Genomic DNA, 55,628 nt, shown 5'->3' with positions numbered 1-55,628 from the left:
CCTCGAGTCGACCGTCGTAGCGCAACTGCAAAGAATCGATTTCTGCTCGGAACATCGTCGAATCGACAGTCCTGTTGCCATAGATGAGGGTGAAGCGGCTGTCCTGCTCCGTGCCGAGGGTATCGGCGATGACGGACATGATCGGCGTGATTCCACTGCCCGCCGCGAACGCAACGTATCGCTGTGTCGTCGTGGAATCGGCTCGATACCCGAACTGTCCGGTAGGAGAGGCCAATTCGAGAATGTCGCCGGGTCTCAGACTGTGATTGGCATACGTCGAGAACGCGCCGCCCGGTATCTCCTTGACCGCGATCTGCATCCGCGATTCTCCGTCTGTGGTGCAGATGGAGTAATTCCGTCGTACTCGACGCCCGTCGATGGTCGCTTGCACCGGCACGTGCTGACCCGGGAAGTAGCGAAAGTTCTCTTGTAGCTCAGGCGGTATGTCGAAAGTAATTGCCACGCTGTCGATCGTGACGTTTTCGACTACGGCGACGGGGATGCGGTGGAAGTCGGGTCGCGGTTCTGCGTCCGTGCTCCGCGGTAGCCCACGGCGGTTCCTGAACTCGTCGGTGGTCAGCCGGACTCCGTAGTAGGTCCCGATTGCGACGTCGCGATTCAGATACTGGTCTTCGTTCCGACGCCATGTGGCGATGTAGCGGTAGAACGGAACGGAAGGATGCAGGTGATGAACCAGGTGATAGTTCTGAGAGAACATCGCGGGGGTGAGCAGCCATTCCATCCCGACGCGGATGCGCGTTGCGCGATAACGATTTTCGCGCTGCGTGGCTTCCAGACCGTGGTGCGGGAGCCAGTCGAACCACCAACCGAGGAACAGAATCGAGATTCTCTGCGGAATGAAGTAGACGGTGGCGACCATCCAGATGTTGCCACTCGCGACGGCCCATGCGAGGCCTGCCACGGTCGACACGAACAGGGCCATCGTTTCGGTCACTTCGGACACCGGTCGAGTGCGAAGCCGCCGGAGGTAGAACGGGACGTACGCCACGTCGAGTAGTGCCCACCGCGCAGGTAGCTGCCACCAGGCTCCATGCGTGGCAAAGGTATCCGGGTCGTTGTCCTCTTCGTTGGCGTACCGATGGTGCTCGATGTGTATGTAGCAGAAGGAGACGAAGGAGATTGCCGAGGATACGAAGAGCATCGACACCCGCCCCAACACGCTGTTGACGAATCGATTTCGGCTGATCGAGTGGTGGCTGGCGTCGTGGACGACGGTGAACATCGCGAAGCAGGCGACAGTGTTGACCGTGATGGTGACCCATGTCGGAGCGACATCTGCCCACGCAACCCACGTCCCGATGCCGAATGCCGCCAGGGCGGTGAAAAATACCACCAAGGTGGGCCGCGCAAGGCGAGGCGTCGGCTCGCCTGGATCGGGAAGGACCCGAGTCGACAGAGGCCGGGAAATCGAATGCTGGGTGCCATTGGGCATGGGGAAGCTCCTGATCCTTCGAATTCTGTTGTAGGACAGGCACTCTCTGTACCTTGTCTCGGAGCGGGTTACCGTCGCGAACTCGCACGTTGGATGCCGTCGAACCGGACCGGGCCTTCAGGCCGAGATGCTGCGGGTGTACCTGCCTGGCTCTGTTCGTTTCTCGGTCTATGGTGATCACACTATTGCCGCGATGTGGGTTCGGCCATAGGCTTCGGCTATGATTTCTCGGCCAGGCTTTGTGCACTGCGCACGAAAATCCGATCGCGGGAGCGTTTGCGCGATCGTGGCGTGTGCCCTGGCCGGACAGCCGGGGCGACGAGGACAAGGATGCGGATGGATTCACAAATCCGGGGCGTGATGCCGCAGATTGCCGTGAATATTCTCGACGGCGATCTGATCGACGAACTCGTCACTCTCGTGCGGTCCGAGATCGCAGAGCTCGACGATGGCCCCGGCCTGAGCACGCTTCTCGAAGTCTGTATCGACGCCAATGTGAAGGCCGCCGTGAACTTTCTGGTCAGCGACGTCGACGAGCCGGAGCTTCGGGTGCCTGTGGTCGCGATCGACCATGCACGGGCTGTGGCGAGAGCGGGGATCGAGCTTTCGGCGCTACTTCGTGCGTACCGGATCGGGCATTCCCGATTCGTGCAGACCGCGATGGCCGGAGTGACGAATCTGGAGCACCCGAACGGCAGCGTCGCCATCGTCGAGATGGTGACGCACGTTGCCGAATACATCGAGAAGGTGTGTGCGCAGGTCGAGGCTGCATATGTGGAGGAACGGGAGCGTTGGCGGGGTAGTCGGAACGGTGTCGTGTGGGGTTGGGTATCACGGTTGATGGACGACAGCGTTGTCAATACTGGGACGGCCGAGCGGGCACTCGACTACCGGGTGAACGGTCGCCATCTGGCTGTTTGCATCACAGTCGAAGACGCAGGCTCTGCGTCCACCGACGTGCACGTCTCGACAGGCGGCGATCGAGCATCCGCGGGTGTGGCAGAGGACGCTCGTGACCTGTTGGCCTCGCACCTTGGAAGCGCTGCGCCGCCACTGACCGTATCGACCGGAGATGGCGAGATGTGGGTGTGGTATCCCGTGGCGCATGGGTTCGTTCTCGATGTTGCCGCGGTCGCGAGGGAGGTCGTGGCTGCGAAGAGCAACGTGCGCCTGACATTCGGCAATCCGGCCTCGGGTAGAGCTGGGTTTCGACGTACATGGGAACAAGCGCGCGAAGTAATGCGAGTTGCATCTGCCGAGGCCAGGTCTCTGCAACCTGTGATCGCTTATTCGCAGATCGCTTCCACCGCACTCATGTCCGACGATCGTGCCCGGTTGCGCGAATTCGTCGTCGATGTACTCGGCGATCTTGCCCTGTCGACCGAGAAGGCGGAGCGATTGCGCGAGACATTACGCGTGTTCCTGATGAACGGCCGGAGTTTCTCGGCCGCAGCATCGAGACTATCGGTGCACCGCAACACTATTCAGTACCGTGTGGAGCAGGCCTTGGGTGAATGTGGACGCAGTCTCGACAGTCCCGACGACACACTCGATATTCAGATCGCGCTTCGAGTGTGTCAGTGGCACCGCTCGTCGGTCCTGGTCGAACGATGACGGTGGATCCCCATGTGGAGGCAGACCCGTGGCGATTCGAGGTGCGGACCACGACTCCGTTGTTCGGCCGAACACAGCGCAGATCGGACGAGTGGCGGCAGGCCTATTCGGGGCCCTCACCCAACGCGTCCGCGAGCATATGCATGGCCGCCGTGGTCGACAGCGAACGCACGCTTGCCCTGTCGCCAGGGATATGAAGCGTGTGAGTGATGGTAGGTCGGCCCGTGACGGCGATACCGAAGCAGACGGTCCCGACCGGTTTGGTCTCGGTGCCACCGCCCGGTCCGGCAACGCCACTGGTCGATACCGCGATGTCGACGCTGAGCCGCTTCAGTACGCCTTCGGCCATCAGCGCCGCCACCGGCTCGCTGACGGCTCCGTGCCGATCGATGACCTCGGCTGGGACGTCGAGCAGACCGGTCTTCGCCTCGTTGGCGTAAGACACCACCGCGCCGATGACGTACGCCGACGATCCTGCGCGGTCGGTCAGGCGTGCGGCGATCATCCCTCCGGTGCACGATTCTGCCGTCGCGATTCGATGCCCGGACAAGCGGTTCGCGACGATGTCGTCGATGGTGGAGCCGTCGGTGGAGAAGACCTGTGCACCATGGATTTTGTCGATGAGATGTTCGAGTTCCGTGTATGCGGTTCTCGCTGATTCGGCGTAGCGGGTCACCATCTCGAGCTCGCCCCGACTCAGGCAGGTGGTGATCTCGAGTTCGCCGAATCTCGTGATCTCGCTTTCGGCCGTCCGCAACGTCGCGGCGAGATCGGCTTCGGACAGTCGATAGCCGCGAATGGTGTCCTGACGCATCTGTGTGCGGCGGGCGAGAACCTCGGCGACGGGTGTGCTGTCGAGCGCTTCCGGCCACATCGCCTGCAGTTCGCGTGGTGGTCCCGGCAGGATGAGGACGGCGGGCAGGGACCTGGACTCGTCGGCTGGTATCGCGACCCCGGGTGCAGTTCCGGTCGGTGGAATGGACTGCGCACCTTGGGGAACCATCGCCTGCTTGCGGATACCGGCCCGTAGCGGCTCGGAGTCGGCTGCAGAACTCATGCGGCTTCGCCACCGTTGCACGATCGCGTGGATGCGATCTTCGAGCTCGGCGTCCAGCGTCAATTCGCGGCCGTACAACGCGGCGACGGTCGGAACGGTGAGGTCGTCGGCGGTCGGACCCAAACCTCCGGTGGTGACGATCAAGTCGACGCGTTGATCGGCCAGAAACCGAACCTGCGCAGCCAGATCGTCCGGCCGATCACCGCAGACGGTGATGTGGGCAACGTCGACCCCCATCTCGAGAAGTCGCTGAGCCACCCATGGGCCGTTCCGGTCGGTGACCCGACCGGCCAGAACCTCGGTTCCCGTGACCACCACACCTGCTCGCACAGTCATGCTTAGACCTTACTGACTGGGGCGCGCCGGTGACTTTCTCGGTTGTACCGGGTCCAAGAGGTGGCATCGACCGCTATCGAGGAGACAACCATGACCACCACTCACACCAGCACGCCGAGGAAGATCGCTCCGCGGATCGGCCTCGTTCTACAGCTCCTCGTGATCGTCTTCCTACTGTTCGACGCGATCGGCCACATTCTGAATCTGCAGGTGGTGGAGGACGCATCGGTCGACCTCGGCCTGCGGGACGAGATGGCTCCGATCACCGGCATCGTCATGCTGGTCATCGTGGTTCTCTACGCCGTTCCCGCGACGTCGATCCTGGGTGCCATCGTGCTCACCGGCTATCTCGGTGGGGCCGTGCTCACCAACTGGCGTGTCGATAAGCCTCTGCTGAGCACCGTGTTCTTCGCGATCTACGTGGGCATCGCAGCGTGGGGTGCGCTGTACCTACGGGACGAGCGGGTGCGCAGCATCATTCCATTGCGCCGAACGTAGGGATCGGCGTTCGAGCGGTCCGCGCCGCTACTCGACTGCTCAGGTGACCGGATTGTCCCTGTTCTCCGCACTCGGGCGCGTCTGCCACGAATTCGGGTGTTCCCGGAACAACCTGCACCCGGAGCGAATGAGACCCAGCGATGTCAGGCCACGGTGAAGCGCACGGTATTACCGGCGGGGTCGAGCAGGGTGGTGTTGAGTGGAGAGTCCGTGGTCACCGTCAGTCCCGCTCTACCGGAACCGATGTCGATGGCGAGTTGCTTGCTCCACTCCCTACCTTCGGGCGGAACCGTACCGACGGCGGCGGAGTTCAGGTGGACCATCCACGTGCCGCCGGTCGGCTTGGCACCGCTGTACGGGTCGACCCATGGGGCGTCGAAATTGTTCATGTTCACGAACACGGTGAGGGGGCATCCGTCGGTGAAGAACGTTCTCCAGGTCAACGTGATCACCGCGATACCCGGTCGGTCGTGAGGCGCGTACACGTCGCCGCCCACCTCACCCGCGCACGGCAGTGACAGTTCTCTGCCCAAGGAAAGGTTGTACGGGAACGGCGTGAACTCCTGGTGGTGTGCTGATGCCACACCCGGTGCGCCGACGAGAACTGTTGCGAGCGCGGCGAAGACAACAGACATTCTGACGGTCCAGGGTCGAGTCACGAACAGGACGATACGGGAATTGCGTCGAGAACTCAGTGTCGTCGGTCGTCGATGTGTGCGAAGTTGATTCGCCTCGGTGCGTTGGGGTCGCGCGGTGGTGGCTTCTGCCGTGCGGCAGCAGCGGCGAACCAACCGCCTTCAGGAATCTCGATCTCGGGAGTCTCGCGATTGTCCATGTCGATCTGCGCTGCTGTCTCCGGATCCGGCTCGTCCCACAGGGCGGTCACCTGGTCTGCGGCGGAAAGGAACTCGTCTGCGTCGATGGTGAACCGGGTCTCGTCGATTCCGAAGTACGGCCATGCGAAGTGGACGTTCATCGGGCCTGGGGCAGGCAAGGCAGTGAGTACGAGACCGATCCGCCCGTGAATGCCGCTTCCGTTCCCGCCGTTCGCCTGCAGGCCTGTGGGTCGGCCGGGGAGATTGGTGGATACAGTGCCCTGCGCATCCTCGAAGCCGATCAGCATGGGCGGGGTACGGCCGGACTCGGGCTTTCCGAAGCCGTACATACCGAGGAAGCGATCCGTGGTCGGGACTGCCGCATCGACCGACAACGTCACGCAACGGCTGTAAATGTGTGCGCCGGTGAGCCAGACCGCGATGGTGTCGGTGTGTGCGAGTACGAGTCGCAAGGGCACCATGGCCGGAATCTCGTTGACAGGTACGCCCAGAAAGCGCAGCGGTGCTGGGTTCGAGCCGGGTTCATTGCTCACGCCAGCCACCTTGCACCAACGCTCGCAGGCGCGCAAGGAAAGGGATTCGGTGCTGGTGACTCGGATGGCCGAGACGTCCCGAGTCGAAAGCTAGGCTCTGCGAATGCGAACCGATATGCGACGCGGTGGGGTGTGGATGGACGTCGCGGTGGTCGTAGCGATCGTGTCCGTCGGAACCGTGGTTGCCGGAGTCCTCGAAGATCAGCGGCCCTCCGTCGGGCCCATACCCGGCTGCGACTTCGTTCTTCCCGCCGAGGAAGGCTTTTCTTTCTCGATCGGTTCTTACGGGGGTCGGTACGACAACCCCGACTATCCGTGGCTGACGGCAACGAAGGCGTCGGCAATGTCGACTGCGTTGATCGAATCCTTGCCCGCCGATGTGGAATTGGAGTTCGCTCCGCCGTCGAATTCTTTGGTGTTCCAACCGATGCAGATCTATCCCGAGGGCGTCGAGATTGCGGAGGGCGTCACGGTCGAGGACATCAGCGGTGACAGTACGGCCTCCGGCGTCGTCGGTCGCGGAGATGTGCTGGCGCCCCTCGGAGTTTCGGTCGAAGAGTGGGACGGGGAAATTCCGCCGTGCGTCGAAGAGCGGGTCGACGAACGAACGACCCTGCCCGACGGCACTGTTGTCGACACGTTGGATGCGGTGTCGGACTTCAACGGAGGGGCGACGCGTCGCCGCACTGCGGTCGCGTATTTCGCGGACACTCTCGTACACGCGAGAACGTCGAACGACGGTAGCGACGTGATGCTCCCGCTGGAGGTGGACGAGCTTCGCGGCATCGTCGCGAACCCCGAATTGCGCGTCACCGCAGGGGTTCCCGACGGAACACCGCCACCGCCTCGTGACTGTGGTTCGTACCGAGAGTATCCGACGCTCCCGCTGTCCGAGGACACGGTCGAACGCATCGGCGCGTCACTGGCCGACCAGTGGGCAGTCGTCTTTCCTGATACGCAATCCGACCGGCCCATCGGCGATCTGGTGCTCGGGTCGTTCGGAAGTGGAAGTGCGTGCACCACAGTGAACGTATCGACACCGACCGGATCCACGGAATTGAGTATCGAGATATCGACCGGGGACACCACTGGGTGGCGAAACACCGACGCGCAGGACAGTTCTGGTGTGAACCGATCGACTCTGCCCGACGGCACCGTTGTGACCCGTCGCTCCGACGAGAGCCCGCGAGGTGGTCAGTCGAGCGAGTGGTTGAGTGTGCTCCGGCCGTCGAACACGCTCGTGCAGTTCAGCTTTGGAGACGGAATCGACGTGGATTCACTCGTCGAGCTCGCGTCGGCTGCAGGATTGGATCTGTGAGCCCCAGCGATCGATGGGTGAGGCACTCGATCCGGGCCGGGGGGGTACGACCTCGAAATCGACGGTCGCCCAGCGCCGGGGCGACGACTGGGCCGACCGGCGACATTGCTCGGCGGACGGGTTCGTGACGATGAACCGATCACGCCGTCGACCCGTGGATCAGCTCTGCTCGGTTCCGTTCTCGGGAGGGTGGGGCACATTCTCGTCGTCCACGTGCGCGCCCTCGATCGCGTCGGTTTCGGCCGTGTGTTCGCGCGGGCCGTCGTTGCTGCCGTGGGACGGGACTGCATCGCTTGCATCGGTCGGCATCGTCATGAAGTCTCCACAAAGTCGGGGCGAGGGGTCGCCGAAGGTTGGACAATGTGGGTGTGCCCCGCTGCGCGCAGAACTACACCCCGAGATGGCAAGGACTGTATGAAATCGACAGGCGCACGTGGCTCGGTGTGGTCGACGGCTACGCCGACGCGTTCGGAACCATCACCGCCGGCGATAGGACCGGCACACTGACAGTCACCGTCGGGTTGTCCGATCAGCCCGCTGGTCCGTGCTTCGCGGGCGTCGTCGACGAGCGCTCGACGCAGGCCGACGGAACAGTGCTCGACATTCAGGACAGCAAAGACGCGAGTCGCGTCATTGCGCGCGCGACCGACGGAACCCGTATCGATGTGAATGCCAGGGGCGTGTTGACGCGCGAGCAGGTCATCGATATCGCTCTTGCACCCGGTCTTCGCGCGAGCGCCCCTGCCTGACGAACTGGGTGCGCCCACGGGCCGCACCTGAGCGTTCACTACCGTCGCTCACCGGCGGCATCCCGCGCATCACACCCGATCCTGAACAGTCACGTCCGCGCGCGCATGCCGACCCGTAGCCGACAGCACTCGTCCAACCCCGACGATGGCCTATCTTGAGGTCGATGCGTATAGCTGTGGTGGAGGATGACGACGGGGTCGGTGATGCGTTGGTCGACGCGTTGACCGAGGTGGGACACGCGCCTGTCCGCATGCGTCGAGGTGCCGACCTTCTGCTCGGCTATCACGAGATGGACGTTGTACTACTGGATCTCGGACTACCGGACATGGACGGCCTCGATGTTCTTCGCAAACTACGAACCCTCAGTTCGGTCCCGGTGGTGGTATTGACTGCACGGGACGACGAGCGCTCGGTGGTACGGGCCCTGCGCGGCGGCGCAGACGACTACGTCGTCAAGCCGGCCCGATTGGGGGAATTGCACGCGCGACTCGAGGTGGCCGCGCATCGACGAAGCGCGGCCACCGAACCCGCGGCGGACAGGCTGACACTCGGTGACGTCGTCGTCGATCTGTCCGGTCGTGCCGTCGAAGTCGGCGGACGCGCTGTTGCGCTGACGACCAAAGAGTTCGACCTGCTGGCCCATCTCGTGACGCGACGCGGCGAAGCAGTGAGCCGGGAACAGTTGATGGACGCGATCTGGGGTGACGCCTATGTCGCGATTTCACGAACGCTCGACGTCCACATGACGGCGTTGCGTTCCAAGCTCGCTCGCCCGGGTGCCATCGTCACCATCCGCGGCTTCGGCTACCGCTGGGATACCTGACGTGCGGCGGCGTGTCCTGTTGGTGTTGATGATCTACTCCACCGTCGTCGTGCTTGCTCTGTCGGTTCCTCTCGCACTGTTGGTCGGCCGCGAACGGGCCCAACGGTTCGGCGAGAATCGGGCTGCTGCAGCATCGTTCTTCGCAGAGCTGAGCTCGCGAGAAGACGAATCCGGCGTAGCACGTATCCGAGAATCGGTGCAGCGCTACAACAGTCTGTACGACGAGGGCGTCGCCGTCGTCGATCGCACCGGAGAGGCGCGGGCGGTGTCCGGCATGGACTTGCAGAGTGCCGACGTTCAGCAGGCGGTGGCAGGAGCGTTGCGCAATCAGCGCGGCGACCTACCGTCGAGTCTGACGCCGTGGTCGGATTCGTCGGTGTTGATTGCCGCCCCGGTCGGTGGGGGAACACAAGTGGACGGCGCGGTGGTCCTCGAGGCCTCCACCGATTCTGCGCGCAGGGACGTCGCACTTGCCTGGGTGGTCATCGCTGTCGGTGCGATGCTGATTCTCGCGACGGTGGCGGCCATTGCTGTTGCGTTGTCGCGCTGGGTCGTTCGTCCGCTCGGTGCATTGTCCTCCCGAGTCCATTCGTTCGGCGACAAGTTCCACGATCAGGTGTCTATCGAAGGATCGCAACGCCTCGAGCCGGTGCCGTACGTCGGGCCACCGGAGGTGCGTGAGTTGTCCTGTGCCTTCGAGGCCATGGCCGACGACGTCGAGGCCGCCACCGCTGCGCAACGTCGATTGGTGGCCGACACCGCCCACGCTCTCCGGAACCCACTGGCAGCATTGCGAATTCGGATGGACGTGCTGGGAATGCGGGTGCCGGATTCGGCAACCGATGCGCACCAACGGACCACCCTCGAGGTCGATCGCCTGAGCTCCGTGGTGGAAGACCTGCTCGTTCTCGCGGCTGCCGAAACACCGACGAGCACTCGATCTTCGGGGTGTGATCTCGGTGCGGTTGTCGCAGATCGCGTCGAATTCTGGTCGAGCACGATAGCGGTCGCCGGAACGACTGTCCACGTCTCGGAGCCGAATGCCGAGACGGATGGTCGAGTTGCGATGTCCGAGGACGACCTGACTCGAATCCTCGACGCTCTGCTGAGCAATGCAACCAAGTACGCCGGGTCCGGCTCCGGCATCGAGATCGGCTACCGAACCAGTGACGCGGACATCACGATGTGGTTGTCCGACAACGGACCCGGTGTGCCCGAAGCCGAACTCGCCAAGGTCGTCGATCGGTTCTATCGAGCGTCGAGTGCGCACGGCGACGGTACCGGTCTCGGTCTGTCGATCGTCCACGCCCTGACCGAGCGAGCAGGCGGATCCCTTCGAGTCATGGCGCGTCGGCCAGTGGGACTACGGATCGAACTGCGGCTCCCGAAGGCCGTTTCCTAAGGGAGTGTTAGGAAATCCGAAACGGCTTGGTTCGGGGCTGTGCTTGCCGTCACAGTAGGGAGGCTTCGGTTGCCGATCGTTGACCGGCAGCCCAATTGCCCGCTGAATGTGGAAGGACCAAACCATGGCCAACGAGGCCACCTCGATCACCGGTTCGACGCTCCCGAGTCCACCCGTTTCCTCTCGTGCTGCCACCCGCCGTGCCGTCTTCAACACATTGCGGGGGTCGTCCGGAAATCTGGTCGAGTGGTACGACGTGTACGTCTACACCGTCTTCGCGACGTATTTCGAGAATCAGTTCTTCGACTCGGCCGACAAGAACTCCACCATCTACGTGTACGGGATCTTTGCGGTCACGTTCTTGATGCGACCGGTCGGGTCGTGGTTCTTCGGCCGCTACGCGGACCGCAACGGGCGCAGGGCTGCACTGACGTTCAGCGTCTCGATGATGGCGGCGTGCTCGCTGGTCATCGCGCTCACTCCCGGACGGGAGAGCATCGGCGTATGGGCCGCCGTGATCCTGATCCTGTGCCGGCTGGTTCAGGGCTTCGCCACCGGTGGTGAGTACGGTGCGTCGGCGACGTACATGTCCGAGGCCGCCACGCGCGAGCGCCGGGGATTCTTCTCGTCGTTCCAATACGTCACCCTCGTCGGTGGGCATGTGCTCGCACAGGTGACTCTGCTGCTGATGCAGGTGTTCCTCGAGCGCGAACAGATCGAGGACTTCGGTTGGCGCATAGCCTTCTTCATCGGCGGAGTCGCGGCAGTGGTGGTCTTCTGGCTGCGCCGCAGCATGGACGAATCCTTGACCAAGGATCAACTCGACGCCGTTCGCAGCGGTGCGGACAAATCCTCCGGTTCCTTGAAGGAGCTGGTCGCCAACCACTGGCGGGCGTTGCTGATCTGCTTCATGGTGACGGCCGGTGGCACCATTGCGTTCTACACCTACAGCGTCAACGCACCCTCGATGGTCAAGACCGCGTACGAGGACCGGGGGATGACCGGTACCTGGATCAACCTCGCCGGCCTGGTCTTCCTCATGCTGCTGCAGCCCATCGGCGGAATGATCAGCGACAAGGTGGGCCGCAAGCCGCTGCTCGTCTTCTTCGGTATCGGAGGCGTGCTGTACACCTACGTGCTCATCACGTACCTGCCGACGGCGACGTCGGTGGTGCAATCGCTCGCACTGGTGTGCGTCGGTTACGTCATCCTCACCGGCTATACCTCGATCAATGCGATCGTCAAAGCGGAGCTGTTCCCGTCGCACGTGCGCGCACTCGGTGTCGGCTTGGGATACGCACTCGCCAACTCGGCCTTCGGCGGTACAGCACCACTGATCTATCAAGCCGCGAAGAACGGCGGGCACGTGGGTTGGTTCATCTTCTACGTGACGGTCGTGATCGCCATCTCGCTGCTGGTGTACATCTTCGTACTGCGCAACAAGTCCGAGACCGTGCTCGACCGAGAGCAGGGTCGAGCGTTCCAGTGACCTGCGACGCCTTACAGTGACTGACATGGCCGATCCCGCAGCGTCGTTCTCGCGTAGAACGGCGTTGCAGGCCGGTCTGTTGGCCCTGAGCACTGCCGTCGTGGGTGCCTGCGCCTCGGACCCGCCGATGCAGCTGCGCCTCGCGGCAGGCGAGGTCGGTGGCTTCTTCTGGGAGTTCGCCGGATTGCTGTCCGACGCTACCGCGAAAACCGATGCAGCGCAGATCGTTCCGCTCACGTCGGCCGGCTCCGTCGACAACCTCGAGGCGTTGGTTTCTCGGCAGGCCGAGCTGGCCCTGACGCTCATGGACGCCGCCTACAGTCACCCGAGCGGAGATCTGGCGGCGGTCGGGTGCGTCTACGAAAACTACTTTCAAGTGGCCGTGCGCGCGGACTCGGCCATCGAGTCCATGGACGATCTGCGAGGGCGAAACGTCAGCATCGGTGCCCCGGGATCCGGTGCCACCGAAGTATCTCAGCGAGTTCTCCGCGCAGCGGGTGTGGCGGAAGCAGGTGCCGTAGGACAGGTTCAGCTGTCGATGAGCTCGGCGGCAGATGCCCTGACTGCCAACGAAGTCGATGCCGTGATGTGGGCGGGCGGGTTGCCGACTCCGGCGTTTGCCCAGCCTCGAGCCGCGATTCGTCTACTCGATCTGGGCACCGTCGTCGCTGATCTCAGACGCGAATTCGGTACCGCGTACGAGGCCGTGCTGGTACCGGCGAACGTGTACGGCGAACATCCGGAGGTGACCACCGTCGGGATTCCGAATCTTCTCCTGGCGCATCCGGAGGTTCCGGACCGCGTTGTCGCCGCGCTGGTGAGTGTGCTTCTCGATCAGTCCTCCGGCTTGGTTCCCGGTCAGGCGATCGGCAGCCAATTTCTCGACGCGCGGTCGCTCGTCATGACCGGCAGCATCCCACTGCACCCCGGAGCCGAACAGGAATACCGACGACGGCACGGGTGATCGATCATCCTGTGTTGCACTATCTTCGGAGTGAGGACGGTGGCAGCGCACGGCCGGATGCTCCGAATCCCGAACGTAGGTGGTCATGAGTCGGGGTCAGCCGGCTCGACGCTCGACCAGCCGACCCCGACTCCGATTCCTCGTCGCTTTTCGATAATCAGACGGACCTGGAGCCGATAGCATCGTCGTGGAGACCCTGGGCGTCGGTACCGGGCCGCTCTGATTCGAACTCATCGAGCGCTGCGGTCGATGAGTCGGCGTCGCCATGAGAGATGGAGGCTGCGATGACGGCCGAGACTGCGCAACCGATTCCGAGGTAGGCCGCCACCAGGTACCAGCCGCCATCGTTGATGCCGACGAGAAGGGCGGCAATGAACGGAGTGAGGCCCCCGGCAATGGCGCTGGCAACCTGGTAGCCGACTCCGGCACCGCTGTAGCGGTATTCGGCACCGAACATCTCGGTGAACAGTGGCTGCTGAGCGCTGACGACCGAGTCGTGGCCGATATTGAACAGGACTACGGCGAGTATCGCCGTACCGACCAGAGAGTCGTTGTCCATTGCCATGAAGAACGGAGCCGCACAGACTGCACCGACCACAGAGCCGAATACGTAGATCCTCTTGCGCCCGTACCGATCCGACAGGTATGCGAACGTCGGAATCGTGACGATTCCAAGCGCACCGACCACAAGGATGATGTCCAGCATGAAGCCGCGGCTGATCTCGGTGTGGTTGGTGGCGTAGCTCAGTGCGAAAGCGGTGACGATGTAGCCGATGAACAGTTCGGCGAAGCGCAGTCCGATGATCTTGAGGAATGCGGTCGGGTGTGCTTTGAGGGCCTCGAGAAGCGGAATCTTTCTCTGCTTCTGGACATCCGAATTCACCACCTTCTCGGTGAACTCCGCTGTCTCGTTGACGCTGGACCGGATCCACAGGCCTATCGCAACGAGTATGATGCTGGCAATGAAGGGAATTCGCCAGCCCCACTGGTTGAAGTCCTCGTCGCTCAGTGTTGCACTGAGAATGGCTACAGAACCCGTTGCGATCAATAATCCCACCGAGTACCCAACCTGTACGCCGCTGCTGTAGAACGCCTTCTTTTTCGGGGGCGCGCTCTCGACCGCCATCAATGCCGCCCCGCCCCACTCACCGCCGACCGCGAATCCTTGAATTGCTCGGAGCACGACGAGCATGGCCGGGGCCCACCATCCAATGGAGTCGAATGTAGGGAGTAGGCCTATTCCGGTCGATGCCAGTCCCATGACCAGCATGGTGATCACGAGCATCCTTTTGCGTCCCAGTCGATCCCCGAAGTGACCGAAGACAATGCCGCCCAGCGGACGGAAGAAGAAGCCGACGCCGAACGTGGCGAATGCGGCAAGGGTGCCGATCGCCGGGCTCACGTCGGGGAAGAAGGCGGTGTTGAACACGAGCGCAGCGATCAGTCCGTAGAGGATGAAGTCGTACCAATCGATGACGGCACCCGCAAAACTGCCGAACGCGGCCTTGCGTGCCTGCCGTTCCTGTTCGGGAGTGAACGATGTTTCGGTCATGTGGGTCTGGGGTCCTATTCGTGAAGGAACGCCGTGCGTTCAGGCTTCATGAGGCGTGGAGGCTCTCCACTCCACAACATGGATCCCGCAACTGGGATACTAGATGAGTGTGACACGGAGCACCTCAGCCCGCAAGCGTCTCTTCTACAGCGCCTGAAGTTTGTGTCTCATGCGGTCCGCGCGAGAACCCGAGTGCGCGTGGGTGCGCTGCGCTAGAGCGACCAGGTACATCTCGCGGGTTCGCATGATGTGCACTTCGAGTAGTGGTTCGAGATCGCCGGCATTACCCGAGTCGAAAATTCTGGCCATGTGTTCATGCTCGGAGAACGACCGCTCGGGTTCGGTGGGGGAGAGAAACGTGAGATGGGTGCGGAGCGCAGCAACTCGTGTGAGGTTCATGCGATATGCGTTCTGCAGGTATCGATTTCCGCAGTTATCGAAGAAGGCCTCGTGAAAGCATGTATCGGCTTTCCCGTACCGCTGTGAGTCCCGTGAGGGGCGGGCTTCATCCATGTCCTCGATGGCGGCGCGAAGGTCGACGAGGGTAGCGGCGCGGTTGCGCTCGAAGGATAGGGAAGCGGCGCGAACTTCGAGTGTCGCGCGAAACTCGCACAGCTCGGCGATTTCGTCCTCGGTCGGTTGGAATACATACGTTCCCGATTTCGGCACCACCGTCACCAGGCCCTGGAGTTGTAACAGCCTCATCGCTTCCCGGACCGGAGTCCGGCTGACGCCCAGCGCTTCGGCCACGGCGTCCTCGGACAGCGCCTCTCCCAGCTCGAACTTGCCATCGATTATGGACGCTCTGAGGGTGTCGGCCACCGACGATGCCAGTGATGGAGCCTGTGATCGCACTGCACGTGCCATGAACTCTCCCGATTTCGCTGCCTGCCGCCTCGACTGTACCGGCATGTACGTCAGGTCGACCACCTGTCGGCATGCAAGACTTGCATTCCAATTGACGTCAATCTAGTGTCCTAGAAACCGGGAATGCAGCTCACGCGGCGGTCCCCCTCTCGCGGTTCTCGACCGTCCACCACCGACCACATCAGGAGCACATTCGTGCATGCAGCCGACACACTAGGAACTCTGATCTCACCCGGTGCCCCGATCGTCCGCGCCCCGGGCGCATTCGACTCGTTTTCGGCGCGACTGGTCGAGAGCGCGGGTTTTCCGGCGGTCTACATGACTGGGTTCGGTGCGACAGCATCCCGGCTCGGGATGCCGGACATCGGCCTGCTCACGCAGACCGAGATGACCGAGCATGCGCGAAACATGGTGCGCAGCACGTCTATCCCAGTCATTGCCGACGCCGATACCGGCTACGGAGGCCCGTCCAACATCGACCGGACCGTTCAGGAATACATCCAAGCAGGTGTCGCCGCCATCCACCTCGAAGACCAGATTGCGCCTAAGCGGTGTGGTCAAATGGCTGGCATTCGTCTCATGCCGATGGAAGAAAGTGCTCGGCGTATCGAAGCGGCTGTCGCGGCCCGCAAGGGCGGATCACTCCTGGTGATAGCGCGGACAGACGCGCTGGCAGCCACGGGCCACGAGGACGCGATCGCCAGGGCGAAACGATACCGAGATGCCGGTGCTGACCTGGTCTTCGTGGATGGGGTGAAGACGCGGTACGACGTCGATTACGTGGCCGAGAATCTCGCCGGACCGAAGGTGGTCTCTCTGGTGGACGGCACCGAGGCCGCAACTCTGTCGGCGTCGGATCTCGAGGAGCGGGGGTTCTCGGTTGTCTTCTATGCCCTGACTGCCCTCTTCTCGGCAGCGACAGCGATGCGAAAGTCGTTGCTCGACCTGCACGAGACCGGCGTGATCACCGCCGGCAACGACGCAATCACCTACGCGGAGTATTCCGACATCGTCGGGCTGCCGTATCACCAGAAGCTCGACAACGAATTCGGCGCTCTCTGAATCGTTTCGACCACACCGAGGAGTCAGACCATGCCGAAGATCGTCATTACCGACTACGAATTCCCCGACCTGAAACCAGAGTTGGGTGTGCTCGAAGGTCACGACATCGAACTCGTCGCCGGCCCGTTCGCGTCTCGAGAAGATCTGATAGCTGCGTGCGAGGACGCCGACGCTGTCATCAACCAGTACGTGACAATCGATCAGGAGTTCATCACGCGTCTGAGAAACTGTCGAGTGATCTGCCGATACGGAATCGGAGTGAACACCATCGACGTGGCGTCGGCGACAGCAGCCGGAATCATGGTCGCAAACGTGCCCGACGGGTCGCTCGACGATGTGTCCGATCACGCTGCGGCCATGATTCTGTCACTGTCGCGGGGCTTGGTTAAGTACGACCGGGCTCTTCGATCGGGGGAGTGGAACTATCAGGCCGCGGCACCACTGCACAGGTTGCGCGGTGGACTCCTGGGTTTGGTCGGGTTCGGCAACATTCCCCAGCGGCTCGCCTTCAAGATGCGGGCCTTCGGTATGGAACCCATTGCTTACGATCCGTACTTGACGGCTCAGCGGGCGGAAGAATTGGGGGTTCGACCGGTGGATCTGGCCGAATTGATGCGGCTGTCGGATGTGGTCTCCGTTCACGCCCCACTGACCGACTCCACCCGCGGGCTCATCGGAGCCACCGAGTTGGCCTCGATGAAGTCCACTGCCTTCTTGGTGAATACCTCTCGTGGAGGCATTTTGGACGAAGACGCGTTGGCCGTCGCTCTGCGCACGGGGTCGATCGCCGGTGCAGGACTCGACGTGTTCGCACAGGAGCCGCTTCCGGTGAACCACGAATTCGCCCTGTTCGAGAACACGGTTCTCTCGCCTCACTGCGCGTGGTATTCCGAAGAATCCGAGGTCGAGATCCGCACCAAGACCGCACGTAATGCAGTCGAGACCGTGACGAACGGACGGCCGGTCTACCTGGTCAACACCGACGTCGAACCGCGACGGTTCGACCGAGTCGCCGGCGGAATCGTCTGACTGGTGTCAGGCGCTACAGTCTGGCCGCGAGTCGGTGGTATGCCGCGTTCCAGCGCAGTGTCTGTTGGAATCCTCGTGTCGTGGTTGCGGAATCGATGGTGAGCAACTCGACCCCGATCATGTCCGAGAATGCCTCCAGCACAGGCAAACCGATCGCGGTACTCAGCACTGTGTGGTGGGGTGCCCCGGCCGTCAGCCAGGATTCCGCTGACACCGCGAGTGAGGGCTGCGGTTCCCATACGGCGCAGGCGACCGGCAGCTTCGGGAGAGCCTCGTCGGGCTCGACGACGTCGATCACGTTGGCCGTCAACCGGAATCGTTCACCGACGTCCGAGAGTCCGACCACAACGCCGTGGCCTGGATCGGCGGTGAAGCGCAGGCGGACGGGGTCTTCGCGGCCGCCGATGGACAGTGGATGGATCTCCAGGGTGGGCCGGGAGGTGGTGATCGAGGGGCACACCTCGAGCATGTGTGCGCCGAGGATCTTCTCCGCCCCCGGGACGAGGTTGTAGGTGTAGTCCTCCATGAACGACGTTCCACCGTCGAGGCCCTCGGCCATCACCTTCATGGCGCGCAACAGCATCGAGGTCTTCCAGTCGCCCTCACCGCCGAAGCCGTAGCCGTCGGCCATCAGGCGCTGCACCGCGAGTCCGGGCAATTGGCGAAGCCCACCGAGATCCTCGAAGTTGGTGGTGAAGGCCTTGAATCCACCCTCGGTGAGGAACTGCCGCAGTCCGGCTTCGACGCGGGCACCGTACCGAAGCGAGTCGTGGCGGTCACCGCCCTTGTCGAGGCTCGGTGCGATGTCGTACAGCGACCGGTATTCGTCGACGAGGTCCGACACGGCCGAATCGCTCACACCGTCCACGACCTCGACCAGATCGTTGACTCCGTAGGTGTTGACGGACACCCCGAATCGCAACTGCGCTTCGACCTTGTCGCCCTCCGTCACTGCGACGTCGCGCATGTTGTCGCCGAAACGAGCCAGGCACAACGACCTCAGCTCCGCGCGACCGAGAGCTGCTCGCACCCACTGCTCCGCACGCTCGATCACCGCGGGATTGTCGACGTGGCCTGCCACGATCGTGCGCAGAACACCCACCCGAGATTCGACGTGCCCGAACTCGCGGTCGCCGTGGGCGGCCTGGTTCAGGTTCATGAACTCCATGTCGATCGTCGACCACGGCAACGACATTCCGGCTTGCGTGTGCAGGTGCAGCAGCGGAACGTCCAACGCGTCGAGTCCGGCAATCCACATCTTGGCGGGGGAGAAGGTGTGCATCCAGGTCACGACGCCCACGCATTCGTCGGCGGCGTTCGCCTCGCGCATGCAGCGCAGGATCGACGACGCGTCGAGCAGCACCGGCTTCCAGACCACCGAGACGGGCAGTGCCGCATCGAGTTTATCCGCGATCTCGCGAGACTGAACTGCTACCTGCTCGAGGGTCTCGGGGCCGTAGAGGCTTTGGCTACCGGTGAGAAACCATATTTCGGACATGGGGGTACCTCCGTGGAAAGAGAATTCGGCGCGCCGGTCAGCGCTGGCCGTAGACGTTCTGGTAACGGTCGTAGAGTGCGTCGACCTTCGAGCTCGGAATGGGAAGTGGTTGTCCCAGTTGATACGCCAGGTGTACCGATCGGGCGACGTCCTCGCACATGACCGCGGCCTTCACCGCGGATCGGGCGGATGGACCGACCGCGAAGACACCGTGGTTCTGCATGAGGATCGCCGGAGATCGACTGTCGGCGAGGGTATCGACGATGCCGCGTCCGATCGAGTCGTCGCCGATCACCGCGAAGGGGCCGACCGGAATGTCTCCGCCGAATTCGTCTGCGCACATCGTGGTGACGACCGGAATGGGTTCTCCTCGGGCCGCCCACGCCACCGCATACGGCGAATGTGTGTGCACCACACCGCCGATGTGTTCGAGGTGCCGGTAGACATAGGCCTGGGCCTCGGTGTCCGAGGACGGTGCATGGTCACCCTCGACCACCCTGCCGTGCAGATCGCACACCACCATGTTGCCGGGCGTGAGGTCGTCGTAGGAGACGCCACTGGGCTTGATGACCATCAGGTCCCGGCCGGGGACCCTCGCCGAGACGTTGCCTGCCGTCCACACGACCAGTCCGTATCGCACCAGCTCGGCGTGCAGGGTGCATACGTCGCGGCGGATCTCCTCGATGACTTCGCGTACGTCGTCGACGACGGTCATCACGCATCCACCTTTCGGGTCAGTGCGTCACGTCGAAGCGCTCGGAGACGGCGCATGGTCGGCACGTCTCTGCCGAATCGGTCGTGTAACTCCAGATAGATCTCGAAGAGTGCGTCGTAGGCTTTCGATCGCGATTCGTCGGGTACGAATGCGGCCCGACGTACCTTGCCCATCGATTTCGATGCGACGGGCACATCGGAATAGCACCCGGCGGCCACCGCGGCATGAATGGCGGATCCCAGGGCCGGGCCCTGGGCGGACGCGATGACCGACAACGGCATTCGCAACACATCGGCGTAGATCTGCATGAGCAGCGGGTTGCGGGCCAGACCACCCGCCACCACGAACTCCTCGACCGGAACTCCACTGTTGCGGAACGTTTCGACGATGACGCGGGTTCCGAATGCCGTGGCCTCGAGCAGCGCTCGGTAGGTGTCCTCGGGACGTGTCGCCAACGTGGTTCCGATGACGAGCCCGGAGAGTTCGTGGTCCACCAGGACCGACCGGTTCCCGCTGTGCCAGTCGAGCGCGACGAGCCCGTGCTCACCCACGTCCTGCATCTGCGCGAGCCGAGTCAGGTGTTCGTGTACCGACTCACCTGCCGCGGCCGCCGCCTCGCTGTAGGACGCGGGAACCGAGGTGCGCGTGAACCATCCGAAGATGTCACCGACGCCGCTCTGGCCCGCCTCGTAGCCGAAGGATCCGGCGATGATTCCGCCGTCCACCACCCCGCACATGCCGGGAACTTCCTTCAGAACGGTCGAACTCATCACATGGCATGTCGAGGTTCCCATGATGGCGACCATCCGCCCCGGTTCGACCGCGCCGGCCGCGGGTGCCGTCACGTGCGCATCGACGTTGCCGACAGCGACGGCGATGCCCTCCGGCAGTCCGGTCCATTGCGCAGCCTCGGCGGTCAACGTACCTGCGCACGAACCCAACTCGCCCAGCGGCTGATCGAGTTTGTCGGCGACGAAGGAACCGAAGTCCGGTGCCAGTTCGGTGAGGAAGTCCACGGACGGGTAGTGCCCGTCCTGATAGATGCCCTTGTATCCGGCGGTGCACGCGTTGCGTACGTAGCGTCCGCAGAGCTGCCAGACGATCCAATCGGCCGCTTCGACCCATCGGTGCATCGCGTCGTAGATCTCGGAATCTTCCTCGTGAATCTGCAGCGCCTTGGCGAACTCCCATTCCGAGGAGATCAGTCCGCCGTAGCGAGGGAGCCAACTCTCTCCGCGACGCGCAGCGAGATCGTTGATGCGGTCCGCCTGCCCCTGTGCTGCATGGTGTTTCCACAATTTCACGTACGAGTGCGGTCGATCGGCGAAGCGCGGATCCTCACACAACGGAGTGCCGTCGGCGTAGGTGGGGACCATGGTGCACGCGGTGAAGTCGGTACCGATGCCGACCACCTGCTCGGGTTCGACGCCGGCGGCAGCCAGCGCAGCCGGGACCGCACGACGCAGGACGTCGCGATAGTCGTCGGGCACCTGCAGTGCCCACGCGTCGGGCAATCGGACCGTGCCGCCAGGCAGTGTCTCTTCGAGCACCGCGTGACGGTAATCGTGCACGGCAGAGGCGATCTCGGCACCGTCCGAGACCCGGACGACGACGGCCCGGCCGGAGAGCGTGCCGAAATCGACTCCCACCGTGTAACGGTCAACCGGCATCCAGATCTCCTTAGTAGTGCCACCCCGCTGTGACGTGTGCAACACAGTGTGAGCGCTAACATCGCGTTGCGTCAAGTGCATGGGACGCATCGGTTCATCGAACGCGAGGCGAAGAGTCTCGCGGGGTGTCCGCTCGCGTCGATTCGAGTTCCTCGACAACGCACCTATTCGGATCTGTGCATACTGGTGTGACACGGGCCACACGAGCTGATCGGATCCATGATCCCGGCCCGCTGGTCACCCAGCTCACTCGACGAAGAGGAGAACTCATGGCAGACAATCGCGCAGTGACGTACGCCGGACCGGGCAAGGTGGAGGTTGAGGACATCGCTTTTCCCGGCCTGGAGTTGACCGACGGACCTGGAGTGAACCCGGCCAACGTCGGACGCAAATGCGAGCACGGAGTGATCCTCAAGGTCGTCTCGACCAACATCTGCGGTAGTGATCAGCACATGGTTCGTGGGCGTACGACTGCGCCCGAGGGGTTGGTGCTCGGTCACGAGATCACCGGCGAAATTGTCGAGGTCGGCCGAGACGTCGAATTCCTGAAGGTCGGCGACATCTGCTCCGTACCGTTCAACATCGCGTGCGGCCGGTGCCGAAACTGCAAGGAGCGCAAGACCGGCATCTGTCTCAACGTCAATCCCGATCGACCGGGCTCGGCATTCGGCTACGTGGACATGGGCGGCTGGGTGGGCGGCCAGGCCGAGTACGTCATGGCACCCTATGCGGACTTCAACCTGCTCAAGTTCCCGGATCGCGACCAGGCCATGGAGAAGATCCTGGACCTGACCATGCTGTCCGACATCTTCCCCACCGGATTTCACGGAGCGGTGACTGCGGGAGTCAAACCCGGTGCGACGGTGTACATCGCGGGTGCAGGCCCGGTGGGCCTCGCTGCCGCGGTCGGCGCGCAATTGCTGGGAGCGTCGGTGGTGATCGTCGGCGACATGAACGCCGATCGTTTGGCCCAGGCGCAAACGTTCGGTTGCGAGACCGTCGACGTCGGCAAGGGAGCACCGCAGGATCAGATCGAACAGATCCTCGGGGTGCCCGAGGTCGACGCGGCGGTGGACGCGGTGGGCTTCGAGGCCCGCGGTCACGGAGGAGATTCGTCCCACGAAGCACCGGCAACCGTCCTGAACTCGCTGATGGACATCACCACGGCGGGCGGGGGCATCGGTATTCCCGGACTGTATGTGACCGGGGACCCGGGCGGTGTGGACGAGGCTGCCCAGCGCGGCGCACTCTCGCTCAGTCTCGGTACCGGTTGGGCGAAGTCACTCTCGTTCGCCACGGGGCAGTGCCCGGTGATGAGCTATCACCGTGAGTTGATGAATGCGATTCTGAAGGACCGTGTTTCGATCGCGAAGGCAGTGAACGCAACGGTCATCTCGCTCGACGACGCACCGCGGGGCTACCGTGAATTCGACAGTGGAGTCGCGCAGAAGTTCGTCATCGATCCACACGGCATGATCGCGAGCTGACGGAGTCGGGGCCCCTAGGCTGGTGTCATGTTCCTTCTCTTCGGCTTCGGCAGCAAGCGTAAACACATCGGCCAAGGGGCAACCCGCAACTGTCCGCGGTGCCACAACACCACCCAGTGGGCGCGGATGAAGCAATACCAGCAATTCACGCTGTTCTTCGTTCCGGTCGCGCGCTGGAAGCGAGTCGAGTTCGAGGAATGCGGAATCTGCGGCAACACAGCTCAGGTCTGAAGTCTGCACGTCGAGCCGGCCGCCTGCGATACGCGGGCTGCCGGCTCGACGAATGCAGCTCATGCAGGAGCCAGTACCACCACCGAGTTGTGTCCGCCCATTCCCAATGACGATTTCATGGTCAACCCTGGCTCGGCAGTGGTGAATCCGTCGAGCAGCAGGGGATGGGCATCGGAGACCTGCGGGGCGGCAGGCACGAGTCCGCGCTCGAATCCCATGACCGCAGAGATGGTTTCGACAGCCGACGCCGCACCCTGGCAATGTCCCGTCAGCGGCTTCACCGAATACACCTGCGCGTGGGAGTCCAGCACCGTTTCCAACATGGTGGTTTCTGCCGCATCGCACTGTGCGGTGCCGGGTCCGTGGGCGTTGAGATACCGCACCTGCTGGGCAGTGACGTCCGCGTCGACCAACGCCTGCTCGAAGCAGGCCCGCACCTGGGTGAGCGCAGGGTCGATCGACGTGGCATGAAACGCGTCGTGTGTCATCGAGCCGCCGAGCACCCGTGCGTACGAGGCCGAGCTGCGCGTCGACAGAACGAAGGCCGTCCCGGCCTCGCCCATTCCGAACCCGCGGCTGCCTTCCTGGAACGGTCGGCAGCCATCCTGCGGCTCCACGTCGACCACACCGACGCCTAGCTCGACGAAGTGGTCGATGTTCTCCGGAGTCAGGGACAGATCGGTGGCGACGAACACCACGTCATCGACGAACCCGGTATCGAGCCACATCTTGGCGGTGAGCAGACCCGCATTGCCCGACGCGCACATCGCCGAGACGTTCATGGCCGGGCCGTGAAAGCCGTATTCCTGCATCAGCAGGGACACCGGGGTGGACGGCATCAGCGTCAGATAGTCACGAACACGGCGTTCTCCGCCGTCGCGCAGATAGAAGTTGCGCCACTCGTCCACTTCACCCAGGACGACGGCATGGATGAGACCCACTCGTCGGCCGGGCTGCCAGCCCCGCGCCATCGCGTCGTCGATTGCCTCCCGCGCTGCCCCGCGCAGTGCCCGTCCGAATCGGCTGGTGCCGTCGCTCCGGTCCCCGCCGTCGGGGACCTTCGCCAACCAGACCGGATTCCGTCCCGGTCGGGTGAGGTCGCGGTGCAGCGTGGCCGCCGCTTTGCCCGTGGACAGGCCGTCCCACAAGGCGGATGCGCCCCAGCCGTAGCCGGACAGTGCGCCGATCCCGGTGATGTCGATGCCATGAGAGCTCATCGTGGAAATCCGTTTCTTTCGAGGTTCGCGAAACCGGACTCGGCTCGCTCCTTGATTTAGCCCCCCAAACCGGCATCAGGTCCAGTCGGAAAGCGGGACATACAGTCCGAAACGGACGTGAGTCGCCAACGGCACGTTGGTAAGTGGTTCAATCGGGTGTTGACCGTCCGTCTACGATCGCGAGGACCGAGCATGGCTCCAGGGGAGCGTGATGACGTCGACGACCCTCGATCGCGTCCCGCGTCGCCCGGTCTCGCCGATCGCTACCGGGTTCTCGTCGAGCATTCACCGGACGCGATCGGCGTACATCGACGAGGCATCCTCGTCTACCTCAACCCCGCCGGGATGCGGTATCTGCGTGCCGAGGATGCAGCGGACGTCATCGGGCATCCGATCACGAAGTTCATCGCCGCGGAATCGGTCGGCCCCATGCTCGAACGGATCTCCGCCCTCGACTCTCACGGCGCCGCCAGCGCCGCGTCGGAAGCAACGGTGCTGGCCCTCGACGGGACGACGCTGACGATGGAAGCGGTATCGGTGCGCACCGTGTGGAACGGAGAGCCGGCGTACCAGGTCATTCTTCGGGACCTCACCGAACATAAGGCCGCGCAGAAGGCGCTGCAGAAGCAAGCCGCTCTGGTCGAGCACGTCAGCGATGCGATCATCGGTGTGTCCGCCGACGGTCTGGTGTCGAGCTGGAATCCTGCTGCGGAGTCGGTCTACGGGCGACCGGCAGCGGACGTGCTCGGTCGTGAGGTCTCGACGGCCGTCGGGGTGCCATGCGATCCGGCCGCGATTCTCGCTGTGGGCGGGCGGCTGTGCGATTCCCATCGGCGTGCGGACGGGTCTGCGCTCGCGGTGATCGTGTCCGCCGCCCAGATGCCCGACGGCTACGTACTGGTCTGTGCCGACCAGAGTGCCGTGCGCAGAGTCGAGGATCATTTCACCGCGGTCGTGGAATCTCTGGAGGCGGGTGTCGTCGTTCTCGATCACACCGGCCGAATCGAATCGGCGAATCTGTCTGCGAAGACCATTCTGGACATCCAGGTCGGAGTGGCGACTGCAGGACAGGCGTCGGTTCTTCCGTTCCGGGTGTACGGCACCGACGAAGGGCCGATCCACCCGTTCGAGCATCCCGTCGCCGTCACCAGGAAAACCGGCGAGCCCTGCCAGGCGGTGATCGGGATCGAACGTCGCCGGGACGGCCGGAACTTCTGGCTGTCGTTGACGGCGACGATGCTCACCGCGGGCGACCCGAACCCCTCCGTCGTGGCGACGTTCGTCGATATCACCGACACCTACCGGATGAGCATGAAGCTCGAGCATGCAGCGACGCACGACGACCTGACCGGTCTGCCGAACAGACCGTTGATCCTGGCTCGCCTGGACGAACAGCTGGCCAAGCCCGATCGCGAGGACTCCATGGCCGTTCTGTTCATCGACCTCGACAACTTCAAGACCATCAACGATCTGCACGGTCATACCGTCGGCGACGCCGTCCTGGGGGTGGTCGCACACCGTCTGACGCGTGCTCTCCCCGCCGATGCCTTCGTAGGTCGTATCGGGGGCGACGAGTTCGTGGCGGTCGTGTCGCGTTGTGTGGGTACCGAGGCCGACGATGTTCGTGCCGAATTCGCCACACCCATCACGACCGCGGGGCGGGTGTTGACGGTGGCGGCGAGCATCGGTGTCGTCACCGTCGACCGTGACGACACTCGAAGTGCTCTGGACATCCTCGACGATGCCGATCACGAGATGTACCAGGCCAAGCCCGTTACTCAGTACATTTCGCATTCATAACAACATCGGTAGCAATCTGTTGTATCTGTTACCAAAGGTACGCATGGTGCGTATGCGTCGGACATACTGCTTCGGTGATATCGACCGTGCGCAGGTTCCTGCTCGTCGTACCGATGGTGATCCTGGCTGTCGCCGGACTGCTGTTCTCCGCTGCAGGAACCGGTGCCGCTGCACCCTCCGCGTGGCGCTACACGATGGTGGCCTTCAGCAACGACAGCGATCGAGACATGGATGTCTACGAGTCCAGCGACGGCACCGATTTCACAGCACTGCAGACATCGGCCTACCGACCTCCGTCCGGGGTGGTACGCGATGCGAGCATATTCCGGCACACCGACGGGATGTACTACGCGACGTACACGACCGGCGGCGGCGCGAACGTCGGCTTCGCGCGCAGCAGTGACCGCGTGAACTGGACTTTCCTGCAGAACTTCCCGATCCCGTTCTGCTGCGCTTTCCTGCCGGGCACCGGAGCCGGTACCGGATCGGCCAGCCCTCCCGGATTCAGCGGATCGGCCGGCTTCTCGGACGGACCGTCATTGTCTCCGTTCACCACGAAGGCATGGGCACCCGAGTGGTTCGTCGAGGGCGACCGCGTGAGCATCATCGTCTCGCTGTCGACCGGCGGCGGGTTCGTGCCGTATCTGATGACGGCCATGGATCCGGGCCTGAGGATGTGGAGCTTCCCGGTTCCGTTCGTCGGCATCGGAGCGGACCACATCGACACCACGGTGGTCAAACTGGGGCCGACCTACCACGCGTTCACCAAGAACGAGACCCACAAGGTCATCGAGCATTGGACGGCACCGTCGTTGATCGGGCCGTACACCGTCGTTCCCACCCGCGATTTCGGACCACTGAAAGAAGGTCCGGCGGTCATCGAGTTGCCCGACGGCACATGGCGGTTGTACTACGACGACTACACCAACCGGAAGTACTTCTACTCCGACAGTACGGACGGGTTGAACACCTGGTCCGAGCCTCGCGAGCTTCCTGGTGTGTCGGGTACCGTCCGCCATGTCGGCGTGATGAGAGAGCCCGCCTGACAGAGGGTTCCGCGTCAGTCGGTGGTTCCTGCGAGTGCTCGTAGCCCGGCTGCGATGAACTCCCCGGTGGCCTCCGCGGCCTTGCCTGCACCGGCCCCGGTGTCGGAGCCCGACAGCGCGCGGTAGGTGATTCCCTCGCCGATCACTCCGAGCTTGAAGTTGGCAAGGGCGAGGTAGAAGCCCCAATCATGAAGTTCTCGACCGGATTCCACTGCATAGTGTTGCGCGAGGTCGGCCGCGGAGGGGTACCGATCGCTCGTCCACGCAGCGTCGGCACCGAGGACTGCGTCGAAGACCGGTTGGCGGTAGATGCACATCAGAGCAACATCGGTCAGTGGGTCACCGAGCGTGGACATCTCCCAGTCCACCACCGCGGCAACGGAACCGACGTCATCGACGGCGAGAATGGTGTTGTCGACCCGATAGTCACCGTGCACGATGGACGACGCAGATCCTGCCGGTACTGCCGCTTCGAGCGCACGATGCAATCGTTCGACATCGGGCAGGTCGCGAGTCTTGACTCGCTCCCACTGCCGAGCCCACGTGGCAACCTGTCGCGAGACGAACCCGTCGGGTCGGCCGAAGCTGCCGAGGCCCACGGCGTCGGGGTCGACGGCATGCAGCCTGGCGAGCACTCGGACCAACTCGGCGGCGTTCTCGGTGACCTGCGCATCCGTCAGATCGCCAAGATCCTCGCGGCTACGAACGACTCGACCCGGGACGAACTCCACCACGGTCATGGGCGCACCCAGCGCAGAACCGTCCCGATCGAACGCGACGGTGGTGGCAACCGGAACATCGGTGGATGCAAGGGCTTCCGTGACGGCCCACTCGCGGGCCATGTCGTGCGCCGAGGGCGTCAGCCCACTGGTGGGAGGGCGGCGAACGACCCAGGTCGAGGAGTCGTCGTACGCCTTGTATGTGAGATTGGATCGGCCACCACTGATCATCTCGACCGACAGTTCTCCGTCGACCTCGATACCGTTGCCTCCAAGAACCGTTCCAGCGCATCGCGATTCATGCCCGGCAGTTCGCTCACGACTGTGCCTCCCGCGCTGCGCGCTTGGCTGCACCGATCGTCCGTTTGGCGATGGCCCACCGGTGAACCTCGGACGGGCCGTCGTAGACGCGGAACGGGCGCACTTCGCGTGAGAGCCTGGCCAGTGGGAGATCGTCGGACACCCCGAGGCCACCACACATCTGGATGCTGCGGTCGACGATGCGGAAGATGGCCTCGGCCGCGAACGTCTTCGCGATCGACGTCTCGTTGCCCGCGTGCCCACCTCGATCCAACTCGAAGCACGCCACCATCAGGAGCGCGCGGGTGGCGGCGATGTCGATCTCGTTGTCCGCGACCATCTTCTGCACCATGCCGAGATCGCCGAGCTTTCCGCCGAACCCTTCACGCCGGGCCACCTGCGCGACGGCGATGTCGTGCGCACGGCGGGAGGCCCCGAGCCAGCGCATCACGTGCGTCATGCGGGCGGGCCCCAGACGCACCTGGGCGTAGGCGAATCCCTCGTCGACGGCCCCGAGCACGTTCTCGTCGGGCACGAACACGTTCTCGAAGAACACCTCGCAGTGACCGCCGATCATCGCTTTGTCCAGAGTGCCGATGTGCCGGCCGACCCTGATGCCCGCGGTGTCGGCGGGGGCGAGGAACATCGTTGCCCCGCCGCGATCACCGGGCGCGCCGGAGGTACGGGCCATGATGATGAAGAAGCCTGCACCGTCGGCGCCGGTGATGAACCACTTGTGTCCGTTGATCTTCCAGCCGCCCTCGACTCGCTCGGCGGCGGTGGTGAGTGCCGCGGGATCGGAACCGGCACCCGGCGCGGGTTCGGTCATCGCGAACGCAGACCGCATGTCGCCGCGCGCGAGCGGAGCGAGAAATTGCTCCTTCTGCGCTGCCGACGCGATGTGAGCGAGCATGTGGACGTTCCCCTCGTCGGGGGCACCGAGGTTGAGGGCGATCGGGCCGAACAGCGAGTAGCCGGCTTCCTCGAACACCGGCGCGCGGTCGCTCATCGACAGTCCGTGACCGCCGTATTCGACCGGCGCGTGCGGCGCGAACACGCCCGCGTCCCTCGCGGCCGCTTGCATCTCGATGCGCAGCTCGTCGCCACCAGCGTCGGCGATGTTGCCCAGGAATCGGTCTTCGATGGGAAGCACGTGATGGCGGGTGAACGTGCGCGTTCGATCGATCAGCTTCTCGATGTCGGGGTCGTACGTCAGATCGATGGCCACGATGCGCTCCCATTCCGGTACCGACCGAGCACTCGCTCGGTCTCTGGAAGGTTGACACAATCGCTCGGTCGGGTCAAGGAGTCCGGGGCAGCTACTCCTACTCGCCGGTCGCTGCTCCGACCGTACGACGGGCAATGTCGAGATAGACCGCCACCAGCTCGCTCGGAGGCAGTGGCCCGTCGGGGCGGTACCAGGTGGCGACGCCGACGCACATCGTCGTGACGGCTCGACTGGCATCCCTCGGGTGCGGAGTGTCGAACAGGCCTGCATCGACACCGGCGGCGACGATCGCGTCGAGCAGGCGTTGCTCCTCGTCGCGTTTGGAAATGTAGGCGTCGCGATTCGCCGGATCCAGGCTGCGGATTTCCGTCGAGCACACGAAGGCGGCGTCGCGCCTGTGGATGTGGAACAGCAGCAGGGATTCGACCACTGCGTCGAAACGGTCACTCGGCGACGAGCCGGCACCGGCCTCTGCCGATCGAGTTCGTTCCAACAGCTCGTCCATCGACGCGTCCATGATGCCGACCAGTAGAGCCTGCTTCGACGGAAAGTGGTGGTACAGACCGGGAACCGACAGTCCGGCTCCCGCCGCGATCTGCCGCACCGATGTGCCGTGGTAGCCCTGTTCCACGAACGTGTTCAACGCCGACGACAAGGCAGGGGAGAGGTTCGAGCCCTCGTACGTTCGCCAGGTGGAGGTCGCGGTCATGCGCCCACCGTAGATGGCCGGGCGGCGGGTGTGGTCCCGGAAGCACCCGGTTGACACTTGTTCTGTGATCCGTAACACTACGGAGTGTCGACCGAGCGAGTGCTCGGTCGGTCCATCTCGGCCAGGCCAACGTTCGATCGAAAGAGTCCCCGATGCCCCTCACCATCCTCGATGCCTGGCGTGCCCGGGTGCTCCGGTCGCCCGATCGGCCCGCGCTGGCGTACTTCGATGGCGTCCTCACCGCCCGCGAGGTCGACGAGGCCTCCGACGCTCTCGCCGCCGCGTTCGTGGACCGCGGAGTCACCCGCGGCGACCGCGTCGGCATCTATCTGCAGAACGTTCCCCACTACGCCCTGACGTTCTTGGCGCTGTGGAAGATCGGCGCCGTGGCTCTGATCCTGAATCCGATGTACCGCAACAGAGAACTGCGCCACCTGCTCGACGATGCGGAGCCCGTCGCCCTCGTGTGCGACGAGTCCGATCTCGTCGCGCTCGAAACCTCTTTGCAGGGCAGCACGATTCGGTTCTTCGTGAGCACCAGCGGACTGGATCTACAGACTCGCAACGATCCGCGTGTGTTCGACGCGACGACGCGCATCACGCCGACGCCCGAGAACGACGTGCTCGGCCTCGTCGAGGCCTACCGAGGTCGCGTGATGGACGAATTCGCACCGCAGCCGGACGATCTTGCGCTGTTGGCCTACACCTCCGGAACCACGGGGCCGCCCAAGGGTGCTCGGATCTCGCACGCCAACGCGTTGGCGACAGCCACGGACTTCGGTGAGCGTGTGGGAATGGAGGACGGCGACGTCGTGTTCGCCGTCGCCCCGCTGTTCCACATCACCGGGGCCATGCTCGACGCTGCGGTGGCTCTGGTGCGCGACTGCTTGCTCGTGTTCGCTCACCGCTTCCACGCAGGCGTCACGTTGGACGCGTTCGTCGAGCATCGGGTCACCTACACCATCGGGTCCATCACCGTGTTCAACGCGATCTCCGAGAGCCCGGGCGTGGACCGCAGACATTTCGCCTCGGTCAAGGCGCTCTACTCGGGCGGTGCGCCCATCCCTCCGGCCACCGTCTCCGCGTTCGAGGCGAAGTTCGGGTGCTACATCCACAATGCATACGGAATGACCGAGACCACCGCAGGCGTGATCGCGGTGCCGCCCGGACTCCGGGCACCGGTGGACGCGTCGAGTGGCTCGTTGTCCGTCGGACTTGCGCTTCCTCGCGTGCAGCTGCGCACCCTCGACCCCACCGGGCTACCCACCGAGCCGGGAGTCGCCGGCGAGCTGGAAGTGTCCGGGCCGCAGGTGGTCTCGGGCTACTGGCAGAACCCGGAGGCATCGGCGTCGACGATGCCCGAAGGTCGCCTGCACACCGGAGACGTAGCGATCATCGACGAACAGGGGTGGGTCTATCTCGTCGACCGGCTGAAGGACCAGATCAACGTCTCCGGATACAAGGTCTGGCCCCGGGAGGTCGAGGACGCCCTCTACGAGCACCCGATGGTGTTCGAGGCAGCCGTGGTCGGTCGTCCCGACGCCTATCAAGGGGAATCCGTCGTCGCGTACGTGTCGGTCCGCAGTGGCTCGGCCGTGACCACGGACGAGCTGATGGCCTTCGCGCGCGATCGGCTCGCTGCCTACAAACGTCCGAAGGACATACACATCATCGACGAGCTGCCCAAGACGCAGACCGGCAAGATTCGCCGCGCAGCACTCAAACCTGTTTCAGCACAGACTCACTCGAGCGAAAGTGGAACCTCATGACCGTCGGATCACCCCGCGACACCCGCTCGACACCGGACATCTCCTCGCGGAAGAAGTCGTTGTTCGCCAGCACGATCGGCAACGTACTCGAGTGGTACGAGTGGAGCGCCTACGCGGTCTTCGCACCGTTCATCGCCGCGGCGATGTTCAGCCAGACCGATCCGGTCTCGGCCCTACTGTCCACGTTGGCGGTGTTCGCCGTCGGATTCCTGATGCGCCCGCTCGGCGGCATCGTGTTCGGCCGGATCGCAGACAAGAAGGGGCGCAAGTTCGTTCTCGTCACCACCATGCTGATGATGGCGGCCGGAAGCCTGCTGATCGGCATCATGCCCACCTACGGTGCCATCGGGGCCTGGGCATCGGTACTGCTGTTGCTCGCACGCGTCATGCAGGGTTTCGCGCACGGCGGCGAGTCGGCGACGGCCTACTCGTACGTCGGTGAGATCGCGCCACCGAACCGACGCGGGATGTGGGGAAGCGTTGCATTCGTCGCAATCTTCGGTGGCTCGGCGCTGGCATACACGGTAGGTGGCGTCATCACCTCGACACTGTCCGAATCGGCTGTCGGCCAATGGGGTTGGCGTATCCCGTTCTTGCTCGGCGCACTTCTGGCACTGTTCGCGTTGTACCTGCGAAAGAACATGGACGAGAGCGACGTCTTCGATTCGGAGCAGAACAAGGTGAAGCAGGCACCGATCGCACGAAAGACGGTCGTCAAGGCAATCGTGTTGATGATCGGGATGACGTCGGGAATCACAGCGGCGCATTACACCTGGACTTCGTACGTGTCGACCTTCGCCATCACGCAGCGTGGAATGAATCCGGACACCGCGTACTGGATGCTCGTCATCGCTCAGTTGATTGCGTTGGTGTCCTTGCCGTTCTTCGGTCGTCTCTCGGATTCGATCGGTCGCCGGCCGATGCTTGCCACCTTCGCCGTATCGATGTTCGTTCTGCAGATCCCGCTGACGATGATGATCTCGACGCAGTGGTGGACGTTGCTGCTCCCGTCCACGGTCGCACTGCTCGTCATCGCAGTCCCGGCTTCGATTCTCTCGTCGACACTGTCGGAGAGCTTTCCCACCCGACTCCGCACGCAGGCGATCGGATTCGCCTACTCGTTCTCGGTAGCGGTGTTCGGCGGAACTGCGCCCTATCTCAACCAACTCTTCCTCGGCCTCGATCTGGGCTGGGTGTTCGGCGTGTACATCATGTTCCTGGCCGCCTTGACCGGTGTCGCGTGCTTCTTCATGAAGGAAACGAAGGGAATTCGACTCGAGGACGTGTGATCCGACCACGGCAGATCTTGCTCCTGACGCGACGTGAGGTTCTACCGTCTGGTTCATGAACAGCAAAGGTCCGATCACCTGGGGAATCGGTGACGTCGCGCGTCGAACCGGCGTCACCGAACGCACGTTGCGGTACTACGAGGAACTGGGTTTGCTCGCTCCGGACCGAGACAGAGGGGGTAGGCGTCGGTACGACGGAGGAGATATCGATCGGCTGTACCGTATTCGACTGCTCCGAGAATTGGGAACTCCGCTCGCCGATGTCGATCCGGACGTGGCGGATTTCCAGCACCTGACTCGGCAACATCTGGCAGACCTGGACCGTCGGATGGCGGACCTTGCTCGGGTGCGCGAACGGGTTCGTGCGGTCGAGGACCGACTACTGCACGGTGCTCTTCTCGGCGACGACGCGCTGTTGGATCTACTCTCGTGCCTGTCGACCGAAGAGCCTGCGGTGACCGGTCGGACCACGTTGTTGGTCTACCGCGACATCGCAGCGGCCCACTCCTACCTCGTCGACGTGCTGGGGCTGGCTCCGGGACCGATCGAATACGACGGTGACCGAGCAGTCCACGGAGAGGTTCACGCCGGTGACGGTGTTGTCTGGTTGCACCGCGAAGCTCCTGAACATCGAATGGTTTCTCCCCTGACCAACGGCATGGTCACCGCCTCGCTCGCGGTCCTGATCGACGACGTCGACGCCCATCACGCTCGAGTGGCCGCAACCGGGGCAGCGATCGACTACGCGCCCGCCGACATGCCCTACGGCGTCAGGGAGTACGGCGTTCGTGATCCGGAGGGGCACCTGTGGTCGTTCCAGACGCCGATCGAAGAACCGGTGACGTCCTGAACCCGCTCTGCCCCAGTGGATCTATCGGTGATCGAGCAGTGACGTCGATGCCGTGTCGGCGAGGTCACTGCCTCCCAGCAGACGCATGAGCAGAAGGCCGTCGAGCACAGCCACGGCAGCGGCAGCCTCTCTGCGTCGGTAGTCCTGGTCCCCGACGACGAAGCCGCCGAGCCATTCGATCCAGCCCTCCACCAAGTGCGAGGCCACGGATTTGTAGGGCTCGATTCCTGCTGTTGCTTGTCCGATGGCCTCGAAGTAGAGCCCGAACAGCGGATCGCACTCAGGCTGGGCCACCACCGGCCACGCCGTCGCGACCAGTGAGCGGTGGTCGTTCGTCGGCACCGAGAACGCCGCGGCCAGCACGTGTTGCAGTCGATCTCCGACTACCGACAGAACGGACGTGACGAGCTCGTCCTTCGTCGGGAAGTAGTAGACGACCATGCGATCACTGATCTTCAAACGCGATGCGAGTCTGCCGAAGGTCAAGCGGCTCAGGCCGTCTTCCAGGGCGGCCTCCAGTGCCACGGACAGCATCTCTTCGCGTGAATGTTTCTTGACCACACCTTGATCGTAGTGGTCACTACAGGTACCTTCTGTTGTAGTGACCACTACAACTCGAAGGAGACGTCATGCGTACACGTTCGACTCCCTTGCTCGCACTGTCGGTTCTGCGATCGACCGCCGGACTGATCTCGTGGGCGAGTCCCGCACATTCGTGGCGTGCCTTCGGCCTCGGACCCATGCATCAAGTCGGAAGTGCGGGGGTGGCGACGCGCCTGTTCGGAGTCCGCGATCTCGCGCTGGGAATGGCGCTGCACCACCCATCCGCAGACGTTCGCAAAGCAGCCGTGGAGGCCGGGATCGCGATCGATGTCCTCGACGTCGCGGCAAGTGTGATCGGTCGTCGGGCAGGTGCGCCGGCTGCGAGTCTGGCCGGAGTGGCGGCAGGCGCAACGCTGTTCGTCGTACTGGGCGTGACGATCATCGCGGACTCGGCCGCTTCGTGATCATCCGCATCACCGGCGTCTCGTTCGGGCCGCTGTACCCTCTGGTGCGCGGTGAGGGGCGGTACTGCGGTGTTCTCGCCGTAGTCCATCCGATGATCTAGCTTTGACGGCATGCGTCGGCTCGGCGCGGTGGACCTCTGGCAGAAAGACGGACTCCCATGACCGATGACACGCTGGCCGACTTCGAGCGAACCGAGTTCACCGCGGACGGGCGGACAGCGCCCGTGTATCGCTTCGGAACCGGGCCGGCTGTGATCGTGATGTCGGAAATGCCGGGCATCACTCCCAGGGTCGCGGACTTCGCGAGAACCGTCGCCGGAATCGGTTGTACGGCCGTCGTTCCGCACCTGTTCGGAGTCGACGGCAAGGATCCGCTGGCCGCGCCACTGGGAGCGCTCGGCACCGTTGCCACCATGTCGCGTGCCATGGTGCCGGCGTGCATCAGTCGAGAATTCACCATCCTCGCCACCGGTAAATCGTCGCGCATCGTGGTGTGGTTGCGCGCTCTGGCAGAGCAGGAGCACGAGCGCTGCGGCGGACCAGGCGTCGGTGCCATCGGAATGTGCTTCACCGGAGGATTCGCTCTCGCCATGGCGGCGGACGATCGACTGATCGCACCGGTGCTCTCGCAGCCCTCACTTCCGTTCGCGGCATCGAAGTCTCGCGGTAGATCCATCGACATCACCCCGGGCGACCTGGACAAGGTGAAAAGTCGTTGTGCAGCAGGGGAGCTCACGGTCCTGGGAATGCGTTTCGAAGGCGACAAGATGTGCCCGCCCGCACGATTCCAATGGCTGCGCGAGCAGCTCGGCGACGCATTCGTCTCGGTGGAACTGCCCGACTCCTCGTTCAACCCGGAAGCATTCGGACCACCGCATTCGGTCGTCACCGAAGGACTGATCGACGAGCCGGGGGAGCCGACACGGCAGGCGCTGGATCAGGTACTCGATCTGTTCCGTAGGCGGTTGCTCACGACAGATTGAGTATGCGAACCCCTGCTGAGTGACCGAGCAATTCGGTCAGCGAGCCGCGGATTCACGACCACGGAACGGTGGCCTGTAGAACCGCTTCCTTTAACGCGCTGGTCCGCAGTGCCGTCACCGCCTGATAATCGGGATCGGCCACCATTTCGCTGAATGCCTTGCGCGAGGGGTACTGCACCAGCAGGACCGCATCCCAGGCCTGACCGTCGTCGGCTACCAATGCCGTCGAGCCGTCGCCCGCATACAACACCGTCGCGCCGTAGCGCGGAAGGAACGTCTCGTCCAGTGCTTTCGCATATTCTGCGTACGAATCGCGGCCACCGTCGGCGAACCGCAGCAGGTTGAGCATCACCACAGGCCCACCGGGGTCTTCTTCCAGATAGCGCTTCAGGTCTTTTCCGCGGGGATCTACAGCCATCGATCGAGTATGCGTCAGCCGATGATCCGATGGAGCGGTAATTGCACCCGCGCACGCACCCGCGACGGCACCAACTGTGTGGCACGCAGCCGCTCGCTCATCGACCTCGGCATCGGACAGGTAGAGCGGCAACCCCGAGGGACAGATGTCCCCACGGGCGCAGCAGCCGTGGCCCGGGTAGCCGGTCGGTGTCCAATTTCTCCATCGTGAAGCCGGCGTCCGTCACCAACTCGGGGACGTTGCGAACGAGGTGGCATCCGCCGGCGACGCGTTGCTCGATGCCGTCGAGGCGACGCTGCCACGCGGCAACGCGGGGGTCCGGGGACAGACCGTGCTCGAGGAAGAACAACTTGCCGCCAGGACGAAGCACGCGTCCGATCTCGCGCAGTGCACGAGCGGGGTCGGGCACAGTACACAGCGTGAACGTGCTGACCGCAGCGTCACAGCTGTTGTCGGGCAGGGGAAGCGACTGTCCGTCGAGTCCCACGAAATGGACCGGAATCGATGACGCAGCAATGCGGTCGGCTGCCAGACGCCGCGCGCCGCGAGACGGCTCGACGGCGGCGACGGACGTCACCGCACTCGGGTACACCGGAACGTTGGTGCCGGAGCCGAACCCGATCTCCACGACGTCGCCGCTGAGCCCGGAGAGGGCGCGGGCCCGCAAGCGGTGTACGTAGGACGCGTCGAGCACGACGTCGATCAGTCGGGGGAGCAGGCGGTCGGACCACAAGGCCACGGTGTCCGGCTTTCGTCGTCGGTGCGGTGTCTGTCTGCTCACTGCGTCGGTTCCTCGATAGTGTCGAAAATCCTGCACGGACGGCGGCGAAGGGCCACCGGATACGGATACAACCGACAGTATCGGTGACACCCTGGGCAGTTGGCCATGCCGCTGCCTTGGGGAGCGCGCTCGATCTCCTTCGCCGGCCAGCAGCTCCTCGGGGAGACTCGACCGCTCGTTCAGCGAGTCGATCCGTTGTTGGACCCCGAGGCGGTGGTTCCATGGTCAGCGGTAGAACGTGCAGAGCGGGAAAGCCAGTGACTCGATGAACGGGAAGTGTGTCGTCCATGATTGACGTTGAGAAAGTGACCGTATTCGGAACTGGAGTGCTCGGTTCACAGATCATGATGCAGGCTGCGTACCACGGAAAAACCGTTGTTGGATACGATATTTCAGACGAATTATTGGCCAAACTGCCGGATCGCTGGGAATGGATGCGCGGATACTACAAGCGTGACCTGAAGACTTTCGACGAGGCGCGATTCGACGAGGCCATCGAATCCATCACGACCACCACCAGCGTCGCGGAAGCCGTTTCGGACGCCGACCTGGTGATCGAAGCAGTTCCGGAGGATCTCGAGCTGAAGAGAAATGTCTGGTCGGATATCGCCGCGTCGGCCCCGCCGAGAACTATCTTCGTGACCAACTCGTCGTCGCTACTGCCCAGCAGTTTTGCAGAGGCTACCGGGCGGCCGGAAAAATTTCTTGCATTGCACTTCGCCAATCTCGTGTGGCGGTACAACACAGGTGAGGTGATGGCAACTGCTGCAACAGATCCCGTCTACTTCGATACAGTTTTGAACTTCGCTTCGGAGATCGGCCTCGTTCCCGTTCCGGTCCGAAAGGAAGTTCCGGGATACGTGTTGAACAGTCTCTTGATTCCGCTGTTGCAAGCAGGAGCCAACCTCTACGTCGGCGGGGTTGCCAATCCGGCGGACATCGACAACGTGTGGCGAATAGCCACCGGGGCTCCCGCCGGTCCGTTCCAGATATACGACACGGTCGGCTTCAACGTCGCAGCACACATCGCGCGCGCGAGCGGTGTCGAGGATCAAGTCGAATTCGCCGATATGCTGCAGAAGGGTATCGACGCGGGAAAGACAGGCCTCGGGGACGGAGAGGGCTTCTACACTTACGATTCCGACGGCCGGCGACTCGATGCTGTCGAGTCGTGGAACATCAACTGAATCGCTCGATCACTGTCCCATGCAGGTGGACGAGACCGCGCAAAGATTCATGCATGGGTGTCCGGGTTTTCGATGTGCCCGGCATTGCTGAACACCGGATCAACCGAGTTGACGCAGTTGAATCGCAGTGTCCAACGCGAGTCGATGCCACGCAGATCGCGGATCCCGGCCGGTCAGTTCCTGGGCTCGGCGCAGTCGGTAGCGCAGAGTCTGCGGGTGTACATGCAACTGTGACGCGGCGGCCGTTGCGGTGCCGGTGGCGATGAAGGCCGAAAGCCCCTCGAGGATGTGCGCATTCGCCGACTCGGTGAGCGAGCCGAGAACGGTGCGCACCACCTCGCTCGTGTCCGCGGTGGGCCGCGCGGTCAACAGTGCCAGCAACTGCCCGTCACCGGTGTCGAGCACGGCACGGCCGTCGAACGCGTGATCCGGTGCAGTGTCCAAAGCCTCCGACGCGAGTCTCCACGCGCTGCCGACACCGGCTACGGTCGATCGCTCAACCAGGCATCCACGCACACCGCTCGCTCGAGATGCTACATCGACCTGGGCGCGACCGATCGTCGACGGCAGCAGCAGGATCGCCCGCTGCTCGCGTCGAGTGCACAGATGATTCCGCGTCGTCGACGGCTCGGTGCGATCGGGCGGTGCGAGTCCCAATGCGAGAACGAGTGATTCGACGGTGTCGTCGGTCAGTGATCTGCCTGCGCTGGTCGGCTCCACCACCAGCAGATTCGGGTGACTCGGCAGTTCGAGGTCGAGCTCGCGGGCGCGATCGGCCACTGCTCCTGGCGAATTGTGTCTGCCTGCAAGTAGGTCGTCGAGCAAGAGGGCGTGAGCCTGCGCCCGATTGGATGTGAGTTGTTCGCGCGCAACGATGTACGCGCCGATGATCTCCTCGGATATTGCGTCGATGGCGTCGAGCACGCCCAGGCTGAGATCGGCGATGTCCGGTGGATCGAGCGCATCGAGGTACTTCGTCGCCACGTGCCGAACGAACACGCTCGACGCGACTCGGTACGCTCTCAGCACGTCGGCCAACGGCCGGCCGTCGGCTGCGCGAGCGGCGCCGATCGCGCGGAATCGACTGTGATCGCGTTCGTCGATAGCGGGGTCGCCGCCCGCCCACAACGTCATCAGGCGACGCAACGACCAGTAGGCGATCGCCTCGACGTCCGCCAACTGCGGACCGTGCAGGTTGCGATAGACCGGGATCGCATCCCGTACGCCCTGCACTGCCGACGCCACCACAGCGACCAGTTCGGCTTCGATCTCGGCTACCACCGCGGCCCTGGCTCGGTACACCGCGGCATCGTCTCACATTTATCAGTGACTGATAAGCCGTATCGTCATTGGAGCAACTTCCCTTGAGTTCCTGCACCGACGACAGCACAGTCGAGGGAGACAGTCGGTCGAGCAGAAGAGTGGGGCAATGGACGCAGACGTGATCGTGGTGGGTGCAGGCTTGGCCGGACTGGTGGCGACCGCCGAACTGGCCGAAGCCGGAAAGCGGGTGCTGCTCCTCGACCAGGAGCCCGAGCAGAACCTGGGCGGTCAAGCGTTCTGGTCACTGGGCGGTCTGTTCATGGTCGACACTCCGGAGCAGCGACGCATGGGCATCAAGGATTCTGCTGAGCTTGCGTGGCAGGACTGGCTCGGCACCGCGACCTTCGACCGCGGCATCGACGATCCCGCAGGCGAGGACTACTGGGGGCACCAGTGGGCGCGCGCGTACCTCGATTTCGCGGCGGGGGAGAAGCGGTCCTGGCTGCACGCGCAGGGTGTGCGCTGGGTACCCATCGTGGGGTGGGCCGAACGTGGTGGCTACCTCGCCGAGGGACACGGAAACTCGGTTCCGCGGTTCCACCTGACCTGGGGAACCGGGCCAGGAGTCGTCGCACCGTTCGAGCGTCGTGTGCGTGAGGCCGCCGACAAAGGGTTGGTGCGCTTCGGTTTTCGCCACCGCGTCGACGAATTCATCGTCAGCGCCGGAACGGTCGAGGGAGTCCGCGGCGCAGTTCTCGAACCCAGTTCCGCGGAGCGAGGTTCTGGCAGTACCCGCGTGGAGGTGAGCGAGTTCGAGCTGCGTGCCGGAGCCGTGCTCGTCACGGCGGGCGGCATCGGAGCCAACCATGACCTGGTGCGCGAGAACTGGCCGGCACGGTTGGGTACGGCCCCGAAGTCCCTCATTTCGGGAGTTCCCGAACACGTCGACGGCCGCATGCTCGGCATCACCGAGAAAGTCGGTGGCCGCCTGGTCAACAAGGACCGGATGTGGCACTACACCGAGGGCATCAAGAATTGGAATCCGATCTGGAAGAACCACGGAATCAGAATCATTCCCGGCCCGTCGTCCATGTGGTTCGACGCGCGTGGGCGACGGTTCCCCGTTCCCAACTTTCCGGGGTTCGATACCCTTGGAACGTTGAAAGCCATCCAGGACAGCGGATTCGAGTACTCCTGGTTCGTTCTGACGCAGAAGATAATCGAGAAGGAGTTCGCGCTCTCGGGATCGGAGCAGAATCCGGACATCACCGGAAAGAACCTCAAGCTCGTTCTCGGCCGAGTGTTGCCCGGTGCGAGCGAACCGGTCGAGGCGTTCAAGAAGAACGGAGAGGATTTCGTCGTCGCCGACACCCTCGCCGAACTCGTCCAGGGAATGAACAGGGTCTCCGGCGAGGATCTAATCGACCTCGCCGATCTGAAGCGGCAGATCGAGGCCCGCGACCGTGAGGTCGACAACCCGTTCACCAAGGACCTGCAGATCTCCGCAATACACAACTCGCGTCGTTCGCGCGGAGAACGCATCGCCCGTACGGCCTCACTGCACAAGATCCTCGATCCCAAGTCGGGTCCGTTGATCGCCGTGCGTCTGAACATCATCACCCGGAAAACGTTGGGCGGCATTCAAACCGACCTGCAGGGCCGTGTCCTCGACGGCGACGGACACGCGATCGACGGCCTGTGGGCGGCAGGTGAGATCGCCGGTTTCGGCGGCGGCGGTGTGCACGGGTACCGCTCGTTGGAAGGAACGTTCCTGGGTGGGTGCATCTTCGGTGGCCGGCAGGCCGGACGCGCGCTCGCTGCGCAGGCGTGACAGTGGCTGTGAGAATCGGTCGTCCCGCGCTGCCCGGTCCGACGGAGATCGCCACCACGGCGTCGGCGGGTCCGCGGTCGCCGGTGACGGTGTCGTTCCTCGGCGTCAGCACGGTGCTCTTCGACGACGGCGAATCGGCGATCCTCACCGACGGCTTCTTCTCGCGACCGTCGCTTCCGAAAACCCTTGCCCTACCGCTGCGGTCGGACATGCAGCGCATCGATGCGGCCCTGCGCAGAGCAGGGATCACCACGCTCGACGCTGTGCTGTGCGCTCACTCGCACTACGATCACGCACTCGACTCGGCGGCGGTAGCGCTGCGCACCGGTGCCGTTCTGGTCGGCGGTTCCTCGACCGGTTTCATCGGGCGGGGTTCGGACCTCCCGGACGACCGCATCGTCGTGGTCGAGAACGGTGGGACAACGGCGCACGGCAACTTTGCCGTCACGTTCGTCGAATCGGTTCACTCGTATCCGGATCGGGCGCACGGAACGATAGACCGGCCACTGACCCAACCGGCTCGGGTGCACGAGTACCGGTGCGGTGAGGCATGGTCGATGCAGGTCGAACACGTTCCGAGTGGCCGGACCGCACTCGTGCACAGCAGTGCCGGTTTCCGGTCCGGCATGCTCGACGGTCGCCATGCCGACGTGGTCTACCTCTCGATAGGACAGCTCGGCCGCCGGCCGCGCGCGTTCGTCGAGCAGTACTGGCAGGAGACGGTCGTGGCGGTCGGTGCCCGGCGTGTGGTCCTGACGCACTGGGACAACTTCTTTCGGTCCCTGGACGAACCACTGCAGGCGCTCGCGTACGCCTTCGACGACATGTCAGCCTCCATCGATGTGCTGGACGCCTGCGCGCGAAGAGACGGCATCGCCCTCGAACTACCGATTCTGTGGCGACGCAGCGACCCGTGGGCCGACCGAGGGCGGGTGTGATCCGGGGCCGTCTCAGCGCAGGTCGGTCAGAGATCGTCGAGGGTGACCAAGCCGTCCTGCAGCGCCCGGGCCACGAGCGAGGCTTTGGTGGGTGCCGCTCGACCGACCGTGGCATACTTCGCGCGAATTCGAGACAGGTGGGTATTCACCGTGCCGAGCGCGATGTGCAGAACCGCACAGACTTCTTGTTTGGAGTCGCAGCGCAACCACGCACCGAGGACTGCGATTTCGCGTGCGGTGAGTCCCGGATCGGCAAGCGTCGACGCGTCCTGCGGTGAGGTGGGCTTGTCGGTGCCGGAATTCGCGGCGGTCCTGGCCCGCACCGTCGATGCACTGCGGCGCGGCGCGAATCGCTGCGCCGGGTGAATCGAGGTACCGGGCGGAGCCTGAATCGTCGTGGTCGCCAGACCTGTACTCGTCACTCGCATTGCATCCGACCCCGCTGTCCGACTTGGGTGTTTCGAACATCCGACCACGCCGGAAAACATGAAACAACACCAAAGGGTTCGAGGCCGAGCACTGGATTGGAGATAGTTGTCGAATTGGCTTTACACACTTGTAAAATCAGGGGCCGACGGAGCCATTGCTATAGTTCGTAATCCACCGGATCGAACACCGTAGGCGGTCGTCGTTGAGCCCGAAATCCACACCCCGCGAACAACTGCTCCAGGCGGGCTCACGGTTGCTGACCGATCTCGACATGTCGGTGCTGGCCAGGTCTTTGTCGATTGCCTCGGTCGTGGACGAAGCCGGGCTGTCGCATCAGACTTTTCACAATGCGTACCCCGGGTCCTCCCGTGCCGGGGAGCGTGGTGGCAAGGAAGCGTTCGTCGAGGACCTGCTCGCGCACGTGACCCTGCAGTACACGAAGCCCGACGACGCAGGGCATCTCTCGTCGGATCTCGCGTCCTATTTCGAGCAACTGACCTCCGGCCTGCTGCGCAGGAGAATGATCGGCGCGATGATCGCCTCCGACCACGCCGGAGCCCGATCGTCGCTGGCACCCGAATTCGACGCCATGGACGACGCCGTCGGGGACGCTCTCCGACTCGAGCTGCGTGAGCTCGGGGGCTCGGTGAGAACGCCGCTGACGGTGACCGGACTGTCCACAGTCCTCGTCGCTCTGCTCGACGGGCTCGCTTTCCGCGAAACCCTCAGCCCTGGAACGGTGCCCACGTCTCGAGCGTCCGCGGCCGTCGAATCGCTGCTGGACTGGGCTGTGGACCCGGTTCACTCGGATCGTCGTGAACGCACCACGCGACCGGCGGACGCGCCTGCTTCTGTCGAGGCTCTCGATCATTCGAGGGCCGACATCGAATCCGACGTCATCGCGTCGACCGAGACGCTGTTCGCGGCGCACGGATACTTCTCGGTCACCCTCGCCGACATCGCAACAGCGTCCTCGCTCACCGTTGCCGATCTCAAGCGCCTCTTCCCGAGCAAGGTCGACATCATCGTCGCCGCACTGACGCCGGAGTTCGAGCGAGTCCTTCGGCTGGGGCGCGCCGACGCCCGACTGGAAGTGGAACCGATTGCTGCACTGGAGCGTTCGGTCAATCGGCTTGCGGAGTTCGTCGCGCGCAACCGCTCGATGAGCTCGGGAATGCTGCTGGCCCTGAGCTTCGAGCAGTTTCACGAGCCGAGCACCGTCACCACCATTCGGGAGCAACTCCCGCTGCCCTCGGCGCTCACCCCGATCCTCGAACGTGGCCAGCGGCGAGGCGATTTCGGTACGGAGGCGTCGGCGAGTGAACTGGCGACGATACTCGCCAACAACGTGGTCATCAGATCCGTCTCCCGGTCCGAGGAAGGCCCGGAACAAGTGTCCGACTACGTTCTGCGGGTGTTCCTCTCGGGAATTCGCGCTCGTTGAGCGAACCCGCGGGCTCGGCCTCGACAGCTACGAGTCGGCGTCGTCGCGGGGTACCTCGAAGGCGAGCAGAGCGACGTCGTCCTGCAGGCCGTCCCCGAAGGACGCCAAGAGGGAAGTCAGGTCGTCGACGATCTTCGGTGCGGTCGTCGAACCCTCTCCGGCAGCGAAGGATTCGAGACCACCGTGGTCGTCGAAGCGCGTCCGTCCTGGTCCGACGATCGCTTCGGTCAATCCGTCGGTGTAGAACACCATGACGTCGCCTGGTTGCAGGGTCACCGTTGCCGACGCGAAGTGCGGCTCGGCCAATGCTCCGACCAACTGGCCACCGGTGGTGTCGACGAAGTCCACGACGGCGTCGTGTGTGATGCGCAGGGCCGGCGGATGCCCGCCGCTGGCGAGATTCACCACCGCGCCGTCCGGTCCCGGGGTGATGGTGCCGAAAACCACCGTGCAGAAACGTGGGTCGTCGCCGTGGAACTCATGGTGCAGAACGGTATTGAGGTTTTCGAGCACCGATATCGGGTTGCGGTCGAAGACGGCGGCGGCCCGCAGGGTGTACCGGGTCAGTGAAGTCACGGCGGCGGCTCCGGCCCCCTTGCCACTGACGTCGCCGAGGAAGAATCCCCACGTTCGTTTGTCGAGGGGAAACACGTCGTAGAAGTCGCCGCCGACCTCGTCGAGGGATGCGGGGTGATAGTGGGCTGCCACGTTCATACCCGTCGGAGCCGACAGGATCGGCGGCAGCAGAGTGCGTTGCAGTGTCGAGGCCAGGATCTGCACCTGCGTTCTCTCCGCCTCGGCGAGCTTGCGTGCTTCCTCCGACGCGCTCAGTGCGTCCTGCGATCTGTCCAGCGCGGCCTCTGCGTTGTCCTGGGCGGCCTCCGCGGTGTCGCGGGCGTCGACCAGGTCCCTTTCGCGCACGTTGCGTTCGGTCTCGTTGTGCAGCGTCATCGTCACCGTCAGGGCCCCCGCGGGCGTACGCAGGCTGTTGGCCAGAATCGATACGGCAATCGCGGCACGTCGATCGGTCGCAACGGTCAAGTCGGCGGTTGCTCCGATCGGTGCGTCCGATCCCGATGTCGACGCGACATCCAGCAGAGCCGTCAGCATCGGCTCGAACTCGACCGTGAACAGCTCGGTGACGGTCGTTCCGACGAGCGCCTCGCGGCTGCGCGAGGTGATCCGCGCAGCGGCCGTGTTCGCGTAGAGGATTCGCAAGGTGGCGACGTCGACCGAGAAGACGCCACAGGGTGCCGTGTCGAGTAGATCAGCAGCCGGGGCAGACATGGGGACTCCCTTCGGTCATGACGAGCGGGTGGCGGATCTCGCGCGGTCGGTCGTGACCGGATCGGTCCACACCGCAGTCACCACGGTGCCGTAACCGGGTCGATGGTCGACGAGGAGTTCGTCGGCCACCGCGGCTGCCAGTTGCAGACCGTGGCTGCGATTGGTCGCGGGCGTCGGTGGACGCCATGTTCCGGTGTCGGAGATCGTCACCGTCAGCGTGCGCTGTTCGTAGGCAGCGGTGATGGTCATCGTTCCGGGCTCGGGCACCGAGTGATAGGCGTGTTCGACCACGTTCGCGAGTGCCTCGTAGACCCCGAGGACGATGTCGTCCACCAGATCGTTCCTCACCCCGAGTTCGACGGTCCAATGGTGCAACCGGTGCCTGATGACGGTTGCCACGGCGGGCTCGGCGGGCGCGGTGTGGCTCCAGCGATGGGGGAGCGCCGCGGGGCTGCTCTCGGTCATGAAAGGTGTCCGAGTCGGTATCGGCGAGTCATCGATCGACCTCCGCGTCGAGAGATGCCGACCGAACATGGTCCACCGCGTCGGGCACGGTCGTGAAGGTCGCCATCACCCGATCGATCCCGCTGAGCTGCACCGGCCGAACCACGACACCGTCGACCGCCACCAGTGCCATGCGCGAGGCGTCGGGTAGTCGATCGCACACTCGAACCAGCACGGTGATCGCACTGGACGAGAGGAAGCTGACGTCCGTCAGGTCCACCACGAGTCCACCTCGTGCGGTGTCGGCAGCGGGGAACGCGACGGCCGACAGTTCCGGGATGGTGTCGAGATCGAGTTCGCCTCGAACGGTGAGCACGGTCGTCGCGTCGTGTGCTGCCGCTGCGATCTCGAAGGGTGCTCCGGTCGGCTCGTCTGGCATGTTTTCGACGTTACCTGTTAGCGAGTCCGATTCACGACCGAAACGTGTCGGCCAACAGGCCGCCTGCACCCAGTACCTCCAGGACCATGCGCACCGACCGTGCGGGTGCGAGTACGGCGATCTTGCCCGGATGTACGTAGGTGGCGTCGATGATCGCGTTGGCGACGCCGGAGTACATGAACGACACCTCCGACAGATCGACCGAGACTCGATCGGACGCGGAGGCCAACCGGTCGAGACTGTGGACGAATTCGGCGCGAGTCGACATGTCCAGTTCGCCGAAGGCTCGCAGAGTGTTGTGGCCGTTCGAGCCCATGACCGTCTCGAGTCGGAACACGCCCTCGTCATCGCGAATGGAGCGTTCCATGGTTGCGGTGCTGGTCAACATGCTTACCTCTTCCCCGAAGCGATCGTTCCCGGCGGGTGCCCCCGGTTGCGAGACGCTGAGTTGTTGTGCTTTCAACAATGCCAGTGTCCGATTTCGGAAGACTCCGTCGGAGGTCTCGAATCGGTAACGAAGGATCTCGGTACGATAACGGCGCTACCGGGTCAACACGTCGATGAGCGAACCGGTGATCTTCTTCTTCACCCAGCCACGTACACCTCGCTGGCCGAGCGCTGCCCGGGCAGCATTCAGGCCGGCTGCCCCGTGCACTCCGCCACCCGGGTGCGCCGATGCCGAACCCAGGAACAGGCCCTCCACCGGCGTTTCCGACCGCCCCAGCCCCGGCGTCGGACGAAAGATCAACTGCTGCTGCAGCTGCGCGGTTCCGCCGTTCACCGCACCACCGTGCAGATTGGCGTCGGCACCGTGCAGATCGCTCGGTCGCTGTACGACCCGGCCGACGACCGAGTCCAGGAATCCCGGGGCGTGAGCGTCGAGGACTCGGTCCACTCGATCCGCCACTGTGTCGGCGGCCGCGTCGTCGACGACGCCTCTCGGCAGATGCGTGTAGGCCCAGGCGCTTTCGGTGCCCTCCGGCGATCTGCTCCGATCGGCAGTGGTCATCTGGCCGAACAGCATGAAGGGGCTCTGCGGGAGAACCCCGGTGGTGAGGTCGGCTGCCCAATGCACGAGACCGTTGTCGTCGGCCCCCAGATGAACCGTGCCGGCATCGGCCAAAGAAGGTGAGTTCCAAGGAATTCGACGATCGAGTGCATAATTCACCTTCACCACCGGGGTGTCCCACTCGAAGGTGCGCAGGTCGTCGTGGACGCGACGCGGAACGGCGTCGAACGGAAGCAGTGAACCGTACAGAGCCGGTGCGGACACGTCGGCCACGATGGCCCGGCGCGCCCGAAACGTGCTTCCGGCCGCAGTGTGCACAGCACGAGCGCGGCCGCCGCGCACCTCGATGTGCTCGACAGCCTGACCGCATTCGAGCACCGCACCCGACGCGGCACCACGCCGTATCAACGCGCTTGTCAGCGCGGACGATCCGCCCACGGGGGTAGGAAACCCGACGTCCTGGGCCAGCATGGTGAGCAGCCAACCCATCATGCCGCTCACCGGGGCATCGGTCGGAACGTCGCCGTGCATGGCGTTGCCCAGCAGGAGGCAGCGAGCAGCCTCGCTGTGGAAGAGCTCGTGAGCCATCACCCGAGCGGGGAGGGCAGCGAATCGTGCGAAGCGCAGTGTCTCCGGCACTCCCAGGGTGCGGACGAGTCGAGCCGCGGGGACGGCCGGTGGAAACGGTCCGAACAGCGAATTCATGAAGGGCTCGCGAATGCGTTCCCATTGCTCGAAGAGCCGCAGCCAGGTTCGGCCGTCTCGCGCGTCGTGTTCCGACAGCCGCGCGGCGGTGGTCTCGACGTCGTGGTGGACGACCGGAGCGTCGGTGTCCTGCGGTGACCGCGCATGGCCGTACACCGCGGGGGAGTGCGACCACTGCAGCCCGTGGCTTTCCAACTCGAGTGCCTTCATGGCAGGCGAGGCGAGAGCCAGCGGATAGAAGGCGCTGAAGAGGTCGCTGGTGAAACCGGGAACCAACTCCGCACTGCGTACAGCTCCACCGGGGTGTTCGGCAGCCTCGAGGACCACGACGTCCCAACCGGCGTCGGCCATCGCTGCGGCCGCCACCAACCCGTTGTGACCGCTGCCGATCACGATCGCGTCGACCTCGGTGGTGGTCATGAGACTGCACTCCTCTGTTCGGTAGCGGTCTTGCTGGTCAGCAGGTTACCGACGAAGTGCGGGGCGACTCCCACACCGAGAGCGGGGCTTCCGACACCGTGAACGAACACGAACAGCACGTTTCCCGAAACCGATTGCCGCAGTGGTGTCTTGCTCACGGTGCAGTGGATCGCTCGGCCAGGAGCGCGAGCCTGCGTAGCGCCTCGGCGTTGCGAGGATGCGCCAGCAGGTGCTGTACCCGATCCGGCACCAGATCGAAGGGCGCGGTGATCGCATGCTCGATGATCTCGATACGGCACCCTGTGGCGACAGGATGCAGTCGCACCGTGATCGACGCCTTTCCGAACGGCAATGCTCGTGCCTCCAGCACCAGTTCGCGACCGGCGTGAAGTCCCACCGAACGCGTGACATCACTGAGCACCGCCGGCCACGCACCGACCGAGTGATGGATCGAGCTACCGACAGCGGGCCAGTGTCCATCGACCGCGCGGATGCGGGATGCGCCGACGACCCAGGTCGCATAGCTCCATCCGTTCGCCAGGACGTTCCAGACGTCCTCGCAACTGGCTTTCGTACTTCTGCTGGTGGGCACGATTCGGCCTCCGAACTCTCGTCGTGGTGCGTGATTGCACGATCGCCGATCGTGCGCCGCTACTCCTGGGCTCGAAGTCGATGTACTGCGCGGCGTCGTTGCTTGCTCGGTGAGACGAACGAAATCGACGTATGCCCCGAAACCGCCGGACCCAATCCGGTGGCGACCACTCGCGTCGGTGCGGATCGGCGATTGTCATACTGAGGTCATGTCGACAATCGCGTACGTCATCGCTGGTTCGGAAGCCACCGGCGGAGCCGGTCTGCAAGCAGATCTCAAGACCTTCGAGCGGCTCGGGGTCTACGGAGTCGGCACGATCACGTGCATCGTCTCGTTCGATCCGAAGGCGGGCTGGGGCCACCGATTCGTACCCATCGACAGCGCGGTCATTGCCGATCAGATCGAAGTAGCCACTGCCGCACATGATCTCGATGTCGTGAAGATCGGCATGCTCGGCACCCCCGTCACCGTGGACACGGTAGCGACGTCGTTGCGTCTGCAGCCGTGGCGGCATGTGGTGGTCGATCCGGTGCTGATCTGCAAGGGCCAGGAGCCGGGTGCCGCACTCGACACCGACAATGCCCTGCGGCGCGACATTCTTCCGTTGGCCACCGTGATCACCCCCAATCTGTTCGAGGCGCAGACCTTGTCCGGAATGGACGCCATCGACACCGTCGACGACCTGGGTGAGGCCGCCAAGAGAATTGCCGATCTCGGGCCTCGTTTCGTGGTGGTCAAAGGCGGCGCGGGTCTGCCCGGCGACGAGGCCGTCGACGTCGTCTACGACGGGTCCGAACTGACGGTGCTGCGCGCCCCCAAGGTGGGCGAAGAACGCGTGTCGGGTGCCGGCTGCGTGTTCGCCGCAGCCATCACCGCTGAGCTCGCGAAGGGCACGGACGTGCTCGACGCGGTCGCCACCGCCAAAGATTTCGCCCACGCCGGCATCGTCGGTCGACTGACGAGCCACGCCCCGTTCGCTGCAGTGAGTTGGCACGACTGAGCCTCGGTCGCATGTTTGTGGACGGCGGGTTCGGGGAAGAGCGAGGTGCAGGCGGCGAACGCTTCTCAGGACCGGCTTGCGGTCAGTGGCCGTCGCACATCATCTCGAGAGGTCCGCATGGAGCACGAGAACATGAGCGAAGCCGACGCCGGTGCCACCGATGACGACCGGACAACCCGCGGCCACGCCGGTGAGGCAATCGTCGACACCCGCAACTGGCCGGGATACATCTGCATCGGCCTGGCATTGGTGAGCCTCGGCCTCACACTCACCGCGGCCGGGTACGGGTTCGGTGGCTGGACGTGGATCGGGGCGGTAGCCGCGCCGGTTCTCCTGATCGCCGGAATCGTGCTTGTGCTGCTGGAGCGCAAGCGCGTGAAGGCTCAGGAAGGCAAGTCGCTGACCGACCCGGCAGGACATTGATCGTCGCCGTGCCGGTCGGTACAGCTGGTCGACGCACTCGTCGACCGGTCTAGCGAAGGGCGTGCTCGGACTCGCGATCCTTGCTGCCCTGCGACTTGTCTGCTCGCCGTTGCGCGAACCTGCCTGCCGACTTCAGACCTTTCGATACGACGTTGTCCTTTCCCGTTCGCTTCTCGAGGCTCTGACCGGCGAATGCCAGCAGTCGGGCGAGAATGGGGAGCCCTATCGCGACGATGAGATAGCGATACAGGTACTTGCGTGCGAGCAAGGGAATCATCGGAGGAATCCTGTCGTGTCGAAGTCGGTCAACGGACTGCGCGTCGAACCTTCAGTGCGGCCGTTGCTGCGAGCGTGATGACGGCACCGACGACAGCGGCACCGAGCAGGGACACACCCTGAGCGAGTTCGAAGTTCCAGCCGAGGAAGTTGATGTTGGTGTGAATCGTGTTCTGCAGCACGAAGATCACCAGTGCTGCGACGAGGACGAGCGTGATGAGGAGGGCGAGCTTCGAAGCGAATCCGCCGCGACGCTTGGTGGTCCCGGCCGTGTCGGTCGATGTGGTCATGAGGGGAATCCGTTCTCTGGTGTGAAGAAGAGTGGGGTGGAGAGCGAGTGCCGCCGATCATCGAGATCGGCGGCACTCGATGCGATGAAGTGGGTTACTTGAAGGTGTCCTTGATGTTCTCGCCGACCTTCTTCACGCCTGCCGAACCCTGGTCCTTCTTGCCCTCGGCCTCGAGGTCCTTGTTGTCGGTGGCGTCGCCGACAACTTCCTTGGCCTTGCCGATGGCGTCCTCTGCTGCGTTCTTGGCCTTGTCGATGAAGCTCATGGTGAACACCTTTCAGGTGGCTGTGAATGTTGGTAACGGATACTTAGTCGGTTTCAGTCGCCGAAAACAAACGCCGCTGTGAGGTAGCTCACGATGGCACCCGGTTGGGGATCAGGTGAGGGAGACCAACTCGGTGATGTCGTCCTGGGGGAGCTCGCCGTCGACCACGGCGGTGACGACAGAACTGTTCAGGGTGATGGCACCCTTGTGGTTGTCCAGGAAAGCGGTGTCGGCAGCATCGCGACCGACCGAGATCCGGACCAGCGTCGAGCGAGGTGCGAGACACGTGGCATCGACGACGCGCCACTGGCCGCCGACGAACGCTTCGGCGACCGCGTGGAAGTCCATCGGATCGCAGCCGGGTGCGTACACCGCCACCAGGCGGGCCGGAACGTTGACCGCACGCAGCATGGCGACCACGAGGTGTGAGTAGTCGCGGCAGACGCCCTGTCCGGCGAGCAGCGTGTCGACGGCTCCGTCGATCGGATCACTGCTACCCGGAACGTAGCTCAGGCGCGCGCCCACCCATGCGGAAATCTTGGCCAGCAGTTCCTCGGAGTCCGCGTAGTCGCCGAATTCGGTTGCGGCGAATCCGTAGAACTTGTCGGCCTCGGCGTACCGACTGGGTCGGAGGTAGAGCGACATGTCGTAGTCGGTGACCGGTGCCGGGGTGGTGTTGCCCAGGATCGTGGCGTCGTACGACACCTGCAGGTTGCCCACGTCGGCAGGCATGACGTGAATTCGGTTGCCGTGCGGCCCGCTCACTTCCTTTGCCTCGATGGGGTTGCCGTCGAGAACGAAGGACAGTGATTCGGTGACCGTCGTGCCCGGATGTGGCGCGATCGCAATCTGGAATTCGAGCGTGGTGGCTGCGGTGATGTCTACATCGAGGCGCGCGGATACGTCGCGTTTGAGCATGGGAACTCCTGGCAGGTGGGGGTGGGTGAACTCGCTGCCAGTACCCACGTTCGCCGAACCCAAACGCATACGCTCACCAGGTGATCAACGCCACCCCAGCGCCGGAGCGACGTCGCGGAGCAGAGTCTCCAATACGTGCGCGCAGTACTCGACGCCCAGCTGATTGGGGACGGTGAGCAGCAGAGTGTCTGCGGCCGCGATCGCTTCGTCTGCAGCGAGCTCCTCGATCAGCCGATCGGGCTCACCCGCGTACGTCTTGCCGAATCGAGCTTTGCCGCCGTCGAGATAGCCGACCTGGTCGTCGCCAGTGCCCTCCCGGCCGAAGTAGGCACGGTCGAGATCGTTGACGATCGGAAAGATGCTGCGGCTCACGGACGTTCGCGGCGCGAAGTCGTGTCCGGCGTCGCTCCACGTCTTGTGGAATCGCTCGATCTGCTCGGCCTGCAGTTGATGGAACGGCACACCGGTGTCTTCGCTCAACAGCGTCGAACTCATCAGATTCATGCCCTGTCGCGCGGTCCACTCGGCGGTATCGCGGGTGCCGGCACCCCACCAGATTCGCTGCCGCAAACCGGGGGAGTGCGGTTCGAGGCGCAGTAGTCCGGGCGGGTTGGGAAACATCGGCCGTGGATTGGGCTGCGCGAAGCCCTTGCCTTCGAGGAGGTCGAGGTAGATACGGGTGTGCTCGCGGGCCATGTCGGCATGATCGGAGCCCTCGGCCGGGGTGTAGCCGAAATAGCGGTAACCCTCGATTACCTGCTCGGGCGATCCTCTGCTGATCCCGAGCTGCAGCCGCCCACCCGAGATGAGATCGGCGGAGCCCGAATCCTCGGCCATGTAGAACGGGTTCTCGTAGCGCATGTCGATGACGCCGGTGCCGATCTCGATGGTGCTCGTCCTGGCGCCGACGGCAGCGAGTAGAGGGAACGGCGACGCGAGTTGGTTGGCGAAGTGATGGACGCGGTAGTACGCGCCGTCGGCACCCAGTTCTTCGGCTGCGACCGCCAGGTCGATGGACTGCAGCAGCACGTCCGACGCGGACCTCGTCTGCGACTGTGGGGACGGTGACCAGTGTCCGAAGGACAGGAATCCGATCTTCTTCATCACGTGCTCTTTCGTTGAAGGATCAACTACATTCACTGTACTTCAGCGTGTGTCGGGGTGAATCCATTCCCGGCGTCGGGGCTACGCGCCGATGCCTGCGGTCAAGAGCTTTGCCAGTTCGAGATAGGCGTCGCCGTCGCTCAGTCCGGTCAGGCGGAACACCTCGCGAGTCTGAATGCGAACCATGACCGAGGAGGCGACGTCGCCGACGAAGGCCGCGTGCACGTCGCGCACTTCGCCGCTGGCCACGCCCTCGCTGATCAGTTCCTGGACGCGGCGCGCGGCGATCGCAGTGTTGCGTTCGTACACCGAGCGGGCCGCCTCGAGTGATGCCAGGTCGGTCATGAACTGCTCGGATGCCGATTCCAGAGCTGCTCCCACCGCGGTCAGATATGTGGTGATGCGATTGCGGGTGCCGTCGACCTCGGCGACCGCGCTTTCGACCTGCGTGGTCATGGACTTGAAGTAGTGCACGGTGGCACCGCCGACCAGCTGGTCCTTGCTCGATGCCAGTGTGTACAGGGTGGACTTGGAGCATCGGAGGCGGGCCGCGATGGTGTCGAGCGTCAGGTGTGCGAAGCCCTCCGCCAGAAACAGGCTCACGAGCTGGTCGAAGAGTTCGGAACGGCGTGCCGTCGCATGCGAGGTCACGGGTGCGTTCACATCAGGGATGGTACTGCATCGCCTTGTGCAGTACTCTGCATCAGTACTGCGGATCATCCGGCAGTACTGGTCCGAACTTTCCGGAGGTTTTTCACGTGCCCGTCGATCGTCTGTTGCCCACTGCCGAAGCGCGCGACCTCATCGCGCTGACCCGCGACGTGGCAGACAAGGTGCTCGACCCGATCGTCGACGACCACGAACGGCGTGAGGCGTACCCCGACCGCGTGTTCGCCACCCTGGGTGAGGCGGGACTGCTGAGCCTGCCGTACGCGGAGGAATGGGGAGGTGGAGGCCAACCGTACGAGGTCTACCTCCAGGTCCTCGAAGAACTGGCGTCGCGCTGGGCGGCAGTGGCAGTCGCAGTGAGCGTGCACGGTCTGGCTTGCTATCCCGTGATGGCGTTCGGTACCGACCGACAGAAAGCCGACAAGCTTCCCGACATGCTCGGTGGGGCACAGATCGGCGCCTACTCGCTGTCCGAGGCGCAGGCCGGTTCGGACGCTGCCGCATTGAGTTGCAAGGCCACCCCGACCGAGGGCGGCTACACGGTGAACGGATCGAAGGCGTGGATCACGCACGGCGGAGTGGCCGACTTCTACAACCTGTTCGCTCGAACAGGCGAAGGATCGAAGGGTATCTCGTGCTTTCTGGTTCCGGATGGAACCGACGGCCTGAGCTTCGGCAGGCCCGAGGAGAAGATGGGACTGCACGCGATCCCGACGACCTCGGCGCACTACGACAACGTGCACGTACCCACCGAGTGGCGAATCGGCGCGGAGGGGCAGGGACTGCAGATCGCCTTCAGTGCACTCGATGCCGGACGGCTCGGAATTGCCGCTGTAGCAGTGGGAATCGCCCAGGCGGCACTCGACGACGCGGTGAAGTACGCGCAGGAACGCACGGCGTTCGGCAAGAAGATCATCGACCACCAAGGCCTCGGTTTCGTGCTGGCGGACATGGCGGCGGCAGTGGACTCCGCCCGCGCCACCTACCTCGATGCTGCCCGTCGGCGTGACGCCGGACTTCCGTACTCGCGCAACGCTTCCGTGGCCAAGCTGATCGCCACCGATGCTGCCATGAAGGTGACCACCGATGCGGTGCAGGTGTTCGGCGGCTACGGGTACACCCGCGACTTCCGCGTCGAGCGCTATATGCGCGACGCCAAGATCACTCAGATTTTCGAGGGCACCAACCAGATTCAGCGTCTGGTGATCGCTCGTTCACTCGCAACCAGCTGACATCAGAACCATTCGACACGTCCGAACAGCAACCGTAGGGGACACCTTCATGACAACGACCGAACCCGATATTCATACGACTGCGGGTAAATTGGCCGATCTTCGTAAACGTCTCGCGGTTGCGGAGATTCCCTCCGGTGAGGCGGCGGTGGACAAGGTCCAC

Annotated in this window: 57 protein-coding genes (1 of these 57 running past the window's edge); 26 read left to right on the top strand and 31 right to left on the bottom strand. The window is 63.9% G+C overall.

The window, feature by feature from the left end; all coding sequences use genetic code 11:
* On the bottom strand, nt 1-1,453 hold the 5' portion of the coding sequence (locus CH295_RS02170; RefSeq protein WP_094739643.1) for a fatty acid desaturase. Its footprint begins 536 nt before the window's first position; 1,453 of the gene's 1,989 nt are visible here — the first part of the coding sequence; it begins with the start codon at nt 1,451-1,453; the stop codon falls past the left edge of the window.
* A gap of 336 nt (nt 1,454-1,789) precedes the next feature.
* Between CH295_RS02170 and CH295_RS02165 the strand changes: the two genes are divergently transcribed.
* Nucleotides 1,790-3,067, top strand: a complete 1,278-nt coding sequence (locus CH295_RS02165; RefSeq protein ID WP_170945712.1) for a PucR family transcriptional regulator — start codon at nt 1,790-1,792, stop codon at nt 3,065-3,067.
* Nucleotides 3,068-3,170: 103 nt separating this feature from the next.
* Here the strand turns inward: CH295_RS02165 and CH295_RS02160 are convergent, their stop codons facing one another.
* The gene (locus CH295_RS02160) at nt 3,171-4,460 is read right to left on the bottom strand and encodes a competence/damage-inducible protein A (RefSeq protein ID WP_094739641.1); all 1,290 of its coding nucleotides are present in this window, start codon (nt 4,458-4,460) and stop codon (nt 3,171-3,173) included.
* A 90-nt stretch (nt 4,461-4,550) separates the two neighbouring features.
* Here CH295_RS02160 and CH295_RS02155 point away from each other — a divergent pair, with 90 nt between their 5' ends.
* Nucleotides 4,551-4,958: a DoxX family protein gene (locus tag CH295_RS02155; RefSeq protein ID WP_094739640.1), complete on the top strand. Its 408-nt coding sequence runs from the start codon at nt 4,551-4,553 to the stop codon at nt 4,956-4,958.
* Between the two features lie 143 nt (nt 4,959-5,101).
* Here CH295_RS02155 and CH295_RS02150 read toward each other — a convergent pair whose 3' ends face one another.
* Together CH295_RS02150 and CH295_RS02145 are read right to left on the bottom strand one after the other, a co-directional pair.
* Entirely contained in the window at nt 5,102-5,617 is a 516-nt protein-coding gene (locus CH295_RS02150; RefSeq protein ID WP_141216929.1) for a hypothetical protein, read from the bottom strand.
* Nucleotides 5,618-5,649: 32 nt separating this feature from the next.
* On the bottom strand, nt 5,650-6,327 hold the full coding sequence (locus tag CH295_RS02145; protein WP_094739638.1) for a hypothetical protein: 678 nt from the start codon (nt 6,325-6,327) through the stop codon (nt 5,650-5,652).
* 103 nt (nt 6,328-6,430) lie between these two features.
* Between CH295_RS02145 and CH295_RS02140 the strand changes: the two genes are divergently transcribed.
* Nucleotides 6,431-7,645 (top strand): hypothetical protein, encoded by a 1,215-nt coding sequence (locus CH295_RS02140; RefSeq protein ID WP_094739637.1) that lies wholly within the window; start codon nt 6,431-6,433, stop codon nt 7,643-7,645.
* A gap of 159 nt (nt 7,646-7,804) precedes the next feature.
* Here CH295_RS02140 and CH295_RS27655 read toward each other — a convergent pair whose 3' ends face one another.
* Nucleotides 7,805-7,960 carry a hypothetical protein gene (locus tag CH295_RS27655; RefSeq protein ID WP_170945711.1) on the bottom strand — a complete coding sequence of 52 codons (156 nt, stop codon included), beginning with the start codon at nt 7,958-7,960 and terminating at the stop codon, nt 7,805-7,807.
* A gap of 47 nt (nt 7,961-8,007) precedes the next feature.
* Here CH295_RS27655 and CH295_RS02135 point away from each other — a divergent pair, with 47 nt between their 5' ends.
* From CH295_RS02135 to CH295_RS02115, 5 genes are all read left to right on the top strand, one after another.
* Nucleotides 8,008-8,394: a hypothetical protein gene (locus tag CH295_RS02135; RefSeq protein WP_141216928.1), complete on the top strand. Its 387-nt coding sequence runs from the start codon at nt 8,008-8,010 to the stop codon at nt 8,392-8,394.
* 164 nt (nt 8,395-8,558) lie between these two features.
* Complete coding sequence (locus CH295_RS02130; protein ID WP_094739635.1) at nt 8,559-9,218, top strand: response regulator transcription factor; 660 nt, start codon at nt 8,559-8,561, stop codon at nt 9,216-9,218.
* A gap of 1 nt (nt 9,219) precedes the next feature.
* Entirely contained in the window at nt 9,220-10,620 is a 1,401-nt protein-coding gene (locus CH295_RS02125; RefSeq protein WP_252341872.1) for a sensor histidine kinase, read from the top strand.
* 124 nt (nt 10,621-10,744) lie between these two features.
* Nucleotides 10,745-12,109, top strand: coding sequence for an MFS transporter (locus CH295_RS02120; RefSeq protein ID WP_094739707.1), 1,365 nt, complete (start codon nt 10,745-10,747; stop codon nt 12,107-12,109).
* A gap of 25 nt (nt 12,110-12,134) precedes the next feature.
* On the top strand, nt 12,135-13,073 hold the full coding sequence (locus CH295_RS02115) for a TAXI family TRAP transporter solute-binding subunit (protein ID WP_094739706.1): 939 nt from the start codon (nt 12,135-12,137) through the stop codon (nt 13,071-13,073).
* Nucleotides 13,074-13,230: 157 nt separating this feature from the next.
* Here the strand turns inward: CH295_RS02115 and shiA are convergent, their stop codons facing one another.
* Nucleotides 13,231-14,625 (bottom strand): shikimate transporter, encoded by a 1,395-nt coding sequence (gene shiA / locus CH295_RS02110; RefSeq protein WP_094633343.1) that lies wholly within the window; start codon nt 14,623-14,625, stop codon nt 13,231-13,233.
* Nucleotides 14,626-14,769: 144 nt separating this feature from the next.
* Complete coding sequence (locus CH295_RS02105) at nt 14,770-15,492, bottom strand: GntR family transcriptional regulator (RefSeq protein ID WP_094739705.1); 723 nt, start codon at nt 15,490-15,492, stop codon at nt 14,770-14,772.
* A 195-nt stretch (nt 15,493-15,687) separates the two neighbouring features.
* Between CH295_RS02105 and CH295_RS02100 the strand changes: the two genes are divergently transcribed.
* Together CH295_RS02100 and CH295_RS02095 are read left to right on the top strand one after the other, a co-directional pair.
* Nucleotides 15,688-16,554 (top strand): isocitrate lyase/PEP mutase family protein, encoded by an 867-nt coding sequence (locus tag CH295_RS02100; RefSeq protein WP_094633344.1) that lies wholly within the window; start codon nt 15,688-15,690, stop codon nt 16,552-16,554.
* 30 nt (nt 16,555-16,584) lie between these two features.
* Complete coding sequence (locus CH295_RS02095) at nt 16,585-17,583, top strand: C-terminal binding protein (protein ID WP_094633345.1); 999 nt, start codon at nt 16,585-16,587, stop codon at nt 17,581-17,583.
* Nucleotides 17,584-17,596: 13 nt separating this feature from the next.
* Here CH295_RS02095 and araA read toward each other — a convergent pair whose 3' ends face one another.
* The 3 genes from araA to araB are packed head-to-tail and all read right to left on the bottom strand — an operon-like array spanning nt 17,597 to nt 21,466.
* A complete protein-coding gene (gene araA / locus CH295_RS02090; RefSeq protein ID WP_094739634.1) occupies nt 17,597-19,081 on the bottom strand; it encodes an L-arabinose isomerase in 1,485 nt (494 codons plus the stop codon).
* 37 nt (nt 19,082-19,118) lie between these two features.
* The gene (locus CH295_RS02085) at nt 19,119-19,796 is read right to left on the bottom strand and encodes an L-ribulose-5-phosphate 4-epimerase (RefSeq protein ID WP_037192368.1); all 678 of its coding nucleotides are present in this window, start codon (nt 19,794-19,796) and stop codon (nt 19,119-19,121) included.
* Entirely contained in the window at nt 19,796-21,466 is a 1,671-nt protein-coding gene (araB, locus tag CH295_RS02080) for a ribulokinase (protein ID WP_094739633.1), read from the bottom strand. The genes CH295_RS02085 and araB overlap by 1 nt, the downstream gene beginning before the upstream one ends.
* 269 nt (nt 21,467-21,735) lie before the next feature.
* Here araB and fdhA point away from each other — a divergent pair, with 269 nt between their 5' ends.
* Both fdhA and CH295_RS02070 read left to right on the top strand, forming a co-directional pair.
* The gene (fdhA, locus tag CH295_RS02075) at nt 21,736-22,953 is read left to right on the top strand and encodes a formaldehyde dehydrogenase, glutathione-independent (RefSeq protein WP_094739632.1); all 1,218 of its coding nucleotides are present in this window, start codon (nt 21,736-21,738) and stop codon (nt 22,951-22,953) included.
* A 27-nt stretch (nt 22,954-22,980) separates the two neighbouring features.
* Nucleotides 22,981-23,184 (top strand): zinc-ribbon domain-containing protein, encoded by a 204-nt coding sequence (locus CH295_RS02070; RefSeq protein WP_037192361.1) that lies wholly within the window; start codon nt 22,981-22,983, stop codon nt 23,182-23,184.
* 59 nt (nt 23,185-23,243) lie between these two features.
* Here the strand turns inward: CH295_RS02070 and CH295_RS02065 are convergent, their stop codons facing one another.
* The gene (locus tag CH295_RS02065) at nt 23,244-24,401 is read right to left on the bottom strand and encodes a beta-ketoacyl synthase N-terminal-like domain-containing protein (RefSeq protein ID WP_094739631.1); all 1,158 of its coding nucleotides are present in this window, start codon (nt 24,399-24,401) and stop codon (nt 23,244-23,246) included.
* A 192-nt stretch (nt 24,402-24,593) separates the two neighbouring features.
* On the opposite strand from CH295_RS02065, the gene CH295_RS02060 reads away from it, so the two are divergent.
* Nucleotides 24,594-26,201, top strand: a complete 1,608-nt coding sequence (locus CH295_RS02060) for a sensor domain-containing protein (RefSeq protein ID WP_094739630.1) — start codon at nt 24,594-24,596, stop codon at nt 26,199-26,201.
* A 113-nt stretch (nt 26,202-26,314) separates the two neighbouring features.
* Nucleotides 26,315-27,247: a glycoside hydrolase family protein gene (locus CH295_RS02055; RefSeq protein ID WP_094739704.1), complete on the top strand. Its 933-nt coding sequence runs from the start codon at nt 26,315-26,317 to the stop codon at nt 27,245-27,247.
* 14 nt (nt 27,248-27,261) lie between these two features.
* On the opposite strand, the gene CH295_RS02050 is transcribed toward CH295_RS02055, so the two are convergent.
* The 3 genes from CH295_RS02050 to CH295_RS02040 all read right to left on the bottom strand — a co-directional run bounded on the left by CH295_RS02050 (nt 27,262) and on the right by CH295_RS02040 (nt 30,203).
* Complete coding sequence (locus CH295_RS02050; RefSeq protein WP_141216927.1) at nt 27,262-28,197, bottom strand: phosphotransferase family protein; 936 nt, start codon at nt 28,195-28,197, stop codon at nt 27,262-27,264.
* Nucleotides 28,198-28,282: 85 nt separating this feature from the next.
* A complete protein-coding gene (locus CH295_RS02045; RefSeq protein ID WP_037192355.1) occupies nt 28,283-29,494 on the bottom strand; it encodes an acyl-CoA dehydrogenase family protein in 1,212 nt (403 codons plus the stop codon).
* A gap of 97 nt (nt 29,495-29,591) precedes the next feature.
* Nucleotides 29,592-30,203 carry a TetR/AcrR family transcriptional regulator gene (locus tag CH295_RS02040; RefSeq protein WP_037192353.1) on the bottom strand — a complete coding sequence of 204 codons (612 nt, stop codon included), beginning with the start codon at nt 30,201-30,203 and terminating at the stop codon, nt 29,592-29,594.
* 152 nt (nt 30,204-30,355) lie between these two features.
* On the opposite strand from CH295_RS02040, the gene CH295_RS02035 reads away from it, so the two are divergent.
* The 3 genes from CH295_RS02035 to CH295_RS02025 are packed head-to-tail and all read left to right on the top strand — an operon-like array spanning nt 30,356 to nt 34,111.
* Entirely contained in the window at nt 30,356-31,972 is a 1,617-nt protein-coding gene (locus CH295_RS02035; RefSeq protein WP_094739629.1) for a class I adenylate-forming enzyme family protein, read from the top strand.
* Nucleotides 31,969-33,261 (top strand): MFS transporter, encoded by a 1,293-nt coding sequence (locus tag CH295_RS02030; RefSeq protein WP_052047809.1) that lies wholly within the window; start codon nt 31,969-31,971, stop codon nt 33,259-33,261. The genes CH295_RS02035 and CH295_RS02030 overlap by 4 nt, the downstream gene beginning before the upstream one ends.
* A gap of 55 nt (nt 33,262-33,316) precedes the next feature.
* Nucleotides 33,317-34,111: a MerR family transcriptional regulator gene (locus tag CH295_RS02025; RefSeq protein ID WP_094739628.1), complete on the top strand. Its 795-nt coding sequence runs from the start codon at nt 33,317-33,319 to the stop codon at nt 34,109-34,111.
* A 21-nt stretch (nt 34,112-34,132) separates the two neighbouring features.
* Here the strand turns inward: CH295_RS02025 and CH295_RS02020 are convergent, their stop codons facing one another.
* Nucleotides 34,133-34,672: a TetR/AcrR family transcriptional regulator gene (locus tag CH295_RS02020; protein ID WP_037192348.1), complete on the bottom strand. Its 540-nt coding sequence runs from the start codon at nt 34,670-34,672 to the stop codon at nt 34,133-34,135.
* 68 nt (nt 34,673-34,740) lie between these two features.
* Between CH295_RS02020 and CH295_RS02015 the strand changes: the two genes are divergently transcribed.
* Nucleotides 34,741-35,118 carry a hypothetical protein gene (locus CH295_RS02015; protein ID WP_094739627.1) on the top strand — a complete coding sequence of 126 codons (378 nt, stop codon included), beginning with the start codon at nt 34,741-34,743 and terminating at the stop codon, nt 35,116-35,118.
* Between the two features lie 158 nt (nt 35,119-35,276).
* Nucleotides 35,277-36,101: a dienelactone hydrolase family protein gene (locus tag CH295_RS02010; protein ID WP_094739626.1), complete on the top strand. Its 825-nt coding sequence runs from the start codon at nt 35,277-35,279 to the stop codon at nt 36,099-36,101.
* Between the two features lie 52 nt (nt 36,102-36,153).
* Here the strand turns inward: CH295_RS02010 and CH295_RS02005 are convergent, their stop codons facing one another.
* Complete coding sequence (locus CH295_RS02005) at nt 36,154-36,519, bottom strand: DUF1330 domain-containing protein (RefSeq protein ID WP_037192341.1); 366 nt, start codon at nt 36,517-36,519, stop codon at nt 36,154-36,156.
* Nucleotides 36,520-36,616: 97 nt separating this feature from the next.
* A complete protein-coding gene (locus tag CH295_RS02000) occupies nt 36,617-37,258 on the bottom strand; it encodes a class I SAM-dependent methyltransferase (protein WP_094739703.1) in 642 nt (213 codons plus the stop codon).
* 329 nt (nt 37,259-37,587) lie between these two features.
* Between CH295_RS02000 and CH295_RS01995 the strand changes: the two genes are divergently transcribed.
* Nucleotides 37,588-38,487: a 3-hydroxyacyl-CoA dehydrogenase gene (locus tag CH295_RS01995; protein WP_037192522.1), complete on the top strand. Its 900-nt coding sequence runs from the start codon at nt 37,588-37,590 to the stop codon at nt 38,485-38,487.
* Nucleotides 38,488-38,586: 99 nt separating this feature from the next.
* Here CH295_RS01995 and CH295_RS01990 read toward each other — a convergent pair whose 3' ends face one another.
* Complete coding sequence (locus CH295_RS01990; RefSeq protein WP_037192339.1) at nt 38,587-39,789, bottom strand: PucR family transcriptional regulator; 1,203 nt, start codon at nt 39,787-39,789, stop codon at nt 38,587-38,589.
* A 127-nt stretch (nt 39,790-39,916) separates the two neighbouring features.
* Between CH295_RS01990 and CH295_RS01985 the strand changes: the two genes are divergently transcribed.
* Together CH295_RS01985 and CH295_RS01980 are read left to right on the top strand one after the other, a co-directional pair.
* Nucleotides 39,917-41,581 carry an FAD-binding dehydrogenase gene (locus tag CH295_RS01985; protein ID WP_094739625.1) on the top strand — a complete coding sequence of 555 codons (1,665 nt, stop codon included), beginning with the start codon at nt 39,917-39,919 and terminating at the stop codon, nt 41,579-41,581.
* A gap of 2 nt (nt 41,582-41,583) precedes the next feature.
* A complete protein-coding gene (locus CH295_RS01980) occupies nt 41,584-42,519 on the top strand; it encodes an MBL fold metallo-hydrolase (RefSeq protein WP_094739624.1) in 936 nt (311 codons plus the stop codon).
* A gap of 26 nt (nt 42,520-42,545) precedes the next feature.
* On the opposite strand, the gene CH295_RS27430 is transcribed toward CH295_RS01980, so the two are convergent.
* Entirely contained in the window at nt 42,546-42,941 is a 396-nt protein-coding gene (locus CH295_RS27430) for a LuxR C-terminal-related transcriptional regulator (RefSeq protein WP_252341871.1), read from the bottom strand.
* Nucleotides 42,942-43,150: 209 nt separating this feature from the next.
* On the opposite strand from CH295_RS27430, the gene CH295_RS01970 reads away from it, so the two are divergent.
* Nucleotides 43,151-44,392: a TetR/AcrR family transcriptional regulator gene (locus CH295_RS01970; protein ID WP_094739623.1), complete on the top strand. Its 1,242-nt coding sequence runs from the start codon at nt 43,151-43,153 to the stop codon at nt 44,390-44,392.
* A gap of 27 nt (nt 44,393-44,419) precedes the next feature.
* Here the strand turns inward: CH295_RS01970 and CH295_RS01965 are convergent, their stop codons facing one another.
* The 6 genes from CH295_RS01965 to CH295_RS01940 form a co-directional block, all read right to left on the bottom strand.
* A complete protein-coding gene (locus CH295_RS01965; protein ID WP_094739622.1) occupies nt 44,420-45,679 on the bottom strand; it encodes a PP2C family protein-serine/threonine phosphatase in 1,260 nt (419 codons plus the stop codon).
* Nucleotides 45,680-45,694: 15 nt separating this feature from the next.
* Nucleotides 45,695-46,144 carry an ATP-binding protein gene (locus CH295_RS01960; RefSeq protein ID WP_094739621.1) on the bottom strand — a complete coding sequence of 150 codons (450 nt, stop codon included), beginning with the start codon at nt 46,142-46,144 and terminating at the stop codon, nt 45,695-45,697.
* Between the two features lie 28 nt (nt 46,145-46,172).
* On the bottom strand, nt 46,173-46,562 hold the full coding sequence (locus tag CH295_RS01955) for an anti-sigma factor antagonist (RefSeq protein WP_094633362.1): 390 nt from the start codon (nt 46,560-46,562) through the stop codon (nt 46,173-46,175).
* A gap of 31 nt (nt 46,563-46,593) precedes the next feature.
* Nucleotides 46,594-46,950, bottom strand: coding sequence for an STAS domain-containing protein (locus CH295_RS01950; RefSeq protein WP_094739620.1), 357 nt, complete (start codon nt 46,948-46,950; stop codon nt 46,594-46,596).
* A 153-nt stretch (nt 46,951-47,103) separates the two neighbouring features.
* Nucleotides 47,104-48,696, bottom strand: coding sequence for a phytoene desaturase family protein (locus CH295_RS01945; protein WP_094739619.1), 1,593 nt, complete (start codon nt 48,694-48,696; stop codon nt 47,104-47,106).
* A 154-nt stretch (nt 48,697-48,850) separates the two neighbouring features.
* Nucleotides 48,851-49,288 carry an SRPBCC family protein gene (locus CH295_RS01940; RefSeq protein WP_094739618.1) on the bottom strand — a complete coding sequence of 146 codons (438 nt, stop codon included), beginning with the start codon at nt 49,286-49,288 and terminating at the stop codon, nt 48,851-48,853.
* Nucleotides 49,289-49,496: 208 nt separating this feature from the next.
* Between CH295_RS01940 and thiD the strand changes: the two genes are divergently transcribed.
* Together thiD and CH295_RS01930 are read left to right on the top strand one after the other, a co-directional pair.
* Complete coding sequence (gene thiD, locus CH295_RS01935; RefSeq protein ID WP_094739617.1) at nt 49,497-50,288, top strand: bifunctional hydroxymethylpyrimidine kinase/phosphomethylpyrimidine kinase; 792 nt, start codon at nt 49,497-49,499, stop codon at nt 50,286-50,288.
* 132 nt (nt 50,289-50,420) lie between these two features.
* On the top strand, nt 50,421-50,711 hold the full coding sequence (locus tag CH295_RS01930; protein ID WP_037192502.1) for a hypothetical protein: 291 nt from the start codon (nt 50,421-50,423) through the stop codon (nt 50,709-50,711).
* A gap of 49 nt (nt 50,712-50,760) precedes the next feature.
* Here CH295_RS01930 and CH295_RS01925 read toward each other — a convergent pair whose 3' ends face one another.
* The 6 genes from CH295_RS01925 to CH295_RS01900 form a co-directional block, all read right to left on the bottom strand.
* Complete coding sequence (locus CH295_RS01925; protein ID WP_052047803.1) at nt 50,761-50,988, bottom strand: hypothetical protein; 228 nt, start codon at nt 50,986-50,988, stop codon at nt 50,761-50,763.
* A gap of 28 nt (nt 50,989-51,016) precedes the next feature.
* A complete protein-coding gene (locus CH295_RS01920) occupies nt 51,017-51,277 on the bottom strand; it encodes a lipopolysaccharide assembly protein LapA domain-containing protein (protein ID WP_037192328.1) in 261 nt (86 codons plus the stop codon).
* A 94-nt stretch (nt 51,278-51,371) separates the two neighbouring features.
* Complete coding sequence (locus CH295_RS01915) at nt 51,372-51,542, bottom strand: CsbD family protein (RefSeq protein ID WP_008718579.1); 171 nt, start codon at nt 51,540-51,542, stop codon at nt 51,372-51,374.
* 111 nt (nt 51,543-51,653) lie between these two features.
* A complete protein-coding gene (locus tag CH295_RS01910; RefSeq protein WP_032394267.1) occupies nt 51,654-52,460 on the bottom strand; it encodes a transglutaminase-like domain-containing protein in 807 nt (268 codons plus the stop codon).
* A gap of 84 nt (nt 52,461-52,544) precedes the next feature.
* On the bottom strand, nt 52,545-53,564 hold the full coding sequence (locus tag CH295_RS01905; protein WP_094739616.1) for an LLM class flavin-dependent oxidoreductase: 1,020 nt from the start codon (nt 53,562-53,564) through the stop codon (nt 52,545-52,547).
* Nucleotides 53,565-53,645: 81 nt separating this feature from the next.
* On the bottom strand, nt 53,646-54,227 hold the full coding sequence (locus CH295_RS01900) for a TetR/AcrR family transcriptional regulator (protein ID WP_230596325.1): 582 nt from the start codon (nt 54,225-54,227) through the stop codon (nt 53,646-53,648).
* A gap of 95 nt (nt 54,228-54,322) precedes the next feature.
* On the opposite strand from CH295_RS01900, the gene CH295_RS01895 reads away from it, so the two are divergent.
* Nucleotides 54,323-55,465 carry an acyl-CoA dehydrogenase family protein gene (locus CH295_RS01895; protein WP_094633368.1) on the top strand — a complete coding sequence of 381 codons (1,143 nt, stop codon included), beginning with the start codon at nt 54,323-54,325 and terminating at the stop codon, nt 55,463-55,465.
* Nucleotides 55,466-55,628: the final 163 nt, after the last annotated feature.

The sequence above is a fragment of the Rhodococcus sp. 14-2483-1-2 genome (genome assembly GCF_002259405.1).
GTDB lineage: Bacteria > Actinomycetota > Actinomycetes > Mycobacteriales > Mycobacteriaceae > Rhodococcoides.
Note: the sequence above shows the minus strand (reverse complement) of the source record. Positions and strands in the feature narration are given on the sequence as shown.

What these genes read in the sequence shown, in the direction of transcription:
- CH295_RS01925 (WP_052047803.1), bottom strand. Translation starts at nt 50,988, where the DNA reads ATGATTCCCTTGCTCGCACGCAAGTACCTGTATCGCTATCTCATCGTC.
- CH295_RS01905 (WP_094739616.1), bottom strand. Translation starts at nt 53,564, where the DNA reads ATGAAGAAGATCGGATTCCTGTCCTTCGGACACTGGTCACCGTCCCCA.
- CH295_RS02130 (WP_094739635.1), top strand. Translation starts at nt 8,559, where the DNA reads ATGCGTATAGCTGTGGTGGAGGATGACGACGGGGTCGGTGATGCGTTG.
- CH295_RS02120 (WP_094739707.1), top strand. Translation starts at nt 10,745, where the DNA reads ATGGCCAACGAGGCCACCTCGATCACCGGTTCGACGCTCCCGAGTCCA.
- CH295_RS01965 (WP_094739622.1), bottom strand. Translation starts at nt 45,679, where the DNA reads ATGTCTGCCCCGGCTGCTGATCTACTCGACACGGCACCCTGTGGCGTC.
- araB (WP_094739633.1), bottom strand. Translation starts at nt 21,466, where the DNA reads ATGCCGGTTGACCGTTACACGGTGGGAGTCGATTTCGGCACGCTCTCC.
- CH295_RS01910 (WP_032394267.1), bottom strand. Translation starts at nt 52,460, where the DNA reads ATGCTCAAACGCGACGTATCCGCGCGCCTCGATGTAGACATCACCGCA.
- CH295_RS02010 (WP_094739626.1), top strand. Translation starts at nt 35,277, where the DNA reads ATGACCGATGACACGCTGGCCGACTTCGAGCGAACCGAGTTCACCGCG.
- CH295_RS02060 (WP_094739630.1), top strand. Translation starts at nt 24,594, where the DNA reads ATGGCTCCAGGGGAGCGTGATGACGTCGACGACCCTCGATCGCGTCCC.
- CH295_RS02085 (WP_037192368.1), bottom strand. Translation starts at nt 19,796, where the DNA reads ATGACCGTCGTCGACGACGTACGCGAAGTCATCGAGGAGATCCGCCGC.
- CH295_RS02005 (WP_037192341.1), bottom strand. Translation starts at nt 36,519, where the DNA reads ATGGCTGTAGATCCCCGCGGAAAAGACCTGAAGCGCTATCTGGAAGAA.
- CH295_RS02115 (WP_094739706.1), top strand. Translation starts at nt 12,135, where the DNA reads ATGGCCGATCCCGCAGCGTCGTTCTCGCGTAGAACGGCGTTGCAGGCC.
- CH295_RS01995 (WP_037192522.1), top strand. Translation starts at nt 37,588, where the DNA reads ATGATTGACGTTGAGAAAGTGACCGTATTCGGAACTGGAGTGCTCGGT.
- araA (WP_094739634.1), bottom strand. Translation starts at nt 19,081, where the DNA reads ATGTCCGAAATATGGTTTCTCACCGGTAGCCAAAGCCTCTACGGCCCC.
- CH295_RS01920 (WP_037192328.1), bottom strand. Translation starts at nt 51,277, where the DNA reads ATGACCACATCGACCGACACGGCCGGGACCACCAAGCGTCGCGGCGGA.
- CH295_RS02140 (WP_094739637.1), top strand. Translation starts at nt 6,431, where the DNA reads ATGCGAACCGATATGCGACGCGGTGGGGTGTGGATGGACGTCGCGGTG.
- CH295_RS27655 (WP_170945711.1), bottom strand. Translation starts at nt 7,960, where the DNA reads ATGACGATGCCGACCGATGCAAGCGATGCAGTCCCGTCCCACGGCAGC.
- CH295_RS02035 (WP_094739629.1), top strand. Translation starts at nt 30,356, where the DNA reads ATGCCCCTCACCATCCTCGATGCCTGGCGTGCCCGGGTGCTCCGGTCG.
- CH295_RS01945 (WP_094739619.1), bottom strand. Translation starts at nt 48,696, where the DNA reads ATGACCACCACCGAGGTCGACGCGATCGTGATCGGCAGCGGTCACAAC.
- CH295_RS01985 (WP_094739625.1), top strand. Translation starts at nt 39,917, where the DNA reads ATGGACGCAGACGTGATCGTGGTGGGTGCAGGCTTGGCCGGACTGGTG.
- CH295_RS02065 (WP_094739631.1), bottom strand. Translation starts at nt 24,401, where the DNA reads ATGAGCTCTCATGGCATCGACATCACCGGGATCGGCGCACTGTCCGGC.
- CH295_RS01950 (WP_094739620.1), bottom strand. Translation starts at nt 46,950, where the DNA reads ATGTTGACCAGCACCGCAACCATGGAACGCTCCATTCGCGATGACGAG.
- CH295_RS01960 (WP_094739621.1), bottom strand. Translation starts at nt 46,144, where the DNA reads ATGACCGAGAGCAGCCCCGCGGCGCTCCCCCATCGCTGGAGCCACACC.
- CH295_RS02155 (WP_094739640.1), top strand. Translation starts at nt 4,551, where the DNA reads ATGACCACCACTCACACCAGCACGCCGAGGAAGATCGCTCCGCGGATC.
- CH295_RS02050 (WP_141216927.1), bottom strand. Translation starts at nt 28,197, where the DNA reads ATGATCAGTGGTGGCCGATCCAATCTCACATACAAGGCGTACGACGAC.
- CH295_RS02095 (WP_094633345.1), top strand. Translation starts at nt 16,585, where the DNA reads ATGCCGAAGATCGTCATTACCGACTACGAATTCCCCGACCTGAAACCA.
- CH295_RS01915 (WP_008718579.1), bottom strand. Translation starts at nt 51,542, where the DNA reads ATGAGCTTCATCGACAAGGCCAAGAACGCAGCAGAGGACGCCATCGGC.
- CH295_RS02025 (WP_094739628.1), top strand. Translation starts at nt 33,317, where the DNA reads ATGAACAGCAAAGGTCCGATCACCTGGGGAATCGGTGACGTCGCGCGT.
- shiA (WP_094633343.1), bottom strand. Translation starts at nt 14,625, where the DNA reads ATGACCGAAACATCGTTCACTCCCGAACAGGAACGGCAGGCACGCAAG.
- CH295_RS02105 (WP_094739705.1), bottom strand. Translation starts at nt 15,492, where the DNA reads ATGGCACGTGCAGTGCGATCACAGGCTCCATCACTGGCATCGTCGGTG.
- CH295_RS01955 (WP_094633362.1), bottom strand. Translation starts at nt 46,562, where the DNA reads ATGCCAGACGAGCCGACCGGAGCACCCTTCGAGATCGCAGCGGCAGCA.
- CH295_RS02070 (WP_037192361.1), top strand. Translation starts at nt 22,981, where the DNA reads ATGTTCCTTCTCTTCGGCTTCGGCAGCAAGCGTAAACACATCGGCCAA.
- CH295_RS02040 (WP_037192353.1), bottom strand. Translation starts at nt 30,203, where the DNA reads ATGACCGCGACCTCCACCTGGCGAACGTACGAGGGCTCGAACCTCTCC.
- CH295_RS01930 (WP_037192502.1), top strand. Translation starts at nt 50,421, where the DNA reads ATGAGCGAAGCCGACGCCGGTGCCACCGATGACGACCGGACAACCCGC.
- CH295_RS02165 (WP_170945712.1), top strand. Translation starts at nt 1,790, where the DNA reads ATGGATTCACAAATCCGGGGCGTGATGCCGCAGATTGCCGTGAATATT.
- thiD (WP_094739617.1), top strand. Translation starts at nt 49,497, where the DNA reads ATGTCGACAATCGCGTACGTCATCGCTGGTTCGGAAGCCACCGGCGGA.
- CH295_RS02160 (WP_094739641.1), bottom strand. Translation starts at nt 4,460, where the DNA reads ATGACTGTGCGAGCAGGTGTGGTGGTCACGGGAACCGAGGTTCTGGCC.
- CH295_RS02055 (WP_094739704.1), top strand. Translation starts at nt 26,315, where the DNA reads ATGGTGATCCTGGCTGTCGCCGGACTGCTGTTCTCCGCTGCAGGAACC.
- CH295_RS02030 (WP_052047809.1), top strand. Translation starts at nt 31,969, where the DNA reads ATGACCGTCGGATCACCCCGCGACACCCGCTCGACACCGGACATCTCC.
- fdhA (WP_094739632.1), top strand. Translation starts at nt 21,736, where the DNA reads ATGGCAGACAATCGCGCAGTGACGTACGCCGGACCGGGCAAGGTGGAG.
- CH295_RS02015 (WP_094739627.1), top strand. Translation starts at nt 34,741, where the DNA reads ATGCGTACACGTTCGACTCCCTTGCTCGCACTGTCGGTTCTGCGATCG.